Source organism: Gilliamella sp. B3367, from assembly GCF_026536825.1.
Lineage (GTDB): Bacteria > Pseudomonadota > Gammaproteobacteria > Enterobacterales > Orbaceae > Gilliamella > Gilliamella apicola_E.
In genome coordinates this window covers 284,570-342,240 of the sequence record NZ_JAFNNJ010000002.1, presented here as the reverse complement: position 1 = coordinate 342,240, position 57,671 = coordinate 284,570, and the positions used below count along the sequence as shown (strand labels likewise).

Here is a 57,671-nt window from a genome sequence, read left to right as displayed (position 1 = left end):
CGTAGCTGGTTCAATCGGTAGTGGAGACGCTTTTATTAATGGAAAAAGTAATCTAGAACGAATTAAGCAAACTTATCCTGACGCAATTGCCGTTGAAATGGAAGCTGCTGCGATCGGCCATGTTTGTTGGTTATTTAAAGTTCCTTTTGTAGTGGTTAGAGCGATTTCAGACAATGGAGATAATGAATCAGCAATTGATTTTCAATCCTTTTTAAAGTTAGCCGCAGCTCAATCATCTATAATTGTTGAATCGATGCTAAGTGAACTTGCTTAAATAAATTGGTGTCAATTTCATTTGACACCTAGATATTGATTAATTTAATAAGCCATATTGTTCAAATAGTGGTTTTCTCCACCCAGATAATATTTCAGGCATACTTTCGTTTTTATCTATTTTCCATTTTATATATTGATTGATTAACCGTTTTGATATAATTAATTCACGGCTAAGTCCAGTCTGTGATGAAATATTTTCAGTGATTTGCTTTAATAAATCAGAAGTTTCTTTGTAATTTGGATAACTATTCATTCGTTTAATTGGTGGAATATTCGGTATAGGTTCCTGCAATATTTCCAAAATGGTTGGACCATATAGCCGAACTTCTTTCCCTTTCATTCCTAATTTATCAAGTTCAGCTAACGACGAAGGTTGGAAACGGGCAATCTTAAATAAAACAGCTTCATGTATAACAAAATTTAATGCAATATTTTCAGATTTGGCTAATTGGTATCGCCATAATGCTAACTTAGCCAATTGTCCTAAGCTGTCACCTTTAAATTGCCAGCTATTTCCGATATTTAGGTAAGCATCTTTAGGATCAAACGGCTTGCATTTACGGGCAATCGCACTTTGACATTCTTGATAAGCTGCATCTAAATAATGATTAGTTGTGAGTTTAGCTTTTAGAATTTCCATTAATTGGAAGAGATATAACACATCATTAATCGCATATTCACATTGTTTTTCAGTCAAAGGACGTTTTAACCAATCTGTTCGAGTTTCGCTTTTATCTAATTCAATGCCTAGGTATTTATTAACTAAACTAGCATAGCCACTGCTAACAGGATTATCTAGGAATGATGCCAAAATTTGGCTATCTATAATTGGAGTGGGTACACAGTTAAATGTAGAAAGAAACACATCAATATCCTCACTACAAGAGTGAAAATATTTTTCAATTGTAGGATTGGCTAAAATAGCTAAAAAATCCTGCCAATTGTTGATATTAACCGGATCAATTAATGCTGCATGTTTACCATCAAAAACCTGAATAAGTCCTAATTGAGGATAAAATGTTCGCGTGCGAACAAATTCCGTATCTAATGCGATTGCATTGCTGTTCGCAATTTTTAAACAATAACTAGATAATTCTTCATCAGTAGTAATATATTGATAACTCAAAATATGAATCCTATTTAAGAGGTCGATTTTTTTGCAAATGATACATCTATTACAACAATTTCAGAACGGGTCATTAATCGTATTGGCGGCCCGCCAAACCCATAACCACTACTCACGATACTGGTAAAATGATGATTAGTATCTTGATAAATTCCCTTAGCATTTTTATACATCATGGCGACTAAAATATTAACCGGGAAAATTTGCCCACCATGTGTATGTCCAGATAGCATCAAATCTACATTTTGTTCAGCGGCTTCATCAATATTTCTTGGTTGATGATCTAACAAGATTATAGGTTTCTCGGTATCAGTAAACAGGATTAAATCAGATAATGAAGCACGCTTAATATCATACCGAGATGAAGAAAAATCATCCCGCCCTATCAATGTTATACCAACTTCATCAAGATAGACTATGTCATCTTTTAAGACTTTCAAATTTGCTTTTTTGAAGGCATTAATAATATCATCTTCACGATTATTAGCGTCATTAATTCCTAAATATTCATGATTACCAAAAATAATATAGCTACCATATTTGGGTTTTAATTGTTGAAACTGCTTATCAAAGCCATCTTCTAAAAAAGGCTTTAAACTTTTATCCAGTGTATCCCCCGTTATCACAATAAAATCAGGTTCCAAAGCGTTTACCTTTTCGACCATTTCTCGAATCATTTTGGTAGACGTATGTTCATTGATATGAATATCTGAAAGTTGAACAATTCTTAAATGCTCAACATGGGCAGGTTTATTAATTTCAACTTTATAATGGACAATTTGAGGATTTATCGCCATTTCATGCCCAAAACAAAACAGCGCTGCAACAGCAATAATAAAGCTAACCTTAATCCATAGATTGGGTTTTAATCTTTTTTTACTAAACCAATAAGTGATATCAAAAATAGTAGCTATAAAAACGCTACAAATCATCAATCCAGAAATGGAGATTAAAGAAAGATGTATATATGAAGGTATAAAACCATCTAATAATCTAGCAAAAATTAATGATAATCCGGCAAAACAGACAGTGACCCAATAAATAATTCGAAAGTAACCTGTTAAATTCAAATTAAACCAAAACTGCCAACGTTTACCAAAATAGAATGTAACAAACACACTAATAACAATCGTTGCAAAAATGGCTATAAAATCAACAAATGTCATAATTATCCGAACAATCGAAAGCAAAAAATGGTATGATAACAGAATTAGATCCTATAGCACCAATAACTTTTATGAATAGCAAAAAAGATCAGTTATTTTCAACACCAATTGATAAATTAGGCGATTGGACTTTTGATGAAAAAGTTGCCGAAGTCTTTCCCGATATGGTGCAACGCTCTGTTCCTGGTTATTCGAATATAATCTCAATGATAGGCATGTTGGCTGAAAGATTTGTTCAACCCAATTCAATGATATATGATTTGGGATGCTCGCTAGGCGCTGCATCACTTGCAATTCGTCGGAATATCAAACAAGAAAATTGCCATATCATTGCCGTTGATAATTCATTACCAATGGTAGAACGATGTAAAAAACACCTTGATGCCTATAAATCAACTACACCTGTTGATGTTATATGTGAAGATATTTGCAATATTAATATGCAAAATGCTTCAATGGTTGTCCTAAATTTTACCTTGCAATTTCTAACGCCAGACAATCGTCAACGTGTTTTAAATAATATCTACCAAGCATTAATCCCTAATGGCATATTAGTGCTATCTGAAAAATTTAGTTTTAATGATAAGAGTGTTGATGAATTATTATTTAACATGCACCATGACTTCAAACGAGCGAATGGTTACAGTGAACTAGAGATTAGCCAAAAACGGAATATGCTTGAAAACGTTATGCTTACCGATACTATTGAAACCCATAAACAGCGTCTTGCTAAAGCAGGATTTAAACATGTCGATACCTGGTTTCAATGTTTTAATTTCGGTTCCATCATTGCTATAAAATAACATCAGATTTAACCCAATTACAAAGGAATAACGAATGATTGATTTTGGTGATTTTTACCAAATTATCGCAAAAAATAAGCTTAAAAATTGGCTTGAAGTATTACCAGCAGAACTAGCTAATTGGCAAAAGCAAAATTTAGATAACCGTTTTAGCCAATGGTTAAATAGCATTAAACACTTGCCAGCAATTACCCCTTTTCAAATCGACTTCTTACATAGCGTAACAGCTAAAACTGAGCAGCCGTTATCTTCAGGGGAACAGCAAAGAATCACCCAATTATTGAAAACCATGATGCCATGGCGTAAAGGCCCTTTTCATCTTTATGGTGTGGATATTGATACAGAATGGCGTTCTGATTGGAAATGGGAGCGACTAATTAATCACATTGAAAATTTAGAGGGCAAAACAGTTCTCGATGTTGGTTGTAATAGTGGTTATCACTTATGGCGAATGGTTGGCGCAGGAGCTAAACTTGCCGTTGGTATTGATCCAATGGCGCTTTATTTATGCCAATTTGAAGCAGTAAGAAAACTATTAGGTAATGATCAACGAGCTCACTTACTACCCTTAGGAATTGAGGATCTGCCAAAATTAAATGCATTTGATACGGTTTTTTCAATGGGCGTATTATATCATCGCCGTTCGCCACTTGATCATCTTTACCAATTGAAAGATCAATTAGTTGATGGTGGGCAATTAGTGCTTGAAACTCTGGTTATTGAGGGAGTCGAACACCAAGCATTAATGCCTGGTGAACGTTATGCTCAAATGCGAAATGTCTATTTCATCCCATCTGTACCCACCATGATAAATTGGCTACATAAATGTGGTTTTAAAGAGATAAAAATGGTTGATATATCGAAAACCAGTTTAGATGAACAGCGCAAAACAGACTGGATGGAATCTGACTCATTAGCTGAGTTTCTTGATCCAAACGATTTGAACAAAACGATTGAAGGTTACCCTGCTCCAATACGAGCGGTATTTGTTGCCCGAAAATAGTGCATTGATCTTATCGCATCAATTAATATAAAAAACGGGCTTATGCCCGTTTTATTCTTAACTATATAGATGATATTAATTATTCTTTATAATCATTTGAACTGGGTAGTGATCTGAATACTTATCAGTAAAATCATCTTTAAGTACCTTAACATCAATCACGTTATCTTTAAGTGGTGGTGAGACATAGATATAATCATAACGTAATGGTACTGATGCTTGATCATAAAAGACTTTAGTTGGTGCGGTTGAGATAAATTCTTTGTGTTTTATCTTTAATGCATCAATATAACCCGCATCAAGTAGATTTTGTTGAACGGTATAGCTTAATTGGCCATTTACCAGATTATCAAGAATTGGTCTTTTCTTCTGTTTTTCTTTTATATCTTCTAAAAGCGTGCTTTTATCATAATCAGGTTTATCTGCTGGAGAGAATGAATTCAAATCCCCCGCGATTATCCATTTACCATTAGGATCACGACTGTATTTAATTGAATCTATAATCAAATTAATTTCATCGATACGCTTAGCCGTCCAAAACGGGTTCATATGGGTTATCACAAAATGATAATTACCAACATCTGCAAACAGCGCTCCATGCCATAAATTATCGACCACTTTATTCACATTTACGATAGGATATTTTGAGGTAATGGCAACTGGGAAAAAAGCAGGATCATCTGGTGACTCTTTTAACAGAACAGCATATTTGTGACCATAACTGGCTGCAAATTTTTCAAGTTTTTCTCGAGTAAAGAAATTCATCTCTTGCCAGGCAATGATATCGGCATCTTGAGCTTTTGCCCAATCAATATATTTCTGCTTGCCTTCGCTCTCATCTAACTTCATCCCGTTATAAACATTATAACTGATGATTTTAAGTTGCTTAACATCATCAATTGATGCGTAAGCACTTGAAGCACTAAAAATAATACCACCAATTAATGCTGCAATTTTCAATCTAGTTTTACTCATAAGATATTCCTTTATTTTATTAACTCACTATAAATATTATATTGATTCGATTTTAATCAAAATTCTTTTTATGATTTATGTGATTTAGGTCAATATTATTATCTACAATTCGTGCGATTCGAATTTTATTCAAGGAAGGAGCATGATCTGTGAATATAAAGATTGGATAATTGCGATTTTGAAACTTCAAAAACCCCGCTCCTCAACTTTTTTTATAATATAAATACAATTCAATAAATTCAGAATAACGGTTATTGATAAAATAAAAGGCATAATAAAAATATTATGCCTTTTATAATTATTGTAGTGATAAATTACACAATGACTAAAATTTATTTGATAATATAGATATTAGTATCTTGGGTAAAATTTAAAAATTTTTCAAATGGGCCATATGCTTGGTAATAAGTCATATTTGGATCTATTTCTTTAGGACAAAGTTCATCAGATTTTCTTAAAGAATTTATGCCTTCCTCTCCACCTAATTTTTTATACTTACTAGCAAAGTCATCACCATTTAAAGTGAAAAGTTGTTTCCAATTATCTAATGTGTCTGCTAAATATTTTTTACCAGCATCACATTCAATTCCACCCAAATTAATTTTAGGGAATACGTATTGCTCAATCTCAGCAAATTTTACTGGTTTATTAGGAAAACTTACTTCAAATCCTGTCTCTGGATCTTCATTGGATTCAAAAAATTCATTTTTTAATAAGGTGATATAATCTTTTTCACGATAGACTTTAATTCTAGGAAGTTGGATATCTTTTTTGGTTTTAAATTTTTTAGGAAGTTCATTAGGGGCTTCCTGGTTGATTGAATAGTCCCAAGTATTATCTTCCCTTTCGATAAAAACATCATTTATCACTTTAACAGGTAGTTCAACTTCATCTTCTACACCATTTATAATAATGGAGACTTTACGTAAAGATTTTTCATATAACTTATCATAATCTTCGTCACTGGTATTTTCAGTAGCGTAGATATAGGTATGAAACATATAGTTGCTTTGTGTAGGATTAATAAAACCATCATTAGGAAACCTAGCTGGTTTAACGATAAAATCGAGCGACTCATTGTTATAAGCTAAATTATGCTTACCATATTCAAAAGTATAGGTAGTGTTAGAGTTAGCCGGAATAGCGAGTTTTTTACCATCAATGGCTACTACAATTTCATTATCAGTGGGATTATCAATCATACGAACAACTGACTTAGGTTCATCGGAACAGCTACAAAGCATAACGCCACAGACAATTAAAATGGGTAATTGAATTTTTTTCATCACATTCATTTATATTCATAATTGGGGAGATAACAATTTTATCATGGTGAAAAATCAAAATAAATGAATTATTTATCTTTAAATTGCTTTACAAAATAGTTTTTGATCTAATCAAAGTTTGAAAGCAGTTATATAAAATATGAAAAATATCCTAATAGTAATTAGGATATCTTGGAAAGATTTACTGCTGTGGCCAAATAAAGCGACCTTTAGCGTCAGGATCTTCATTAATAAATTTTCTAAGCTGATCTGATTGATAAAGTTTTTTTACATCTTGCGCCCACTTGGTATTTAAGTTTTCTTTCTTAACTACGACCATTAATTCAAGATTCGGAGTTAACTTTTCTTGAACTAAAACATTATCTGCAGGAATATGACTTAACCATGCTATTCCCCCAGGCATTATGGCATAATCAACTTCATTAAGCGTTCTAGGAATAATTTCAGATAATATTGCTTTAAATTTTAAATTATATTTATTTTCGGCAATATCATTTAAATCTAACGTTCCTTCTTCACTTTCAGGTTTTAAGGTGATCCAATTCAAACTTTGTAATAATTGTAATGAACGAGCTTTATTTGATGGGTCATTTGGAATAAGAATTGTCTGTCCATCAGCAATTTCATTTATTGAATGATGTTTCTGTGAAAAAAGCGCCGCGGATATTGAAGGAATATGAACTAAAGAAACAAGATCACTCTTAGTTTCTTTATTATATACATCTAAATAAGATTGATGTTGAGCGGCATTGAGATCGATACTTCCTTCAACTATAGCGGTATTTGAATCCCTTAATGAACTGAAATTTACCATCTTAACTTTGTAACCTTCTTGTTCTAAAGCAGGTTTTACGACTTTTTCCATCATTATATTATGCATACTTGGTGGCAAACCAACTACGATTTCTTTCTTCTCTTGTTGGTTGTTTTTAGCTGAATCAGACTTGTTGTCACACCCAATTAATGTAAATCCTAATAATATAAACAGGTAAATATATTTTTTCATTATCACTCCCTATTAAGATAAATTAGTCGAACATATTCTGATACGACTATTGAGTCATTATAGACGGTGAATAACTATTGGGATAATACGAAAAAATTATATCTATATTCAAATTGGAAATATGTGAAATAAGATTAAAATATCGCTAAGAAAATAGGATATCAATAAATTAGTTAAACTAGTATCCTTAATATTATTAAGCTTTTTAGTTCAATGTCCTTATTATATTAAAAAAATAATGGTATCCTTAGGATTAGGACCAGATTTTAAACATAAGGATCATAATGAAAAAAACTATCATTTGCTTTTTATCATTTTTGATAATTGGCTGTAACCCAAAGAGTGATAATGAGCAAACTATTAATAATAATTACTTATTTTTTCAAGCTCCTGAACTTAAACCATTTTCCAAACCAATAAAAAAACAAATACTATCTGGTAGCATAAACCAAGAGTTTACTATAAATCAGCAAGGTTTTATTACCTCTGTTGTTTCACCCGAAATTCAACCTATTTTTAATCAATCATCAGATAAAGCATTTCCAGTCAAAATAGATATTGATTACCAAAAATCCTTAATGATTTTCTCGCAACAAGATCAATTTCTTTTAGAATTTTATATAAAATTCGATAATGACAAGAATATGACCGAAATTCATGAAGCAAAACTACCTATTGCTTGGTATGCTAATTATGATGAGCAAAAAAGATTGATTAAGCTTACAAAAAAAACTGATCCTAATCTTATTACCTTCGTATCAACATTTCTTTATGACCAAAATAATTTGAAAAAAATCATTGAAGAAACCACACTTAAAGATAATGATGAAACAAAACTAATGTCAAAAAATGAAGTGGAATATTTTTATAATAATCATCATCAAATTGATAAAAAAATAATTTATTTAGATGATTATATAACAAAAAATAACCAAAAATTAGAATGCCAATTTTATGATTTTAATCAATTTGGTGATTGGACGAAATATTATTGCTTAAAGCCTAATGAAAATTTCAGTTTCTTTGTTTTACGTGAAATTGAATATTAACCTTTAAGTAAATAAATAGGAGTATAGTAATGAAAATCAAAATAATTCTGCTTATAAGTTTAGCGCTATTTGGATGTAAAGATAATCATACACCCAATATAGCCGTTGAAAATAGCTATTTAATTCATGCTGGTATAGATTTAGCCCCCTATTCCATTCCAATTAAAGAACAGTCAATAAAAGGGGATAATCCTGTAACTTTAACGGCAAATACCGATGGACTCATTGAATCAATGACTTTAGATTATTATAAATTTGTTATTGATTATAAAAATGGGAAATATACTTATGAATCTGAAAATAAGAACCTGAATCTTGATATCAAGTTTGATCAAGAAAAAAATATTCTTTCTTATCAGGATGCTAAAAAAAATAATAAATTATTGGTAGGTTATGATTCTAATGGGCGAATAATAAAAATTGAAGATTCAACCTATGACTTGGATTTCATTAGTCAAGTTTATTATGAAAACGATTTAGTCTCTAAAAGGGTAGTAGAAATTTTTCAAAAATACGATGAAACTGACAGTTTCATCGTTGTTTTAAGAGAATATAAATATTTTTATAATGATAAAAAACAATTGAGTAAAAGAATTCAATACGACTACAAAATTGAATTTGGCAAAATTGTACTCGATGAAAACAATCAAAGAATAGCTGAGATGAAGGAAGAGTGTTCTTATGGTGATTATAATCAGCACGGCGATTGGACTAAAGAATATTGTTTAGGTCCAAATAAAGTGACGACGCATTTTTATTTACGAAATTTGGAATACTTTTGATTAAATTGATAAAAAAGTCATTTAAATATTATTTAAAATCAATTTATTATTTAACCCTCGATATTTCAAATATAATATCGAGGATTAGTGAGCTGTAAAAAACAGTTAAAAAACAATACTTTTAGATTGCTCCCATAATAACATGGGGGATATAAAGTTCCTCAAGATAAGCAATATCATCTTTAGTTAATGAAACTTTTAACGCGCCGACTGCATCATCCAAATATTGCGTTTTGGTTGCACCAATGATAGGTGATGCAACGCCTTTAGCAAATTGCCATGCTAGCGCAACTTGCGTCATGGTTACACCATATTTTTGTGCGATATCATTTACTCTTACAACAATTTCTCTATCTATTTGTTGCGTACTATCATATTTGGCAATAGCAACTTTATCAGTTTTACTTCGCAACGTATCGGTTTTCCATTCTAATCGTGAAAGTCTACCAGCCGCTAATGGGCTATAAGGAGTTAATGAAACATGGAATTGCTTACAGATCGGAATTAACTCTCTTTCATCTTCCCGATATAATAAATTATAGTGATTTTGCATTGAAACAAATTGAGTCCAACCATTTTGCTTAGCTGCCAGCTGCATATTATAAAATTGATAACCATACATTGCCGATGCACCTAATGCTCGGACTTTACCTATCTCGACCAAATGATGTAATGCCGCCATGGTCTCTTCAATCGGTGTACTATAATCAAAACGATGAATTATGTATAAATCGACGTAATCGGTACCCAATCGTTTGAGCGATCCATCAATTTCTCTTTCAATAGCTGTTTTAGAGAGGTGTCCTTCGTTAAAATAGACTTTAGTGGCCAAAACGACTTTATCTCTAGCGATATTTCGTTTCAATGCTCTTCCAACATATTCCTCGCTAGTTCCACTTGAATAAGTATTAGCTGTATCAATAAAATTAATACCTAGATCTAAAGCATGTTTAATGATGGCTTCACTTTGGTCGGGATTAAGTGTCCAGTCATGCATTTTACTGGCAGGATCACCAAAACTCATACATCCTAAGCAAAACCTGGAGACCTCAATATCAGAAGTACCTAATTTTATATAATCCATACAATAACTCCTCAGTATGTCAGAATCATTCAAATAATTTAATAAATTGATAAAAGCTCAATTTTAATAATTTTATTTTAGAGATAACTTTTATTGAGATAAACAGGGTATTCATTTATAGTATCATGAATTAAATTCATTAATATTATATATTATGCATAACTATAACGAACTCAATTACTTTATTACTATCGCTGAAGCAAAAAGCTTTATTGGAGCAGCTAAATCTTTGGGAGTTTCCTCATCCGCATTAAGCCATAGTATGAGGAATTTAGAAACTCGATTAAATCTCAGGCTATTTAATCGTACAACACGAAGTCTTTCATTAACTGAAGCTGGTGAACAACTTTATAAACAACTAGCGCCTCTATTTAAACAAATAAATGAAGAAGTTAACGCACTTGGTGATTATTTAGATACACCATCAGGTACAATTAGGATCAACGCATCAAATATTGCGATTGAAAACTTTATATATCCTAAATTAAGTCAATTTTCCTTACGCTATCCACAAATTAAGATTGAAATTGAATGTGACAATAATCTAGTCGATATCGTTAAAGATGGTTTTGATATGGGTTGTAGAATTGGGAATGACCTTGCTAAAGAAATGGTTGCTGTAAAAATATCAGATCCTTTGCGAATGGTCCTAGTTGCTAGTCCTGATTATCTAAAGCAGAGAAAAGAGCCTAAACAGATAAGTGATTTAGATCAACATCTTTTAATTGGCAAAAAAGTTTCAAGCCAACATGGAATGGAAACAATTTGGGAATTTACTAATAGTGGTAATATTATTCAATATCACCCCTCTACTCACTTCTCCATCAATAATCATTTAAGAAAACAGGCGATACTTGATGGCTTAGGTATTTGTTGGATTGGTTATCCTGATGTAAAAAATGAATTAGCAACTGGAAGACTTATAGAATTATTAAGCGACTATTCAATTACCTATGAGCCATTTTATATCTATTATCCAAGCCGTAAAGGCCATTCAAATGTTTTTAAACTTGTTTTAGATGCATTGAAATCTTAATTAGATTAATCTTTATATTTTAAAAAGGCAGTAATACTGCCTTTTTAATTTTCCAAAATGGCCTATCAATTTTTTAATAAACTATATTGATGATTAACTTCGTCAATTGCTTTGCGAAGATCTTCTTGAAACTGTGGGATAGTTTGTAATTTTGAGTACTCCACTGCCCCAACCATTCTACCGGCATTTACGTCGGTCTGCCAATGGGCCCCACAAATCATTCTGCTTTGACCAAATTCATAGCCTCGTTTGATTAACGCTTCAGCATGTGAAGGTGAAATTTGAGCTAGAACTAAAGCTAATGTCCAACCATAAGCGGTATGACCTGATGGAAATGAACCATTTTGACGTAATCGTTCTTCTTCATCAACAGGCTGGCAAGAGTGATTACCAAAATAGACAAAAGGACGTTTTCGCATATAAAACTCTTTAGCCGTTTTAGTGGCATTATCAGCAGAATCAACCAATAAATCACCAAACATTTTATATAAAATGGGTGTTGTTTCGGGTGATATTGTAATACCTAAAGGTTCAGAAAAAATTTCAGCTACATTTGCCGTATGCAAATCAGCATCCTTTGTTGCTTGTTTCCAGCGATCAGTATCTTTAAGATTATAACCATGTAAATAGGCAATCTTATCTGCTTCAAATTCAGGCGTACCTTCTTGAGGATAAATAGGCAAGTATTCTTTACTACTAACGGCTTGATCGGCAGTATGATATGTAATCCCAACTTCATGACCAAGAAAGTCTTCGGTTGATCCTTTTTGAAAAGCAAATAATGATGAAGAAAATATTAAAGAACAGTAGAGTGTTGAAATGAAAATTGTCAATTTTCTAACATTTATTTTTTCTGCCATATTTTACTCCTATTACCAAATTAATGATTAAACAGGCTTACTTCGGAGAACTTGGAAAAATTTTGATGATAATAATAACTTTATTTAGTATTAATTTTTTAGGATTTGGGTGAGCAATTGAAATATGATCTATTATTGGTGCCAGTGGTCGGACTCGAACCGACACGCTTTTAAGGGCGGCGGATTTTGAATCCGCTGCGTCTACCAATTTCGCCACACTGGCATCTGAAGTGTAAATAAGTAAACGTTGGCAATTATACTAAGCTTTGTGATATCTGCAACAGATATTATTATAAACACAGTTAGTTGCCTAAAATTTCTACTACCATTTACGTTTCCAAGCAGGTAATTTTTTTAAAATAGTATAAGCGGTCTCTTTTGCCACTAAATAATCAACATTATGGTTATTTGAATATTTAAGAGTAACTTCTTGCCATTTTTCATCAAAGGTTTTCATTGAACCATCTGAATGAGCGCAATGTTTACAGTAGTTTTTCGACAAATCATGTAAAGGATAATCAGCAATAGCTGTCATTGGCATACCACAAGCAATACACATTTTCATATTTTAAATTCCAATTAATTTGCAGGTAATTAAAATAAATTGACTTAACCTGAATAAAAATGCTACTCCGAGTTTAGATTGAATACAAGATATATAAGAATGGCTATTTTTTATTAGAAAGTGAAATCGATTTGTGCAGTATTTATTTGATTATTATTTTGTTGTTGTAATAATTGATAGCGGCGTCTTAATGCCCTTTGCTTACATAATCGCAAAATTTCTTGTTTTTGAACATCTGAAAATTTTAACCAATTGAATCTTTCCTCCCTGGAACGAAAGCATTTGATGCAATAACCTTGCTTATCTGTCTCACATACTCGTCTACATGGGCTTTGTATGTCAAAAAATTCAATTTGATCCAATCTATCTCTTCCTATGAAGATCAACAACTATTAAAGCTCTTTTAAGCCTAATCCTTTACTTAATATTTTAAAACAATCATCACAATCATGTGTTGCCGCTTCAAGCAAAGTTTGTGTTGGTGCATGAATCAATTTATTAGTCAATTTATGTGAAAACTCAAAAAATACATCATCAATATTGGCACCTTGTTTAATTGCTTTTAACGCTTTTAATTCTAATTCACGCTTAATAACTTGTGCATTATGGCGATATTGCTTTACATATTCAACAGCATGTCTGGTTTTTAGCCAATCGATATACAACTCAGCTTGCTCATGAATAATATATTCAGCTTCATTGGCGGCAATAATCCGTTGTTCTAGATTGTTCTGAACGGTTTGTTGCAGATCATCAACAGTATAAAGATAAACATTTTCGAGTTGACTAATTTCTGACTCAACATCACGAGGAACGGCTAAATCGATAAATAACATTGGATTATTATTTCGTTCATGTAGTGTCCGTTCAACCATCCCTTTGCCAATAATAGGTAAAGGACTAGCAGTTGAACTAATGACAATATCAACCTCTTTGAGTCGATTAGCAATATCGGGTAAAGAGATGATCTCAGCATCAATAATAGATGCTAATTTTAGCGCTTTATCTCTTGTTCGATTAGCAACAATAACATGTTTGAATCCATGAGGCTTTAAGTAGCGAGAAATAAGCTCAATGGTCTCACCTGCTCCCACTAGCATTACACTTAACTCAGACACATCAGAGAAAAGATCACGCGCAACTAAGCACGCCGCGTAAGCTACCGAAGCAGTATTTGCTCCAATATTAGTTTCTGTTCGAACAATTTTGGCTACATGAAAAATAGATTGAAAAAGTTTTTCGAGTTGAACTGACAAACAATTATTTTGCTGAGCAAAATTATAAGCTTGTTTTACTTGACCAAGAATTTGAGGCTCACCAATAATTAACGAATCAATACCACAAGCAACAGACATAAGATGTTCGACAGCTTTCTGGCCTTCATAGCAATATAGTGACTTATTAAAAACATCCAAATCAACGTGATGAAATTGTCCTAACCAATTTTCAACAGATTGCTTTACTCGAAAAAAATCTGCCTCATCCTCATAACTTAAGTAAATTTCTGTGCGATTACAAGTTGATAAAATGACGCACCCAGTAATTAAAGGATGCTGATATAGACTGTATAATGCCTTATCAATAATCTCATTAGAAAAAGCAATTTTTTCTCTTAAAGCGACTGACGCACTTTTATGGTTTACACCCAATACTGTAATAGACATTGCATTGATTCTTTTATAATAGTTTATAAAGCGTCTAAATTTAAATATTATAGCTAAAAAAATAATAAAGGTTAATTACAGTTACTTTTTCTTATTCGCAAAATTATCAGCTATAATATGCCCTACTTTTGACCATAACTACTTAAGAGTTATTTTATGACAAAAATCAAATTTGCGTTACTTTTTATATTGCCATTAATGATTACTGCATGTCAAACAACAAAATACCAATCTAATGCATCAATCGAGCAACAATGGCAAAGCCATAAACAGATACTTGAACAAATTAATTCTTTTAAGGTTAATGGTAGTATTGCTCATACTGGAACAAAAACGAAAAACTATGGTCGTTTCCTTATTATTCAACAATCACAAGATAATTATGAGGTCAAATTAACGACACCTGTAGGCACCAATATTTTAACACTAAAGTCGGAACCAAACTATGCCGAATTAGTGGATAAAAATGGTGGACATTATAATGATGTTAATATTGAAAGATTAATGAAAAAAGTTTCTAACATCAACATTCCTCTTAACTCTTTACATAATTGGTTAAAAGGCTTTTCTGATGATAACCAAACCGATAAATTAGATAACTCAGGTAGGCTTGCATCAACATCTTTTATGCAAAATAACAATAAATGGACATTAAAGATTTTGAGCTATGCAACTTATACTTTCAAAAATAAAAAAGTTGATTTACCAGCCATCATTGAACTTTCACATGATGATGAACTTATTCGCTTAAAAATTAGCAACTGGACGTTAAACTAACGGAACAGAATATGAAACATTGGTTATCGCCAGCTAAATTAAATTTATTTTTATACATTACTGGACGTCGTCCAGACAATTATCACAATTTACAGACATTATTCCAGTTTATTGATGTTTGCGACAAACTGACTTTTAATGTTCGCAATGATGGTAAAATAAGATTATTAACTCAATTTGAACAAGTCCCTGAAGATAAAAATCTAATCACTATTGCAGCTCAGCGGTTAAAATCCTATGCAAATAATAGTGAACTCGGTGTGGATATTGCTATAGAGAAAATGATCCCAATGGGTGGAGGACTTGGCGGTGCGTCTTCCAATGCAGCAACAGTTCTTGTTGCTTTAAACCAATTATGGAATTTAAATATTGAGCAACAAACTTTAATAACAATAGGCCGTTCAATTGGAGCGGATGTGCCTATTTTCATTTATGGTCACTCAGCATTTGCTGAAGGTATCGGCGATCAGTTTCAACAAGTTGATATTCCTCAATATTGGTATTTAGTTAGTTGTCCTAATATTGAAATTTCAACAGTTAAAGTATTTAACGATCCTAAATTACAGCGTGACACACCTAAACGAACTATTGAACAATTAATGTCAATTCCTTTTGATAAGTTTACTAACGATTGTGAACCTATTGTGCGTGAACGTTATCCTCAAGTCGATCAGCTTATATCGTATTTGTCCCAATTTGCTCCAACAAGGCTAACTGGGACAGGAGCATGTGTTTTCACTCGTTGTGATTCTAAAGAACAAGCATTGTCGATACAAAATGAGCTGAAATCCCTCTCAGTCAAAAACTTTATAACTAAATCACTAAACTTATCACCGCTGTATGCAGATTAATTAATTTTGTTTAACATGATTAACCATATAAATATAACTAATTTATATGGTTAATCACCATAAAATCGAAAAAGTCCCAACCTTAGTGTATAGCATCATTTGGTATAACAAAAAGATGATGATCATAATACTCAACGCAATAAAGCCCTTCAAAACTTTTATAACCTTGATCAGCTAACGCGGATTTTAACCATTTTTCATCCTTACCTAGTTGCTCTAAAACATTATCAACGGGTTGTTCGTTTTCTAATACAATGACGGATATGTCCTTATCCCCTTTTTTTACTATTGATAATTGCCCATTAGGCTCCAAAATAGCTTTTTCAACACAATGAATGTTGAAAACATTCTTCATTCTGAGTAGTACTGCAAAACTAGCCAAATCTAAATTAATCGAGGTGAAAGCATCTAATTTTAATTTTCCATGATCCATTAATATAATTGGATTACCAACAATAAAGGCTTTAGCATTTTGGCTTCGTTTTTTTAAATAATTAGAGGTATACATGATTGCTGTCCACATCAATAAGACAACAATAAAATCATATATGGTCAATTTAGGATTATAGATAATCCCACCGGCAATCCCACCTAATATCATATTCCCTATAAAATCAATACTCGACATTTGCGACAGTGAAGTTTTACCTGTTATTTTTAGAAATAAAACAATACATATAAAAACAACCAATAACTTTAAAGCAATAATAATAAAATCCAGATAGTTAAGCATAGTACTCTCCAAATGTTAAAGACCTAAGCTAGTAAAACAATAAATATTAAAGTTAATACTGAAAACCTATAAAATTTTAGAAGAGATTTTAATAAATTAGAAAATTTGATTATATAAATCATGAGTAATTGAGTGACGCTTTAATATTAGATTGATATTGATTAATTTATCAATCTATTTTTTTCATATCGATAAAAAATATAATAAAAGATTAAATAAAAATAGTTGTCAATTTTGCGAAACAAATGCTTTTTTTAATAAGCTTGATCCATCATTTAACAGTTAAAAATTAAGATATAAAATGCTTAATCAAAAAGAAATTTATTACAAAGCGTTACTTGAAAAAGATGAAAGTTATGTTGGAGTTTTCTATGCTGGAGTTAAAACCACTTCAGTTTTTTGTATTGCTACTTGCCGAGCCAGAAAACCAAAATTTGAAAATGTTGAATTTTTCTCTTCATTCAAATCAGCGCTTGATGCGGGTTATCGACCTTGCAAAATATGTAGACCCACTGAAAACGCTGCACCTGACGAAATAATTAAAGCAATATCATTAATTAGCAATACTCCTAAAAATAAGATTACCGATTATCAATTAAGACAAAATCAATTAAGCCCTGAAATCATTCGCAGATGGTTCAAAAAACACTATGGGATCACCTTTCATGCTTATCAACGAATGTATCGAATTAACAATGCTTTTCAAGAATTGAAATCAGGAAAAAATGTAATTAATACTGCAATGGATAGTGGCTACAACTCCTTAAGTGGATTTGGTTACACCTACAAAAAAATCATGAAAAAATCACCTTCAACTAGCAATCAACAAGACATCATTTTAATTGCCCGTTCGGCCCAATGTTTGTTTGCGCAACTAGTCTAGGAGTTTGTCTACTAGAATTTGTAGATCGAAGAATGCTAGAAACCGAATTTGAACAACTACAATCTCTACTTAAAATGAAGATTACATTTGGTGAAAATGAACATATTAAACAAACTAAAGTTCAAATTGCCGAATATTTTAAGGGAACAAGAAAAGATTTTACCATTGCCTTACATACCCCAGGTACGTTATTTCAACAAACCGTTTGGGATTGCTTAAAGCAAATTCCTTATGGTGAATTAACTACCTATAAAAAACAAGCGCAAAAGATTAATAAACCACAAGCAATCCGAGCCGTAGCCAGCGCAAATGGTTATAACCGAGTTGCGATCATTATACCTTGCCATCGAGTAATCGACACAAATGGCGAACTTATTGGCTATGGAGGTGGATTAGAAAGAAAAAAATGGTTAATTGAACATGAAAATAGAATCATAAAATCAGATACACACTCAAATTAATAACTATTTTTATCTAAAAAATAGATTAAGTTAACAAAGTTAAAAGAGTATATTAAAAGGATTGATGAGAACAGCAGGATTGAGGATTCTTAACCATGAAAATAATAGTTTCCTTCAAGTTTTATCGGGTCTTGGCTAATATATAAGCCAGTTTCAGAATTATAATATCGTAACTAATTATGATAAAGCCCCGTTTCATGTTCCAATGTTATAATTTAATTATTAACTTTCATCTTCTATTTCCTCTAAAAATATATCCTGTAGATTTCCATTAAGTTTTTTTCCTTTATATGAAAATTGGAAATCTTCCTCTTGCCCTTTCAGATAACTGACACCATCAATAATACCTAATAAATTAGAAATTGTATCTGTAATTGATAATTTTAAAAAAGATATAAATTTATCTTTGTCTTTTACATCTAACTTATTATAAAGAGATACTCCATATTTCCATTCCCCTTCTGGTAATTCATCTTGTTTATTATCCAAATTACTTAAATTGTCTTTATAATGATCTAAATTATTTTTTAATACTTCTATAATTATATTATTTACAAATTCTACATCGTTCATATTTATTTACATTTTATTTTAGGTTTTTTAAACGCTTCAGGACACACTTCTTTATTAAGCTCTATGAGCTCTTTTAGCTTTGAATTTGGAATATCTGGATATACTCTTTTAAGTTCCCTAATTTCTCTAGCTAATAAATTTTTGCCGTATTAATTCCTTTTATACTCCTTTAAACTACAGTGTTTGTTATAAGATTTTTTATTGTATAACCCTGCTTTAGGAACTAATTTTTAGCTGGTGCTTTTTCTAAATCGTATTTAGGTATAAATTTACTCATTAATCCTCAAGAATTCTTAACTAATTTACCAAATCTTATTGATTCCTGATGACAAGAATTTAGGTTTTATGCTTAACTCTATTTGTATTATCGAGTAAACAGACCTTTTAGCGGAAACGGAGTGTAAAGGGCTTACGCTCTGCCATTCTACGTTAGATTTTTATAACCTTTTTTTGCTTGTTAAATCCTTACTCCCTAATTCGGAATGAGAACTTTTAGACCAGTTGAATAATATTCTAAATTTAAAAAGCCGACTCATTGAGTAGGCTTTTTTATTTAGTTATTAATGTATTATCTAATTTTCTAAAATAATTTCTCTAATTTCAAAACCAATAATATTATTTTCTTTTAATGCATAAATTAGGTCTTCTGAAAAAAACATACCTTTTCCTTGTATATTAATAATATCATAATGATACTTATTAAGTAGAAATAGATTCAATGCTACTAGATTAAAATTTATCTCGTTATAATCTTGATAACTTTTGAAGTTAACTTTTTCATTTCTTTGTGTGTCATAAAAAATGGATTTTTTTAAATCTATTTCGGTATCAGGAATCATCGGAAAACCTATCAAATAAAATTTATCATTTTCCCATCCTTCAATACCTATATTAATTTTATTTAATAATGATGGGATTTTATACATTTTAATTACATCATAAGCCTTTTCTGAAATTATATAATTTAATCCAAATTCATAAGGCAAATAACTTATAAAATCTGTTCTTTTTATTTTTTTTCGCGTTGGATAATATTTTATTGAAGATATTTGTTCCTCATTAATAGATTTGAAAGTTTTTAAAAAAACTCTGTCTCTATTATTTAAATTCTCATCAATATATTTGTTAAATTTATTTTTTTCCTCTTTAGAGATGAAAGATTTATTTTCTTTTAATTCTAATTGTGCTCCACCATTATTAATTCCAGTAATTACTGGATCATAAGAAACATCGAATTTTTTATATTTCATTTTTTTCTATATTATTTAAATCTTGTGCTTTTTTAGATACATTTTGTATATAACAACTACCATTCTAAATTTTTTCTAAATTCCTTAAATATCAGATTGGGTATAATATGATGTAAATCCAACCCCAGAGGATCAACCATCGTATTCGAATCATACACATTTGCATAAAAATTTGGATTGTTTCCTTCAAGTTTTATGGGGTCTTCGCTTATATAAGTTCCTGTATTACTGTCGTAATATCGGAAGCGGTTATAATAAAGCCCCGTTTCAACATCCTCATACTGCCCTAATATTTACTAAGCCAACTTTTATGAGTTGGCTTTTATTTCAATATTGTTAATCAACAATTTCAAAATTTATATTTTCAGGAATTTCTGAATTAATGGAAAAATCATCTACTTTCTTTAATTCAAAGCCAAGCCCATAGTCTTCATCATCATTTACAGGTTCGTTATGTTTTATCCTTTTGTATCCATGTAGCGTAACAAGATATTTTCCTGAAGCAAAATTTATTTTTTGAGCTTCATAATAAAACGACTCTTTGCCTTCTACTCCATTTTTTGTAGTATAACCTAAAATGTTTTGAGTAAATTTATTTATATCCCATGCATTAAGAACATCCATGCTACATATCCAAAGTTCATTTTCATTTATCTCTAAATTAAAAATTCCTTTTTCAGCTATTTTAGTCCAATTATTAGCTGAAAAATAAGTTTGTTTTTTATTTTCTGTTATAAAGTCAAAATAAAATTGATTAAAGGACATTGTATTTATAGGTAAGATAATTCCCTTTTCAAGAGTATCATCACTTAACAATTTATTTTTATTAAAAAAGTTAATTAATGATTTACTTTTTATCTTATTTTTTTTGAGATATTTTGAAAAGTTGTTTAAAGAAAACAAACATATCCCATAGCTTCCAGAATCTATTTTATTAATTTTATTCATAATATTATTTACAAGGAATATTTTTACTTTTTATCTTTTTTTTATTTCTTCTAAGGCTTCTAATGGAGTAAGGTTCTTTTGTACAATTCGTCCATTTTTTCCTGGAAATTTTAAGACAACTTTTGCATCAATATCTTTATATGCCTCTTTTGCGGTTTTCATAAAATCATCTAAATTCCCAGTGAATTTACTACCCTGCCAAGGAATTATTTTTAACTCATTACAGTAGTTCAAATATAAGCAAATGCACAAATTTATTTATAGGGTTAATTAATGCTGACTTTTAATTTTTTTAATTAATGTTTTTGCAGTATTATTTAAATCTTCATAAGGTGAGTCTAAATATTTTTCTATGATATTTAGAGTTTCATTATCAATTCCTATTTTGTATAGATCCCAAAGACATTTCTTCCATATGGGGACCATAAATGTCTCTATATTATTAGTATCATTCTTATCAAACTTGTTAATATTTAGTATTTCTGAAAAATACTTTTTATTTTTTACACTTATTTCTATTGAATCTAATAGTCTTTCTAAAAAAGAATAGGATATCCAATCTTTTGTTATTAACTCTTTATAAATTCTATCAAGTTTATTTTTAATATACTCATCATCATGCAAATATTCTTCTATATCCAGATATACTTCTATCTTATCTAAGTCTTTTAAATTAATAGATTCCAATAGTTTTCTATAAAAATAATCTCTATTTTCGTTCAGATTTACTGGATATTTCATATAAAATGATTTTAAATCTATTTTATTAGTCAATAAATTATAAATTAAACTTTCCTCTTTAGATACCATGATTATTTACTTTTATGCTTATATTATCGATACTTACGTCATCAAATGATATAATATTTTCATTAAATATATCAAGTTTTTTGCCTAGTCCAATATTAATTTTGACATTCTTACCAACTTTTTCTTGCTTAAAATATGCAGAAGTTCCCATTCTATCCAGATTTTACTAACTTTGATTGATCTCTAACACCTATGTTTTCTAATACCTCTGTAGTTTCATCTATCATGGTAAATTTATAAATTCCCCCCTGTAATTATAAGAAAAATCCTGAGTTTGAAAGGTAAATTTTTTTTGTTGGAGATAACTTCTTTATTCTTTCTAGTATTTAAGCATGTTATTTAAAGATAGCTCTGTAAAATATTTAATCTAATCTGACGGGTCAACCATTGTGTTCGAGTTATAGGTATAGGCATAAAAATTCGGGTTGTATCCTTCAAGTTTTATCGGATCTTGGCTTATATAAGTTCCTGTATTACTGTCGTAATACCTAAACCGATTGTAATAAAGCCCGTCTAGTTCCTTATCTTCGTACTGCCTCAGTTGCCTGAACGGAATAAACGGCTGATTGTTAAAGGTATCTTCCCGAATTATGCCATAGATGTCAAATTCCACCTGTCAAACCAGCTCACCTTTATCACAATAGGCCTGAATCGGTCTGCCCAAATAATCCTATACAATTGAGTAAGACTTGCCCTCGCATAACTTAGCAGTAGGAAGATAGCTTTACACTTCTTAATTTTTAAAATTAAGAATTTAAAACAGCTCGAAAAACACTGAAAAAACAAAAAAGCGCTAAATCGCCAAAAATACGTAAAAAAACATTCTCAAACCGCCAAATACAAATTGATAGTTTGTAAAAAGGTGGAAATGTTGAACAGTAAAGGGATTTAAGCAATTTTTATAAATGCGTGGCTTTGCCACTCCTTTTTTTGCCCCTTTTTTATTCCGCTTTTAGAGCGGAAAGGAATTAAAAAAACCGCTTCAATCAAAGCGGTTGAACTATTCAAAGTCATTTCTTCTACGAAAAAAAGGTTTTTTAAATCTATTTATATTGTTTTATGGATATGTATCTAAAAAGCCTTTTGGAGTAGGATATTTTGAAAAAAAGGTAACGTAATTTTTATCTAATTCAATATCAAAAATTTTTATGTCTGAATATTCTAATGCAAAATTATACTCTTTTAACTTCTCTTCTAACTCATCTGAAAGTGATATACTAAATAGACTAACACACTCCTAATACTCTTTAATTACATTCTTTATTTCTAAAGAAAAATGATTTTCTATAATTAATGCTTTATAAAAATACTGGTTCTGCTGAACAATATCAGTTATCCTTAAATACTCATTTATATATTTCTTATTTAAAGATATAATTCTATCTTCTTTTCTTGTGATACTCATAATTCTATGAACATTTAAATTTACTTGACAAATTCTTTAAATTGCCATCACTAAATCCATCAGCACTATCAGGATGTATCAATGTTGCATGTGAATACCCTATACCTTTTGAAGGGTTATAAATTACATCAAAACCTTCTTCTCTTATACTTTTTGCATCTATTTCTGCAATATTTCCATCATTAATAATATTATGTAATCGAGTAGTTTTAGTAAAGCTTCTTTAGTACTACTCGCTTGAACTATTTAAAATTTCAAACCTTATTAAGGTCCTTATCCCCGAGGAAGAAATGGAACTACTGGACAAGCTGAACCGTTGAAACACAAAAACAGAAAAGCCAACCCTAAAGGTTGGCTTTTTGTTATGTTTTTTTATAATATTCATACCATATATTAACATAGTAATCTATTAAATCAGTTTTCGGATAATCTAAAATGAATCTTGGATAGGCTGGATCATATTGTTTTTTATCCAAAATTAAACTCATTTCTTTTAATTCATTTTTTATATTGATTAAAGCACCTCGTGATAATTCCTGATAAAACTCACCTTCTTTAAGATGGCTTAAAATTTCATTTGCTTTTACAATACCTTCCTCACAAAGTTTCTTTACATAAGCTTTTTTTCAGGACTAGCCTTTTTCATAAATTTTATATTAAAATTAATTAGAATAAACTTCCATATTTCCAAGGTTCCCAAACGAACATATGCTCTACACTTCCAACCCCTCCGCTTTCTTATCCCTAAGGAAGAATTAGAGTTGTTAGATAAACTAAACTCTTAAAAGAAAAAATTCAACTTTAAAGTTGGATTGGTTTCTAATATTGTTGAATGAGTTAACTATACAAAACTTATCTAATCTAATACTTTACTCATAATTACTGATATCTTCTTCTTTAATCGATATATTTTTAAATTTCAGAATTATTTTAGATCTATCAGTAAAGATAAATTCATATTTATAACTATTATCTTTATTGATCGAAAACTGATGAATCAATAAATAAGAGCTTTTTAAGTAATCTAAATCACAGTTTAATTTTATTTCTATTACATTTTGAAACTCAAAACAATATTTTTTTGTATTAAAAGCATTGGTAAAAATTATACTTAATAAATCTTTTTTCTTTCCTATACCAATACTATACTTTAAACTTTTAAAATTAGAATCATATAATGTTTTTTCTCCTCTAATAAGATATCTTTCATGATCCAGTATAAAATATTTAGTATTTTCTGGTATTTGTTTTTCGTTTTTATTTAAATAATCAAAATAATCATCAAAATACCAAATATTATTTTTTTTTATTATTCTTGACATACCTAATCTTTCTATTTACACATATTTTTCAATTTATTATTAACCGAATCAGGTAATTTAGGAGTTTCAGTATGTCCATGTTTATTTATCCATCCTCCCTCAGAATTCATAATGCCTAATTCTTTTAATTCTTTTCCTTTAGTTTTATAAACATGAACCTCAAAATCAGAAGATCCTTTATAGTTAAAAACATCTTTCCGAGCTCTATATATCCTTCTCCTAAATCAATTGGAGCCATTTTCCTCATTGCGTCGTTTCCTTTCTTCGCCATTAACCCGAACGGATCGACCTCGGAGTTAGAATCGAAGGTATAGGCATAAAGATTGGGGTTGTTTCCTGCGAGGCCAATAGGGTCTTTAGAGATGTAGGTGCCAGTTTGAGGGGTATAGTACCGGAAACGATTATAATAAAGCCCCGTTTCAACATCCTCATACTGCCCCAGTTGCCTGAACGGAATAAACGACTTATTGTTAAATAAATTTTCCCGTATTCTTCCATAGATGTCAAGTTCTACCTGCCAAACCAATTCACCTTTATCATCATAGACCTGAGCCGGTCTGCCCAAATAATCCGATACAATCGAGTAGGACTTGTCCTCACATAGCTTAGTAGTCGGTACTAAACTTGCTTACTCATAAACCCAAGTAGTCAGGTTTTCGACCGGTTCGGTTTGTTCCAACATAAGCATTCCCAGCTCATCAGAAACAACCTTTGGACGCCGTTCATTCTCATAAAACCACTCATGCAATATTGCATTACCATCCCAAAGATAACGATAAATCTTTGTATTTACAATTTTCGCTGTTCTTCTACCTAATGCGTCGTATTCAAAACGGAGCCATTTCCCCTGAGGATTGCGTACTGCTTGTAACATTCCGTTGCCCTGCCATTGGTATTTCCGGTAACCTTGCCGCCATTGTGGAGGGGCAGAATTTTCAAGCGTTCTTTTTTTTCTTATTTTATCGTATTGTTTAAGTTCAGATTTTGAATATCGCCGTATTTCGGCCTTACGGTCAAATTCATTTTCTTCAATCCCAAAATTGTTCTTAGAATTTATATTTTCACTTAAGAAAGATGAATTTTTTGGTAGGTTATTGGCAGAATTTTTAAAATTTCTCGGAGTTTTTAAAATAAGATTTCCCTGTTTATCATAAATATAATTCCAATTTTTATCCTTTAGAATCTTACCCGATGCACCATATATTTGATCGGATTTTTGTGGATCGGAATACAAATTTTAAAAAAAATCTTAATCACTTTACCCTATCTTAAATTCATCCTTAATGATAAAAATTTAGGCTTTTCCCTTAAATCTTTATGTAATATCGGGCAAAGGCTCTTTTAGCGGAAACACAGTGCAAAGGGCTTACGCTCTGCCATTCTCCCCTAGACTTTTACAACCTCTTTTTGCTTGCTAAATCTTTACTCCCTAATTCGGAATGGGAATTGTTAGACGAATTGAAGAATTATTAATTAAAAAGCCAACCTTTAGGGTTGGCTTTTCTCTTTTTATTTTTTATCTAATAAAAATCTCCAAGTGCATTTTTCAAATACTAAATTCTCAGAGATTTTATTTTAATTTTAGAATAATTTCTTATTTTATTCATCTTCAACAAACTCTATTGCTTCTTTTATAAAAGGAAAGTCTTTTGTAGATTTTGGTAAGGAATTTATTAATTCATCAAATTCATCTTTTCCTAATATTGTGTTATAGTCGTCCAACATTATATCTAAACTTCCTTTAAACCTTACTTTGTCTTTTGGTGAACCGTCTAAATAAAATTTTTTGATATAATCAATAGCTATTTTTTTATCTATATGTAATATGATTTCAAAAACTTTTGCTTCAAAATGACAATCTTTCATTAGCCTATATAAGAGATCTTTTTGATTTTCAGAATATGCATTATTATTCATTTCTAAATTAGATAATAATTCTCTTATCTCCTCCCTTAAATAAAAGTATTTTTCTATTTTTTTAAATAAATCCATAACGCCTCCTTTAGTTTTCCCTTTTAACTCCACATTTTTCCCTTTTGTATCAATATCTACAAAATAATCTGCTCCTAAAGCTCCTGTACTTCTTTTTATAGCATCTGGGTTTTTGGGTTTTACTTTTGTGGAAGTTACACTTATTCCACCCCTAGAATCAATAGGATTAAACTTAAATCCATTTTTCTTGAAAGCTTTATATTCTGATTTAGACATAAAACGTCTAACAACACCTGGGTTTTGAGGAACACCATTTATTATATCCAACCCAAACGGGTCGACCGTTGTATTGGAGTCGAAGGTATACGCATAAAGATTAGGGTTATTCCCGGCAAGACCTATGGGGTCTTTGGAGATATAGGTGCCTGTTTGGGGGTTATAATAGCGGAAACGATTATAATAAAGCCCCGTTTCAACATCATCATACTGCCCCAGTTGCCTGAACGGAATAAATAACTTATTGTTAAAGATATCTTCCCGTATTCTGCCATAGATGTCAAATTCCACCTGCCATACCAGCTCACCTTTATCATTATAGGCCTGAGCCGGGCGATCCAAATAATCCGAAACAATCGAGTAGGACTTGCCCTCATATAGCTTTGCAGAGGGTACTAAACTTCCTTCTTCATAAACCCAAGTAGTCAGGTTTTCAACCGGCTCGGGTTGTTCCAACATAAGCATTCCCAGCTCGTCAGAAATAATCTTAGGACGCCGTTCATTCTCATAAAACCACTCATGCAATATTGCATTACCATCCCAAAGATAGCGATAAATCTTTGTATTTGCAATTTTCGCTGTTCTTCTACCTAACGCGTCGTATTCAAAACGGATCCATTTTCCTTGAGGATTGCGTACTGCTTTTAACATTCCGTTGCCCTGCCATTGGTATTCCAGTCACCTTGCTGCCATTTGGGAGGGTCAGAATTTTCAAGCGTTCTTTTTTTCTTATTTTATCGTATTGTTTGAGTTCGGAATAAAAACTGAAAAAAACCTTAAACCTCAAGCATTATTAATAACTTTACCATATCTAAAATTTATTCCTGATGATAAGAATTTAGGCTTCACGCTTAACTCTAGTTGTAATAGTGGCAAACGGCTTTACTGGCAGAAATTTAGTATCCGAATTATATGGAACACAATAAATGGGATATCTACAACATTCTGCAACTGATTCGCTCGCTTATTCCCAAAGATGAACTCGAACTCTTAGATAAGCTCAATGCTTAAAAAACAAAAAAGCCAACTTTAAAAGTTGGCTTGTTCTTTTCAATTTAATTCAAAATACCATTCTAAAAATTCATTAAAATTATTCCACTGTGGTTGCAAATTACTTAATTCTTCTCCTAATTTAAAGCTTATTATTTCTCCTGTTTTTATATTATAAAAAAAACCTTCTTCACCTTCAAAGCTGTCAAGCGGTATATACTGCTTAGGCATTTTAAGTATCTCATGAGTTCGTTTGATATCTAAATCATAGTGAGAATTTATAGAAAACCAACAAATTTGATATAATTCATATCCTCTAGAATAAAAAGTTGGACCATCTTCTGCATGTAAATAAAATTGACTAAAATCTGTTTCTAATGAAATGTTTAAATCTAATAAAACATTTGAATATTCTTCTGATACATCATTGAACCACCAACCATTATTTTTACAAAAGTTTATAACTTTATTTGATAACATATAAAATAAATTTTAATGACATTTTACTTTTAATTTTCGAGCATTAACTTCTGCTTCTGCCCTTTGCTTCCAATAAGCTTCTCTATCAATATTGAATAAATCTCTATTTACTGGATTATCAGGGGGTGCATTTGGTAAATGAGGATGGAGCGCATCACTTCCATAATATTTTTGATGTGTTGATGCTGATAGTTCAAATAATGAACCTTTAGCATTTTGCTTGGAATGATGCAAATTAATTTGACTATATTTCCCATCTTTCACTATAAAAGGGGCTTTACCCTCCAATGCTAAATCTAAATTAGTTTTTACACCATTTCTTGTATTTACTGGTAAATCCCAATCAATACTATCAAAAATATCCAACCCCAGCGGGTCGACCATCGTATTGGAGTCGTGAGTATAAGCGTATAAATTCGGGTTATTTCCAGCGAGTCCAATAGGGTCTTTGCTAATATAGGAACCTGTTTCAGGGTTATAGTACCGGAAACGGTTATAATAAAGCCCCGTTTCTACATCATCATACTGCCCCAGTTGCCTGAACGGAATAAACGACTTATTGTTAAATAAATTTTCCCGTATTCTGCCATAGATGTCAATCTCCACCTGCCAAACCAATTCACCTTTATCATCATAGGCCTGAGCGGGTCTGCCCAAATAATCCGATACAATTGAGTAGGACTTGTCCTAGCATAGCTGATAGACACCTATAAAAAACGGGTAACTGCCAGATCAGGTTTGAGTTACTACATCTAAGATTTTACTTGCATAAAATAAAATTGAACTTCATAAAATTTATATTAAATTTAATGTTTATAACCAATCCCATGAACAGTTTTAATTAAAGTTGGTGTGGATGGATTAATTTCTATTTGTTTTCTGAGTTTTGAAATATGCTGATCGAGCGTTCTGCTATTAGGTAAAAAATCATATCCCCAAACATAATCAAAAAGCATATCTCGAGTAACAACCTGATTTTTAAATTGATATAAACACTCTAAAATCTTAATTTCTCTTAAGGTTAATTCGATAACCTGACCGTTTCTTTTTGCATATAATTCGGAAGAATAGACATTCAAATCACCAAATTGAAAATAGTCTTCTTTAGAGCTATTTGAGTATTTTGATTTTAAGTAACGTTTGGCTATTGCTTTGATTCTTGCCCTCAGTTCATGAATACCAAATGGCTTATTCATATAATCATCAGCACCGAGCTCTAATCCAATTACTCGGTCGATCTCTTCATCTTTAGCAGATAAAAATAGAATTGGCACATCCTCATTTAATTTACGAATTTCACGACAAACAGAATAACCGTCAAGTTCAGGCATCATAATATCTAAAATAATAAAATCGGGTTGATGTTGATTAAACATTTCAAGTGCAACTTTACCATCATTTGCTTTGATAATCGTATAACCTTCTTTTTCTAGAAGATCTGACATACCATTAAGAATATGCTTATCGTCTTCAGCAATTAAAATCTTCATTTTCTAACTCCATTAAAATAAGTGAAAACGCAATTCCTGGATTCTGATTCATAACTTTAATTTCACCATTGATCTGATTAGCTAACTGATTGGCAATCGTCAACCCTATTCCAGTACCTGAAACCCCTTCGGTTATGGATGAGCTAACCCGATAAAAAGGATCAAAAATCTGTTTTAATAAATGATTAGCAATGCCCTCACCATAATCTCGAACCGTAATTATCACCTGTTTTCCCGATTTAGTTAAAGATAAATCAACTTGCTTGCCCTTAGACGCATATTTTTCAGCATTACTCAGAAAATTATTGAGAATTTGCATTACACTGTCTTCATCCGTATTAACAATACAATCACTTGCAATATTAGTGATATTAAGATGTAACGATTTTGCCTCTAAAATAGGACTAAAGGTATGATATATCTGGTTGATTAGCTCGGTTAAATTAACTGGTTTTATATTGACACTAAGTGGTTTATTAAAACTTAAAACATTTTGAACTAGCCTAGTTAATCTCTTACTTTCAGCACTGATTACATGCAAATAATCAGGAATGGGCGCAGGCTCATCTTCTAGATACTCTGACAACATTTCAGAATATAGTGTGATATTGGTTAGGGGTGTTTTAAATTCATGGGAAACTTGCCCGACAAAACTAACCTGCTGTTTTGCTAAGCGCAATGTTCGAGTATATTCTCGATAGCTATAGAAAATCAATCCAAGTATTACGGTAATGAAAAGACCAATAACAACAGAACCTAATAAATACAAATTAACAACATTTGGGGAGAAATAATAATAGGTTAAATGCCAATTTTGTAAAGGATAGTCAAGCGATATCAAAATTTCATTATCAGATTTTTCACCATTGGTATAAATCTGTTTATCGCCATCGGATAATTTAAAATTATCATCAAAAGCTTGCTTATCTAATAAATTGATCATATCAAAAGAAAGCTTGATGTTAGAAAGCTCAAAACCAATAATATTATCCGATTGAATTGACCAGTAAATTAAGTGGTTATACATTTGATACCAACCAGAACTTGGTTGAAACTGTTCAGTATGATCTTGTTGATTGAATAAAACAGAATTATCTAAAGCGATGGATTCTACTATCTTATGCCATTGCGAATCATACACATCACTTACAAATAAAATTTTATTTTTATTGATGATAAAAATATTTTTAATATCAGTTTCTGATCCTAATAAATCTTCCGCTTTATCGTTGTCGTCATTAATTTGAAGTGTCAAACTACTCAAATAAGATAGACGCTGATTTAGCAACGATTCAATCGATAACTTGATATTATTTATACGGCTTTTGGCGAGTAAGATTTGGTTGCTTTCTCGTAATAACACTTCGTGTTCTACACTTCGCCAACCTAAATAGCTTATAAACGCTATTAACATCATTAAAGATAAAATCGTTGCTAATCTTTTCATAATTATTTCTTAATTACATTGCTTTTTGACTCAAACTGCTTTTCAGCTGAAATTTTGTTGAAAACGTCTTTATCAGCTTTAGCAGCATCAGCCATAATATTATTTTTTTCAATTTGGCCTCTTAATCTTTCTTTTGCCTCTTCTGAGGATACTGAATTTGAAATTGAGCTAAGTTTTTTACTATTTTCCATAAGAATATCTTCTGCTTCTTGGAACCTACCTAGATTGTGATACTCTAAGGCTTTTTCATTCTCAATGGTTACCTTCTGGATCTCTGATTCAGCTAAAACTTCTTGAATCATTGAATCCTTGACCAACTTTTTATCATCGGTATACGCTACGCTTACAAATTGAGTTTCGTGTTCAGCTTTATTTCTCAATAAATTGTCATATGATAAATCAATTTGAGCTAACGTTTTACTTTGGCCAACTTTTCCTTCCTCAGGGATGACTTCTAACAGTACATATTTTTCTTGATTTGAAAACAATTGATTCATTTTAATCGTAACTTGATTACCTTTGATTACACCATCTCGACCAAGTAAACGCACTGGTTTAACGCCATCTTTCAGTTGGATAGTAATCACAACATTTTGAGCAACCGTGGACATCACGTCAGTAAACTCGTGAACAAACATTTTTTCAAGATCAAAAGTATTATTAACAAATACATGATTACCATCACTATAACTTGCGATAGATGACATTAATATTTCATTATAATCAGAACCTATCCCCATTGTGGTAATAGCAATATTCTTTTTAGCTGCAATAATAGCTAATTGAGAAAGTTCAGCTACTGAACTAGGACCTATATTGGCTTGACCATCAGATAACAAAATAATACGATTAACTTTATCTTTCGTAAGTTGGCTTTCAACTTGTTTTATTCCCTTACTCAATCCTGCAAATAAGGCTGTTCCTCCACCTGCAACTAAATTTTTATTGATTAGTTTAATAATTTGTTCTTTATTCTTTACTTTAGTTGCTGGAACAATAACTTTCGCATCATAATCATAAGTAACAATAGATAAGGTATCTTCTTCATTTAGCATATTAACCGCAAAAATAGCAGCTTCTCTCGCTTTTACTATGCGATCGCCTTGCATTGAACCTGATTTATCAATAACAAGCGCTAAATTGATCGGCACATGTTTATTAGAGTTCGCTTTTTCACCAGTTAATGAAACTTTTAAATAATTGGTTTCTTCACTTCCTGCCATAATAATAGGTGAAGACAATTCTGAACGGACGTTAATTTGTGAAACTTGTGAACTTGGTAGAATTGTCGTGGCATAGCTAAATAAACTAGACAAGACAAAACCTAACATGACAAATAGTTTAATAAATTTCATAGTATTTTCCTTCCTATATAAAGTTTATTCAATTATTCATCAATCGCCAAATAAATTGTCTAAATAATGTATTTAATTGTAAAAAGTTGTAAAAAGTAAAACCGTGATAAAAAACACCTATTAGTACTTAAACTAACCAATCTCTCTATTTTACGGTGCGTTAACTGTTTGTTTATTGCCAGTCTAAAGTGCAAAGGTATATAATAAAAAATTAGTCGCTCTTGAAGAGAATAGTTAGAGAACATTTAAAATGACTCAATCAAAACTTGAACTTATTAAAAATAGCATTATCACAATACCAAATTACCCTAAACCAGGTATCTTATTTCGTGATATCACTAGTCTACTTGAAAACCCTATTGCATTTAAAACATCTGTCGATCTTTTAATTGAGCATTATAAAGATAAAAAAATCGATAAAGTGGTTGGCACCGAAGCTAGAGGTTTTATCTTTGCAGCGCCACTTGCGTTAGCATTAGGCGTTGGTTTTGTACCGGTAAGAAAACCAAATAAACTACCGCGTAAGGTATTTAAAGAAGAGTATCAACTTGAATACGGTACAGATACCTTAGAAATGCATTGCGATGCGATCAAACCTAACGAACGAGTGTTAATTATTGACGATCTACTTGCAACTGGAGGCACAGTTGCAGCTACCGCAAAATTAATTCAAAAAGCAGGTGGTATTGCTCAAGATGCGGCATTTGTAATTAATTTACCTGATTTACACGGGAAAACAAAATTAACTGATATGGGAATTAACTGTTACACATTAGTCGATTTTGCCGGTGAATAACGCATATTTTTAGGGCGAAATGTCGCCCTATTCGTCTGCAACATCCTCATTTATTAATATCCTTATTTTTGCCATCAAATTCAGGCTTATCTTATCCGCTACTCTAATTTCATTTTAACTAGCCCAAACCACAACAAATATCGCCATGCTCAATTTGCATAAAACATCAACTTAACGCTTGAAATAGTTATTATTATGAATTATTATTCAAAAATAATGAATATTTATAACAGGAATTAAACAGTGAAAAAATTTAATCATATTATTGCCAGAACCCCAGCTAAGTCGCTTATCAACGGATTAACCTCTGCCAATTTAGGAAAACCAGACTATCAAAAAGCGCTTGATCAACATAACAACTACATTCGAGCATTACAGCAATGCTATGTCGATATCACAATATTACCTGCCGATGAACGATTTCCAGATTCTGTTTTTGTTGAAGATGCCGTGTTATGTACGCCCTGTTGCGCCATTATCACTCGCCCTGGCGCGGTAAGCCGTCGTGCAGAAACAGAAATCATCGTTGATACTATTGAACGATTTTATCCTAATAATGTTGAACACATTACCGCCCCTGGCACTGTTGAAGCGGGCGATATTATGATGGTTGAGAATCACTATTACATTGGTTTATCCGCTCGTACCAATCAAGAAGGTGCCAACCAAATGATTGCTATCTTAGAAAAATACGGACTATCGGGTTCAGTGGTGACTTTAGAGAAAGTATTACATCTAAAAACCGGACTTGCCTATTTGGAACACAATAATTTATTAGCTGCGGGTGAATTTATCACTAAACCAGAATTTCAACATCTCAATATTATCGAAATACCAGAAGAAGAGAGTTATGCCGCTAACTGTATCTGGGTTAATGAGCGAGTCATCATACCGGCTGGTTATCCAATTACTAAAGCTAAAATTGAAGCGCTTGGCTATCAAGTCATCGAAGTTGATACCTCAGAATATCGCAAAATTGATGGCGGAGTTAGTTGTATGTCATTGCGATTTTAATTAAAACTTAACTGAACAATTAAAATAAGAAAACGATATGAATATGCCAGTAAGAAAAAAGCTTGGCATACTCCCACTTACATTAATGGTAGTGGGCAGTATTGTCGGTAGTGGTATTTTTAGCCTTCCTCAAAACATGGCCGAAGGGGCTGGAGCAGGTGCAATTTTAATTGCATGGGTAATAACCTTATTTGGCATGTTTATGCTTACGCGAATTTTTCAGTATCTTTCAATTCGTTTTTACAAAATCAATGAAGGATTATATGGCTATGTTCGTGAAGGATTTGGTGATTATATTGGTTTTAATGCCGCTTGGGGCTATTGGATATCGGCATGGATGTCATGTGGCAGCTATTTAGTTATCCTATTTAGCGCATTAGGTTCATTTGAGTGCTTCAATTATTTTGGTAATGGCACAACTATTCCTGCTGTGATGGCTGGACTTATATTCTTATGGATTATCCATTTTTTTGTCATAAAAGGCATCTATCAAGCATTCTTACTTAATTGTTTAGTCACATTAGCTAAAATTGTGCCTATTTGTTTATTTATTGTTTGTGTCGTTTTAGCGTTTAGAGTTGATACTTTTAACATGGACTTTTGGGGGACACCTCAATTAGGAACCATCCTCAGTCAAGTAAAACATACCATGCTTTATACCGTATGGGTTTATTTAGGGATTGAAAGTGCAACAGTTTATGCCGCTCGAGCTAAAAATATAATTAGTATAAGTCGAGCCACCTTTTTTGGTTTTGCTATTACCAGTCTATTATTAGTCTGTGTTTCGGTGCTATCTTTAGGGATCGTCCCACAACACGAACTGGCACAAATGAAAAATCCATCCATGGCCTTAGTGATTGAACATGTTGTAGGTAGTTGGGGAGCTAAATGTATCAACATTGGTTTGATTGTGTCGGTCAGTGGTGGATTATTGTCTTGGTTAATGTTAGCGGCTGAAATGCTGTTCCTTTCTGGCCAAGGCAATCAACATACCGTACCTAGTTGTTTCGGTAAACTCAATAAAAACAGCACACCCGCTAATGCATTGTGGTTAACAACGAGTTTAATTAGTGTACTTATGATTTTGGCACATTTTTATCAATCGGGTTACAACACCTTAATTCAGCTATCAACTTCAATGGTACTCATCCCCTATCTACTATCAGCACTATTCGTGTTTAAACTATCTATAAGGCAACGAAAAAAACATCTATTATTCATCGGTACACTGGGTTCAATTTATGGATTCTGGTTAATCTATGCTGGTGGAGTGTCTTATTTATTACTATCCATGATCTTATATAGTGTTGGATTATTGTTCTACCTTTATGCAAGAAAACAAAGGCATCTATCATCTTTCAGTTATTTGCATGACAAAATTTATGCCATAACCATAGTTATACTAGCTGTTATAGCGATAATATACTTCTACATTATTCCGCAATAACCAAAAAGGCATTATTTACGAAACAGATAAAAATCAGCCAATAATTCTCTAAATGGTTGAGAATACCTCCCATGGTCATCACGCATACACAATGATTGACTAAGGAAATTATCATTTTGATGAAATGAAAAGGCCATCAGTGCCAACGAAAAATCCTTATCAGCTGAATATTTTACTTGCATTTCACTGCATAAAAATAACCTATTTAACTCGCATAACTGTTTAAATTTATCTGCAACATGATAAGGTAAGACTAAACAAAATAATCCATTTGGTTTTAATAAACGAATTACCGCATCAATAAGTTGCTGATAGTTTAAACTCTCGGTATAACGAGCCAACTGACGCTCTGTATTTCGACATTCGACTGCTGATTGGAAATAAGGTGGATTAGTTATAATCAAATCATAACAAGCATTATCATCTATTCTAAATTGATTAACATTGATATTTAATGCTTGGATCGTTTGAAAATTAGCATTTAAGCTATTTTGCTGACATTGCATAATCGCTTGCGGATCAATGTCGATCGCATCAATTTGACATGAATGGTTTTCTAAACGCTGGGCAAGCATCAATGCAATAACGCCACACCCAGTACCAATATCTAAAACATTTTGTATATCAGGTTTAATTGGTGCCCATGCACCTAACAAGCAACTATCCGTTGTCACTTTCATGGGACTTTTATCATGAGCAATAAAAAAACGCTTAAAGGTAAATCCACCTTTTTTTAATGGTAGCTGATTATTTGGCATGACTAAACTTTCTAAATAATGGCTTATTGGACGCAATTGCATCAGCCCAACGAGTTGGCTCCGGCAAACGGTAACCGCGTAAACATTGTTTGACCCAATGTAATGCGCTGTCCTGACTGATTCTATGCCCTGCGGAAACAAATAACGGATTACAATTATCTTTACTTTGTAAAACCCAGCCTATCTGTTCTTGCTTATCAAACAGAGGCGTTACATTTCCCGCTTTTTTCGATTGAGGCTCGAATTGTCCACATAATTTTCTTTTTGCTACACCAATCGTTGGTATATCGAGCAATAAACCTAAATGACTTGCAATACCTAATCGTCTGGGATGAGCAACACCCTGCCCATCAACCAACAACAAATCAGGTTTGTGCTTAAGCTGTTGCCATGCTTTAAGCAATGCTGGATACTCCCGAAAAGACAAATATCCTGGAATATAAGGAAAATTTGTTTCCAATCGAGCAATATTATATTCAACCACTTCAAAATCAGGAAATGTCAATATCACAATCGCAGCACGAGTTATCATGCCACCTTGTTCAAAACCGACATCCGTCCCACCAATCAATTTTATTGCTGGGTTAAAATCATCCACCAAGCTAACCTGATTGGCTAATTGCTGTTGTGAAAGTTTTAATTGTGCTAAATTAATAGACATTTCAACTCTGCTGAGTATTATTAGTTACAATAAAATGATTTTACCAGAATAAGTATGCCTTATACATTAGCAAATCCAACCGAATTAACCGAAGAAATAAAAAAAAGTCGCTTTATTGTCAATGCGGCACCCATTATAAATGCGGAGCAGGCTACGCAATTTATTGATAGCATTAGTGATCCAAATGCAACTCACAACTGTTGGGCATGGAAAATAGGACAACAATATCGTTTCAATGATGATGGAGAACCTACCAGTACTGCTGGGCGCCCTATTCTATCGGCTATTGAAGGACAAGATTGCGATCAGGTCGTCGTTGTTGTGACTCGCTACTTTGGCGGAATTAAATTAGGCACAGGTGGATTAATTCGTGCTTATGGTGGTTCAGCAAGCCATTGCTTACAACAAGCTGAATTAATAGAACTTATTGCCAGAACAACCTTAGAATTTCACTGTTACTATAACGAGTGGCCTATTATAGAAAACCGACTGAAGGAACTCGATGCAATTATTGAACAACAAAATTTTGATGCAGAAGGTGTCACAGTCGGCATCGCTATCACGCAAGACAATTTACTCACACTTAAAAAGAATATTAGTGATATTACTCGCGGAAGAGTGATTATTGAAGTATAAGAAATCTTTTGAGTATCTTCAATATCGATAAATTTTATCAATAAGCTTAATTAAACTGATGATGAAATAGATAAATGAATAATTCATAAAAGTATAAAGTAAAATACAGCTTCAATCAGAATAGAAAGTTTATTTAACATATTTAGTCGAGGCGGCGTAATAATATAAAGAATTAATGTAAATGATTTTAATCATTTAAATAAAACCTCAAAAACCCCGCTCCTCAACTTTTTTTCTTTCCCCTCAAGGATAAATAATTGCTAGTGATAAATAGTTAATTATTAAACTCATATACACTACCGTCACCCCATGTGCCAATGTAATAACGGCTATTATGATAAGCTAATGCAACAGCTTGAGATAAGTTCGAAACTAATGTCGTCACTTTTTTGCTTTGTACATCAATTTTTCGCACCATACCTGCACCATTATCAACCACTGCCACTACATTTGGGACAATTAGTACAATACCTACACCTGGGCGATTAAATTCGGCGCCGAGTTCCGTTTGAGTACCATTTGGACTGATCATAGTTAGACGTCCACTGTATTGAGAAACAACTAAACTATTATCCGCTAATTGAGTCACGCCAACTGGTGTAGTTAATCCACGAGCAACAATATTTTTTTGTTTTGTTTGAAGATCAAGCGAAACAATTTCACCTGTTGAACGATTAGTGATGAGTAACTGCCCCTGATTAGAAAAAGCGATTCCGGTAGGCGTATGATAACCATCAGAAATTTTTTGTGACTTACCATCACGATTAATTTTTAAAATATAATCATCTCCATAAGATGAAACATACATATTATCTTGTGCATCAAAAACTATTCCAGCTGGGGAAGATATACCTGAATAAAAAGTCTCTTTTTTACCATTAGTATTTATTTTCAAAATTGAATTATTTGACCAATCTGTTACATACATCCCACCTTTACTATCAAATGCGATTCCTGTTGGAGCATTGAAGTCTGAGGAAATCTTTGTTAAACCTGCCATAGATGACCCTCCATAAAAACAGCAAAATATAAACATCGATATACGCAGTAAAAATTTTTTCATTATTAATTTCCTTATTTATAACACATTAATTTTTGATACTATTTCTAATTAATCGAATCGCAATTAACGCTAGAATTAAATTAACGATAGACAAAAAGACACAAAGTATTATGGCTCCATCCCAAGCTTTATTTTGATAAACAATACCGAGTAAATAAGTACCAATACTACCGCCAGCCAAACAAGCAAGAAGATATAAAGACGAAATAGCACCTCTAGAACTAATTGGTACAATTTTATTTAGCATTGCAATAACTAATGGTTGAATACCAAATACGAATAGGAATAAACAAAAAATGCCTAAACCAATAACATATAATGATGAGCTAAATCCGATAGTGACGATCGATACACATACCGCTAACAGACAGATGATGAATAGATATTTTTCATTGATGACTTGAGTTAACTTACCAGTGATCATGCTACCGACTACCGCACTTAGACCAGCAAAATTCAACCAACCTAAAACGGTTGAAGATAAGTAAAAAGGTGCGCCCTTCAAATAAAAAATGAGTAAAGAAGATATTCCAAGATAAACAAAAAATAGTAAAAAACCGATTAATAAAAAAATAACGACAGTTTTATCAAGAAATAATTTAAGTGCAGAGAAATACATACCTATCAAACTGGTTGTTGGAGATTGATTTGTTGTTTGCTTTATACCAAAAGGAACAAAAAGACATGCTACAATGATTAATCCCGCATAAATGATAAAAGCAATCTGCCAAGACCAAAAATCAGTTAACATCGCAATCACACTACGGCTAAAAATGATGCCAACAATGGAAGCTGAAATCATAATTCCCATTGCTTGTGGTAACTTATGATTTGGCGTGTTTTTAGCGGTATAAGCAAACAAAGCAGCAGGAACAGCAGCTGCAAAAAAGCCTATTAATGACATAACAACCAAATATAAATTAAAACAATTAATGATCACCGATAAAATAAGACAACAAATGGTACCAATACTACCAATCAGAACTAATAACTTTGTTGAAACGTTATCCGAGAGTGGACCATAAATAAAAAAAGAAATCGCATAAAAAAACAAGATAAACTAAACACATTTCTCGCTTCTAAAATATCAATATGATAACTTTTTGATATTTCTTGAAAGATAAGTTGACTTATATAAACTGAACCGACCAATAGCACAATTAAAATTGCTGACAAAATTAGACTGGATTTTTTCTGTATTGTTTCTTCTTTTAACATAAATTTCATAATAAAGATTGATTAGTTTTCAAGAAGACTATCTGACAAATAATTAATTTAAAAATACATATTTTGTTATACGAAAATCGTATAGCCAAAAATGATGATTAGCAAAAGATGTAAAACTCATTCATAATAACTAAATGATGATTGAGCTAAAAAAACTATACGACAATTTGGACACCAAATTAATTGATGTATTAAGAACTGTGTAATTATGGACATTTACAGCAAAAGATTACCAACTATTAAGCAATTACAATATTTCATTGCGGTCTGTGAAGAACTTAGTTTTACTGGCGCAGCCAAAAAACTTGGTATTAGCCAACCTCCTCTTTCAACTCAAATTAAAAATTTGGAAGAAACCCTACAAAGCACACTATTTTTAAGGAACTCTCACAATATTGTATTAACCAATGAAGGCGAAATACTAAAATCTAAAGTAACACAATTATTAAGTGATCTTTGTTCAATGGTTAAATCAACAAAGCATCTAGAAAAAGTTATTATAGGAACAACTAAAACCTTAAGTTTTGACTATATTCCTTATTTCAAATCGTTTTTATCCAAATTTAGTGATGAAACAGAAATATATAAACATAACTATACCTCTAAAGAGCTGCTACTTGAGTTACAAAAAGGCAATATTGATTTTGCCTTTGTTTCGGATTATTCAACTAGAGATTTTAATGAAAACTCAATACTAATCTATCAAGAACCCATGACCTTAGTATTGCCAGCTCATCACCCATGTAGTAAACAAGATAAAGTTAATCTTAATGATGTGATTGATTTACCCCTGTTTTGGTTTAAACAACATTTAAACCCATTTTTTTACGACCAGTGTGAAAAGGTTTTCAATAGCTTAAACCACCCACTACATCGTCGTGCCGAACTCGCTGATAATTTATCTATGCTACTGGAAGTTGCATTGGGTAAAGCAATAATGCTTTTACCACAATCGATGACACAAATGAAAGTCGATGGTGTTATCTATAAAAAGTTGATCAACAGCCAAGATAAAAAATTAAAAATAAATATTTATCTGATATGGCGTAAAAACATTAAAACTTCAACAGTCAATCAAGCAATAATTGATTATTTTAATCAGCATAAAATCAGCTAAATTAAACCTCAAAGACCCCGCTCCTCAACTTTTTTTGCTAATTTATTTATTATTGAAATGGTGTCAAAAATGTTGAGGAAAGGGGTTTTTGGTAAATTCTTTTAAACTATTTTTCTTTTTTTAGTTATTAAATCGCCTTTGGTTGCTTGTACATAACAAAGCCATTACAATTATGCAAACTAATCACTTTTCTTTTAAACTTATGATTACTTATACAGATGCAACTTTAGATGATTTGCCCTTTATCGTGGATGTATATAATTCAACAATTGCTAGTCGCCAAGTTACAGCTGATTTACAGCCGGTGTCTGTTGAAAGTCGTTTAGCGTGGTTTGAGCAGCATAATCCACAAAAACGCCCACTTTGGTTAATCAAATATCAAAATCAACCTTGTGGTTGGGTGAGCTTATCATCATTTTATGGTCGCCCGGCTTACGATAAAACGGTTGAAATTAGTTTATACATTCATCAAGATTTTAGAGGGAAGAAAATCGGCCAAGCCACAGTGACACAAATTGAATCATTTGCAAAAAAAATCGGTATTCAATCCATACTTAGCTATGTTTTTGGACACAATACGCCTAGCATAAAACTATTTGAAAAACTTCATTATCAACATTGGGCACTACTCCCCAAAATTGCCGAACTTGATGGCGTCAAGCGTGATTTAGTTATTTTAGGTAATCATCTGGATTAACACATTTATCTAATTTAGTTATGATTTATTTTTTTTCAAAAGGGATACTCCACACATGAGCAATCTAAGAAATCTTCAATATTTATTTCAACAAGCAAAGATTACGAGTATTTTAGTTCTGCTTAATGTTGCATGGTTTGTTATTTCTCATCTACTTGATTCTCGTGGTTTTTCAACATATATGGAAAACGCCTTCTTGATTGACTGGGGTGCGGATGTTGATCAGTTAACTTTTTCTGGTGAATATTGGCGTTTATTTACCAATATCTTTGTACATGCAGGATTAGCTCATCTTGCTATGAATATGTTAGCATTATGGAGTGTTGGGATTGTTTTAGAACGATTGATCCCACCATTTTCTTTTATTGGTATCTACTTATTGTCCGGCTTATTTGGTAGCTTAGCGAGTGACGTTTCAACCATTCGTCATAGTGTTATTAGTTGTGGTGCTTCGGGGGCTATCTTAGGTATTATCACTGCACTGCTTGCCTATTCACTCATCAATCGTACCGATCTGCAAGAGATGCCTATCAAGTCTATTGTAATCAGTTTATTTCTGACTCTGGGATTAGGTTTGTTACCTTCTATTGACAATATGGCGCACATTGGTGGTGCGATTACAGGGTTTATTCTAGGTGGAATAATTACGGTCTGTTTGAAAAAATTTCGTTATCAAAGCAATATTTACACTCTATTAATCTTAATCCTCTTTGCGGCATCGTGTTTGCTGTTATATTCAATTTATCAATATTATAAAACAACATATGGTTTTAATTACTAAAAATAAAGGCGCAAATTGAACTTTACGCCTTTATTATTTTATCTGATTTATTAATAACTACTTAGCACTCGAGCCGGATCAATTTTATACGCTCTTCGAGCTGGGTAATAGCTGGCAATCAAACTTAATAACATTGCTGTAATAAATACAATGACAACATCAAATAAATGAATTTCAGATGGTAAAAAATCAACAAAATAGATGTTGCTATTTAAGATTTTATGTCCCATCATCGACTCAAAAACACCCATTATGTTTGAGAGTTGCCATGAAACGATAACGCCAAGCACCACGCCAATCACACTACCAATCAAACCTGAAATTACACCATACCAAATAAAAATACGTTTTATAAGATTATTGGTTGCGCCAAGTGTTTTAAGAATAGCGATATCTCGTTGCTTATCTTTAACTGCAATAACTAGCGTCGATACTATATTAAAACAAGCAACGCCAATTACGACAATCATCGCTAAATACATAATTTGTCGAATCATTTGAATATCACGATACATAAATCCAAATGTATGTTCCCAACTATTAAAATCGAGATTTTCTTCAAGATTCAACGTTGCCTGGCCAATAATATCACTAGCTTGATAAACATTATCTACATTGATCATCAATCCTGTGACACTGTCACCAATATTGAGTAGCTTTTGTGAATCAGTTAAAGGTAATAAAGCCACATTGTTACTCAATGAACCACTAAGATCTAAAATACCATGTACTTGTAAACGAACTCGGCGAGGTGGTTTAAGTTGTTCTGGATTGTTTGAAACCGGAATAAGCAAAGAAACCCACTGCCCTTCTTGAACTGCAAGTGATTTAGCTAAACCGGCACCTAAAATGATTTGTTGATTATCTGCTTTAAAATCTTGCCATTTATTATTAAGTACATAATTAGGTAATGCACTTATCTTCTTTTCTTGTTCTGGGTCAAGCCCTTGCACTTCAACCGCACCAAGCTTGCTACCATTTTCAATCAATCCCGTAAAACTAACAAACGGCATGGCAGATACAATACGTTTATTTTCTTGCAGTTCAGTTTGAATATGTTCCCAATTTTCCAAATTGCCCATATGAGAATAAACTTGTCCATGAGGCACGACCGATAAAACTCGATCATTTAATTCACGCTCAAAACCATTCATGGCACTTAAGCCAATGATCAGCGCAGCAATACCTATAGCAATACTCAGAGTTGAAATAATTGATATCAACGAAACCATACCACTTTTACGACGTCCTTTACGGAACTTTATGGCTGTGATTAATGATAAATTCATAATCCATTTACCTTTATTTCACCGAATGAGACAACTGCCCATCACTCATAATCAATTGATGATCGAGTTGATTTGCTAAAGCGAGATCATGCGTCACCACTAAAAAAGCCGTACCATGTTCACGATTAAGTTTTATCAGTAACTCAAAAATTGAATCAGCTGTTGATTTATCTAAGTTACCCGTTGGTTCATCAGCCATCACGAGTGCCGGATTATTAATCAACGCTCGTCCTATCGCAACGCGTTGACGTTCACCACCTGATAGTTCAGATGGACGATGATTAGCACGTTTAACTAGATTTACCGACTCTAACATCGCCATAGCGCGTTTTTTAGCTTCGCTAGGTGATGTGCCTCCAATCAACAAAGGCATTGCTACATTTTCAAGCGCAGTAAAGTCAGGCAATAGATGGTGGAACTGATATACAAATCCAATTTCTTGGTTACGCAAATGTGCTTTTTCTTGTTCTGATAAGCGATTCAGTTGTTGAGATTTAAATGTGATTTCACCTGAAGTTGGTTTGTCTAATCCACCAAGCAAATGCAACAAAGTACTTTTACCTGAGCCAGAGCTACCAATAATTGCCAGCAATGATTTAGGATAGATATCAAACGAGACATCTTTTAATACCTCGGTCACCATTTTGCCTTCTTTATAGGTTTTATAGAGATTTTTAGCTGAAAGAAGTGGCTGTGAATTATTCATAACGTAAAGCCTCGGCTGGTTGGATATTGGCTGCACGATATGCAGGATAAATAGTTGAAATTAGCGATAACATAAGTAATCCGAAAATAATAAATATAATTTGTGCAGGTTCAACTAGCGTTGGTAATTCAATACCAGCAAAGGATAAACCAAGCACCGACATCAACTCATTTAGATATGAGGCTAGTAACAAACCAATGGCGCTACCTAATAAAGTTCCAATGACACCTGAACTAGCACCTTGAATAATAAAAATCAGCATAATCTTAAAGCGTGATAAACCCTGCGTTTTTAATATGGCCACCTCGCCTTGTTTTTCCATAACTAATAAACTAAGCGAAGTAATAATGTTAAATGCCGCGACAATTACAATTAAACTAATCAACAGCCCCATCACATTTTTTTCCATCTTAATAGCTTGGAACAGCTCACCTCGTTTTGCTCGCCAATCGGTAAACACCAAGTCTTCAGGTAATGGATTTTTTGTTACTGATGAAATTTCAAGTGGATGAGCTAAAAATAGACGCCAGCCACTAATATTATTAGCAGGATAACGTAATAAATTTCTAGCATCAGTTTGATTGATATAAATTAACGCTTGATTGATATCATGATTAACGGAAAACAACCCACTCACGGTAAATAAACGTTGGGAAGGAATACGGCCTACTGGTGTAATCTGACTGGCATCGGTGACCATCAAGCGAATCTTATCACCAACTATCACACCTAATTGATCGGCTAACGTCTGCCCTAATATTACATTATAGCTGCCTGCCTGTAAGGTGTCGATTGAACCAGCATAAACATAATCTTCAATCGGATCGTGGTCGTCAGCAGTAATCCCCATTAAGGTGCTGACCGTGATACTTTGTTGACTTTGTAAAACCACATCACCTGTAATAATCGGCGTTATCCGCTCAACACCTTGGATATTTTCAAATTGCGATGAAGTGATAATACTAGAATCAATTTTACCTGTTTTAGAGGTAATTTGTGCTTGAGGAAAAAACTTTAAGATACTATTTTGCATCTGCTCTTCCAGCCCATTCATTACCGACAATACTACAATTAAACCGATAGAACCAAGCATGATTCCAATCATAGACAGCCAGGAAACAAAGCGGCCAAAACCATCGTTTTTTTGCCCATATACATAGCGTAAACCAATATAAAATACTAATGGACGAAATATCTTTGACATAATAGTTATTAAATACCTGAAGTTTTCAATCAACTTTTTAAATTTTAGTTGCTTATCATACAGGATTAAACAGTTATAGAAAACAACCATATAATTACGTTATAATATCACGATAACTTTGTCGCAATTATCTATTATTCCAACATGCCTAATAATATTTCTAGCATCATTCCTAAAAAATCAGGTGAAGTTAAACAAGTTGGTCAACTTGTCGGTTCTTCATTATCTCAATTTTGTGCACAAATCATTGACGCACATGATGGTTTAGTGGTGATTGTTACAGATGATATGCAACAAACAACTCGTCTCCATGAAGAGCTAAAACAATTTTCACACTATCCGTCGATCTTCTTCCCCGATTGGGAAACGCTGCCTTATGATAGCTTTTCCCCGCACCAAGATATCGTGTCAGAACGATTATCTTGCCTCTATAATCTAGGGCATTTGACCAAAGGTGCATTAATCTTACCAATTAATACGCTTATGCAAAAAGTTTGCCCGCAGAACTATTTAGGTGGGCATGTCTTTATGATGAAAAAAGGCTTAGCCATAAGTCGGGAAAATCTACGCTTGCAACTTGAAAATGCGGGTTATCGTTCAGTTAGTCAAGTCATGGAACATGGTGAATATGCTACTCGCGGAGCATTATTTGATATCTATCCGATGGGCAGTGAAAGTCCTTACCGCATTGATTTCTTTGACGACGAAATAGACAGCATTCGTACCTTTGATGTCGAAACTCAACGGACTCTCGATGAAATTACCGAAATTCAACTACTACCTGCTCATGAGTTTCCTTTTGATAAAACATCAATAGAATTGTTTAGAACCCAATGGCGAGAGAGATTTGAAGTAAGGTTAGATCCTGAAAGTATCTACCAACAAGTCAGTAAAAATATTTTACCAACCGGTATTGAGTATTGGCAGGCATTATTCTTTACTGAACCGCTCACGCCACTATTTAGTTATTTTTTATCTAATACACTGATCATTAACACTGCTAACATCGAACAGTTTGCTAATAAATATTGGCAAGATATTACTCAGCGTTATGAGAGCCGAAAAGTCGATCCTATGCGACCGCTTTTAGAACCAACAATTATTTGGTCAAAAACCGATGAAATCTTTGCTCATTTCAAACACTATCCACGAATTACGGTTTCACGCGCTCAAATCACTGAATCGAACAAAAGTATTAATTTACCATTTAGTTTACTGCCTGAAATGGCTATACAGATTCAGCAGAAAAATCCCTATTCACATTTTGAACAATTTATTCAAAATTTTAATGGCAGGATTATTTTTTCAGTCGAATCGGAAGGTCGAAAAGATGCATTGCTAGAAATATTAGGCCGTATAAGAATACATCCAACCACCATCACTCAACTTAGCCAACAATCGGATAATCGTTATTGTTTAATGATTGGTGCTAGCGAACAAGGTTTTATCGATCATCAACAAAATTTGGCCTTTATTACTGAAAACGAATTATTGGGCCGTCGAGTTATTCGTCGTAAGAAAGAGAACAAGCAGGCAATTAATACTGACAGTTTAATCCGTAGTTTAGCAGAATTAACACCTGGTAAGCCTGTTGTACATCTTGAGCATGGTGTTGGTCGCTACGCTGGTTTAACCACATTAGAAACAGGTGGTATTACTGCTGAATACCTTATTTTACTTTATGCCAATGATACCAAACTCTATGTACCCGTTTCATCGCTAAACTTAATTAGCCGTTATTCTGGTGGTGATGAAGAAAATGCTCCACTCAATAAATTAGGTACTGATGCATGGAGTAAAGCTAGACAAAAAGCTGCCGAAAAAGTACGAGATGTTGCAGCTGAATTGTTAGATATTTATGCTGAACGCGAAAGTAAGCCAGGCTTCGAATTCAAACAAGATCGTGAACAATACGAGCTGTTTTGCCAAGCTTTTCCTTACCAAGAAACGGAAGATCAGCAAAATGCCATTGGTGCTGTTATTGGTGACATGTGCTCACCTTATGCTATGGACCGATTAGTTTGTGGTGATGTTGGTTTTGGTAAAACCGAAGTGGCAATTCGTGCTGCATTTTTAGCGGTGATAAATCATAAACAAACCGCAGTCTTAGTCCCGACTACTTTACTTGCACAGCAACATTATGAAAGTTTTTGTGATAGATTTGCCAATTGGCCAATACGCATTGAAAGTTTGTCACGATTTAAAACCGCTAAACAGCAACAAGCTATAATTCAAGAACTCGCTGAAGGTAAAATCGATATTGTTATTGGCACCCATAAACTTTTACAAGAAGATGTAAAATGGAAAGATTTAGGGCTTTTAATTGTTGATGAAGAGCATCGCTTTGGTGTTCGCCAAAAAGAGCGAATTAAAGCGATGCGAGCCAATATCGATATTTTAACCTTAACGGCAACCCCAATTCCTCGAACGCTAAATATGGCAATGAGTGGTATGCGTGATCTCTCAATTATCGCTACACCACCTGCTCGCCGATTAGCGGTAAAAACCTTTGTTCGAGAATATGATAACTTAGTTATTCGTGAAGCCATCTTGCGTGAAATTTTGCGTGGTGGTCAAATTTATTACTTACACAATGACGTATCAGATATTGAAAATGTGGCTGAAAAGTTAGCTGAATTGGTTCCTGAAGCACGAATTGCAGTTGGTCATGGGCAGATGCATGAACGCGATTTAGAGCGCGTAATTAATGACTTTCATCATCAACGATTCAACTTATTGGTGTGTACTACCATTGTCGAAACCGGAATCGACATCCCTAATGCCAACACCATTATTATTGAAAGAGCCGATAAATTTGGTTTAGCACAATTACATCAATTGCGTGGTCGAGTTGGACGCTCATATCACCAAGCTTACGCTTATTTATTAACACCACACCCTAAATTACTAAGTAAAGATGCTAAAAAACGTCTTGATGCTATCGCTACATTAGAGGACTTAGGTGCTGGTTTTGCTTTAGCTACACATGATCTTGAAATCCGTGGTGCAGGCGAATTATTAGGCAGTGATCAAAGTGGGCAGATTGAAACAATTGGTTTTAACCTTTATATCGAATTACTTGATGATGCCGTTAAATCTCTTAAGGAAGGCAAAGAACCGACTCTTGAATCATTACTCAATAATCAACAGACCGAAGTTGAGTTACGATTACCAACGTTGATTCCTGATGATTTCATCCCCGATGTCAATACTCGATTGTCACTATATAAGCGAATTGCAAGCATCGAAAGTTTAGATGAATTAACCGATATTCAAGTCGAAATGCGCGATCGCTTTGGTCAGCTACCTGATCCGGTACTTTTTTTATTAGAAACAACGAAAATCCGTTATCAAGCACAAAAATTAGGTATTACAAAAATTGAATTTGGTGAAAAAGGTGGTTTTATTGAGTTTGGATCTAACAACAAAATTTCAGTTGATTATTTAATTGAAACAATTCAAAAATCACCAAAAAATTATCGCTTGGAAGGAACAAATCGATTAAAATTACTCAAAGCTGATTTAGAGCGCATTGAACGCATTGATTATATTAAAAATTTATTAGCGGATTTTGCTGAACATCAAGAAAAATAGCTCGAAATATACAGGAACATAAGAATTGAAAAAAACAATATTAACCATTATTACTATTGCTATATTCACCATTATTACTATATTAGGCTATATTTGTATTGCATGGCATACAGGTATCGTAATAGAAAAAGAACTATACAATACGTTACCCGAAACCGTTGCAAAATTTAACAATGCGCAAAATATCTTTAAGTTAAACATTTCCCATTCTAATCATGAAAGACATCTGTTTTCAACCAAAACACACATCTATATGACGTTAACACCCAAAGATGGAAGTTCAGAGGATGTATTAACGTTAGCTGATAAAGATTTTACTATTCATCATGGACCATTCCCAATTGCAGCTTTAAAACAAGGTATATTTTCACCACAACAGGCTTGGATTGATTATGAAATCAGCCAAGAAGCTAAACCTGCGTTATGGGAAGCTATGGGAAATCAACCATTTATTACTGGCTACATTAGTTTGGATTATAGTAATAATCTGATCATGAAACTTTTTAGTCGAAAATTTAGTGAAAAAAGGGAGTTCGAAACTAATATTAATCTTGAATACGAATTAGGTAATGGTAGTTTTACATTTATTAGTAATAATGATTCCCCTATACCTTCGATAACGCTGGATTTAGATAGATTTCACACCCAAAAAGCTAATGTATATTTCACTTTAGATAAGCTTCACATTGAGTTTGCTGGCGAAAAACAATCAACAAATACTCATTATTTATTGAGTTTAGATTCTTTAAATACAAATCTAAGAGATGCTTTTTTCAATCCTGATTATGACTTTACTAAGTCCGATAATGACACTTTCTTAATAAACAATCTAAAAGTAGATAGCACTATTGATTCCAATAATCAAAATATAACCTTACAAGCTAACCTCGATAAGTTTACCTTAATTCCTGAGTCAGACGATAAACGACCTGCTATAAAATTAAATAAAATTTCAGTCAATCAGAAAGTTAATTTTGGTGATAGCCGTACTCTAAATGGCTTTTTTAGCGGTAGTATTGACTCGATCTTATATGGACAACAAGAGTTAGGCAAAGCAGAAATAAATATTGATTATCAAGGTTTAGATAAGGCGGAATTTGGTGCAGCGTTTATCGATGAAGATACTCAATATAATCAACCTATCAATAGTCGATTTGAGTTAAAAAAATTAAATTTACATAATGATAATGGTGACATCAATATCAAAGGCTTACTTGATGTTACTAATCTTAGTAAAATTTATACAATTAACGATCCGTTTGATAACATCAATAACTTTACATTACACGTGAACGCCCCGCTTAACGTACTAGCGCGTACATTTGCTCAATATCATTCGCCTAATAATAGTGGTATAACAGAGGATCAATTTAATAAATCTAAAAAAATAGTCCAAGACATATTGGCACATATGTCTAATGATTCGCCATTATTTACCTTTAGTAAAGACGGAGAGCAAGGTTTATTTATCGATATACATCAAGATAGCAATGATGTTAATATTAATGGAAAAATTTATAATAAAAGTAATGTGTTGGAACTATTTAAATAACTATGAATTAAACCCAATTAGGCTTAAACCCGAAGTAAGAAAACATTAAAAATTATTAATTTTAAAAAGTAATTAACAAGTAATAGAAATCAAGAGAGTAAAAATGAAGAAAACAAAATTAGCAGTTGGTGTTATTGCAATATTAGGTTTGGGGTATGTTGGTACTGCATGGTATACCGGAAATGTAATAGAAGATGGTCTTGATAGCACATTAAAAAATTTAACCCAAGAAGTTAATAGCTTACAAGATAATTTTGAGGTACAAATCACGCATACAAATGACGAAAAAAGCCTCTTCTCAACTAAAACACACATAAAATTAGCTGTAACAAACATTGAAAATTCAAAAACAGTTGTATTATACGATGATGATGTGATTATTCATCATGGTCCTTTTCCAATTGAAGCGTTAAAAAATGGCGTATTCACACCACAACAAGCTTGGGTTGAATTTCAAAATAGTGAACAATTTAATCCTGATTTATGGAAAAAAGCGGGCAATCAGCCATTTATGAAAGGTCATATAAGCCTGTCTTACTCTGACTTCATAGACTATAACATATCAACTCAACCAATTGTACTTGATTTGAAAGATATCGGAGTTGAAGATGCTGATGGTAAACTTGATCTTGGTGAGATAAATTGGCGTGCTTCAGGAAACATTAATTTTGTTGCCCCATCAATTTCGATTGAAGCAAGTAAAATTAATTATCAACATGATGCAGATAATCAATTAAAAATAACCAATTTAAAAGTTGTTAACGATGCAGATTTTCAAAATAAATATACTTTAAATGCTAGCGTTGATGATTTCTATTTTAATTTTGAATCGGCCAGAGATACACCAGAAATTTCTCTGAAAAATTTAGCTTGGAATTATGTGTTAGAAGCAAAAGAGAGTGGCTTAAATGGTGATTTTGCATTCAAGATTGGTTCATTTAAATATGGTAAACAAGACATAGGTAATGGTTCGTTTGAATTTGATTTTGAAGGATTAGATAAATCTTTTTTAGAAATTTACCCAGAAGCAGCGCCGTTTTTAGCTAAAATAAAACATAGTTCACCTAATACCAAAATGAACTTCAAAAAAGTCAATTGGCACAATGCAGCCGGTGATTTTAACTTCAGTGCATTTTTTGATGTTTCAGATTTCACTATAATGTCAAGTTTAAGATTGGCTCAAAATATCGATCAACTTAACCAATTTAAAGTAAATCTTGATGCACCATACAAAGTTATAGCACGTATTAAGACTCAATTTGATAATCCAGAAAATGAAAATATTTCTGAACAACAATTTGAGTCTGATGCTAAACAAATGCAATTCATCGTTGAAAGATCTTTTAATAGATCTCCATATCCAGCAATTTTATTTAAAAAAGGAGATGTGGAAGGTATATTCACTGAAATTGAATACACTAAACAAAGTGGTCAATTCAACCTTAATGGCAAAAAAATGAGTTTTCAAGAGCTTCAAAACCATTTTTAAAAGTTAAACTTTTTATCACTAATTTATCCCGCCACCTTTTGGCGGGATAGCTTCTAAAAAATAATTTATTTGCAAATCCGATACATATTATTTGATTAGTTATATCAAATCGCAAAATAAAGTTTTTGATTAAACAATGATAGATGTAAATTTATAGAATTTATTAAATTTTGAAATAACATACTTAATATAGTTAAATAAGTCTTTAAAAAATATCATTAGAAAATAAGAATATTATAAGTGAATATTAATGAAAAAAAGCATCTTAATTATAATGTCAGCACTAGGACTTGGCTATATTGGAATTTCATGGCATACAGGCAATATTATTGAAAGAGAATTTGATAATAACCTTCAATCCTTAACCGAAAAAGTTAATAGCTATCAACAATTATTTGATATTACGATTAATAAAAGCCATTATCAAAAGAATATTTTTTCGACAAAAGTTCACTTAACTTTTACCTTATCCCCTAAAAATCAATCTCAAAAAAGTACCCTAAAAGTATTTGATGATGATTTAACTATTTATCATGGTCCCTTCCCCACTGCAGCTTTGGCAAATGGTGTTTTTACTCCAAAATTTGCTTGGATTGAATATGAAATGGGTAAAATAAACTCTCCAGAACTTTGGAAAATTGCGGGTAATAAACCTTTTATAACAGGTCATGCAAGCATCGGATATGGGCAATATCTAATTGTTAAATTAGCGACAAAGGCAATCAAATTGAATCATTCGAAATTAGAATTTTATATTTCAGATGTTATTTACAATTTAGAAAGTGGAGAAGACAGAAATCAACTCATATCGACATTAAAATTTGATAATTTAACACTTTATAAAAATAAACAGGATGCTATTTCATTTGAGCAGTTTATCTTAACGGCAAAACCAAACCAGGATCAGATAGAATATAAAATGAACCTTGGTAACTTACACATAAACGTTGGCACGATTAATCGATTTCTATTTGATGTAAGCAATATTGAAAATAAAGGCCATTATGCTTTCAATATAGATGAACAAGAAATATTTACCATTCCTAATATCGATTCAATAACAAATATTGATAAAATCAAATTCACTTCGACTTATGTTCCACCAATTGCAATTAATAATTTAAACATAAAGCAAAGTAGTAAACTTAATGATAATCTCACAGTAGATGGTTATTTTATAACAAATATTAATTCAATTACTTATGGCAATCAAAATCTAGGATCAGGAAAATTAGATATTAATTATGAAGGCATAGATGGTGAAGATTTGGGATATCCAATCGATCCAATAGCCAAACAAAAATGGCTTTTTGATAATTTTCTCACCCCTTCTAATCGAAAAATTTCATTAAATAATTTAAGTTGGCACAATGATGAAGGCGATATAGCAATCCGTGCTTTAATTGAAATAACCGATGATATCTATAAGTACCGTAATATAGATAAAATAAAAGCCCTCAAATGGAATATTGATATACCAATTAAAGTATTAGGACGTATTAAAGCACAAACCAACAATCCTATAGACAATAACGTTCAGTTGGAAGAGATACAAAGTAGTAGTCGAGAACTTTTTATAATTTGTCATCAATTTTTAAAGGATAATCCATTATTTACATTTGATAAAAACAATGAAAAAGGAATCTATTCCAACATTGATTACAATTTAGAACGAGATAAAGATGAAGTTGATGTTAATGATAAAAAATTAAATAAACAAGATTTCTTTAATCAGCTGATTAGAACAATGCGTTTATTAATAGTTAAATGATGACAAAAATATCGCTTATATTAATCGTATCTATTACAATTAAGAGCAATCATCCAAATAAATGTCATGATATAAATCATTGAAAATTTAAATCATAATTCAACTTACTTAGAATTATGGATTCTTTTACTTTAACTAAAAATAAATTTTATGAATAAACATTCTTCTGTTAGTAATGAAAATCAATTTAAACGCACCATGAAAACTCGGCATTTAATTATGCTATCTTTAGGTGGTGTAATTGGGACCGGTCTATTTTTTAATACCGGTTATATTATTGCCACTGCTGGCGCAATTGGTGCAATCATTGCCTATTTAATTGGCGCATTAGTCGTTTATCTTGTCATGTTATGTTTAGGTGAACTTGCTGTGGCTATGCCTGAAACGGGTGCCTTTCATACCTATGCATCACGATTTATCAGCCCTGCTACAGGCTATACGGTAGCCTGGCTTTATTGGTTAACTTGGACTGTCGCGTTAGGATCAAGCTTTACCGCTGCCGGATTGTGTATGCAATACTGGTTCCCGCAAGTCCCTGTATGGCAGTGGTGTTTAGTTTTTTGCTTAGTCATTTTTATGTTGAATATAATTACTGCACAATTTTTTGCCGAAAGTGAGTTTTGGTTTTCGATAATAAAAGTCATCACTATCGTAGTATTTATCATTGCCGGAAGCGCAGCTATTTTTGGCATAATTCCGATGAAAAATGATATGCCAGCTCCATTTTTACATAATATTACCGAGTATGGCTGGTTCCCAAATGGTATTACGCCAATAATTATGACCATGGTATCAGTTAATTTTGCTTTTTCTGGAACCGAACTTATTGGTATAGCTGCTGGTGAAACCCATCAGCCTGAAAAATCGATTCCATTAGCGATTAAAACCACTATTTTCAGATTAATCATCTTTTTCGTCGGTACAATCTTTGTATTAGCAGCGCTACTACCAATGGAGCAAGCTGGTGTAATCAAAAGTCCATTTGTTGAAGTGTTCGAAAGTATTGGTATCCCCTATTCGGCTGATATTATGAATTTTGTTATTTTAACCGCTATTCTATCAGCCGCTAATTCTGGTCTATATGCTTCTGGTCGGATGTTATGGTCATTATCCAATCAAGGCACATTACCTAAATACTTTAGTAAACTAAATAAAAAAGGTATTCCAACCACAGCTATTGCCGTTAGTATGATTGGCGGTTTATTAGCGCTGTTTTCAAGTGTCATCGCCCCAGATACGGTGTTTGTCGGTCTAACCGCGATTTCTGGATTTGCTGTGGTGGCGGTTTGGTTAAGTATTTGTGCTTCTCATTACTTTTTTAGAAAACAACTTTCATCTTCTGACATTGAAGGTCTCAAATATAAAGCACCTTTATACCCATTAGTACCAATTTTAGGCTTTATTCTATGCTTAGTTGCTTGTGTTGGTTTGGCATTTGATCCAGAACAGCGCATCGCGCTTTATTGTGGTATTCCATTTGTGGTGTTTTGCTATATCGCCTATCATGTTACCCGAGCTTATCAACAACGAGTGAACCGATAATGTCTAATCCAATATCATTCAACCAAAATATCATAATTGACGGTGCTTTAGCTAGTGAGTTACAGCGCCGTGGCTGTGATCTTAATGATAGTTTGTGGTCAGCCAAAGTATTAATAGAACAACCCGATCTGATTAGGCAAGTTCATTATGACTACTTTAAAGCTGGTGCAGATTGTGCAACCACTGCCAGCTATCAAGCATCACCATTGGGCTTCGCTAAAAAAGGGATATCTTTAGATGAATCTATAAAGCTTATCAAAAAAAGTGTCGAGCTGGCTCAACAAGCAAAAGAGCAATATTTAACTCAGATTGGTAAAAATAAACCACTATTTATAGCTGGTTCAGTTGGTCCTTATGGTGCTTATTTAGCTGATGGTTCAGAATACACAGGCAACTACCAATTAAGTGAAGAAGAATTTATCGAGTTTCATCAGATCCGAATACAAGCACTCATCGATGCAAAAACCGATATCCTAGCTTACGAAACCTTACCCAATTTTGCTGAAATTAAAGCGCTTGTTAAAGTACTGAAACAGTATCCAACAATGACAGCATGGTTCTCATTTACATTAAAAGATGCTAATCACCTTAGCGATGGTACCCCGCTAAAAGAAGTGATCGATTATCTAAATAACGTTGATCAAGTGGTTAGTGTTGGTATTAATTGCATTGCCTTAGAAGAAGTAACTGCCGCATTAACCGTATTACAAACCTTAACTAGAAAACCTTTGATTGTTTATCCAAACTCAGGTGAGCAGTATGACCCAACTACCAAACAATGGCATAATAATCACCAACACAACTGTACTTTCAAAAACCAATTACCAACTTGGTTAAAATTAGGTGCTAAATTGATTGGCGGATGCTGCCAAACTACACCTAAAGATATTGCAGAAATTGCTGACTATTTAAAAAATATTAAATAGTGATTCAATCTGTAAGGGATAAAATCGCTGTTAATTGAATAGATAAATTAATGGCGGTTTAACTTTTTAAGAGCTATTTGCATTCTCATCCCCTCAAAAACCCCGCTCCTCAACTTTTTTTGAATCAAAAACCCGTTCCTCAAAATTTTATAAAGATATTAAATACGATAATGTTAACTATCCCATATAGTGTAGATGCAATGAACTTGCCTCCAAAAGCATCCGTCACTAATTTGGTTTTGAGATTTGGAGTTTTTTAGACTCAATGCTATTCAATATTGGCATGTCGATTTTTCATTGATTCTGGCGTTTGGTTCAAATCTTCCATTAAGCTATAAATGATGCTGTCATAAGTCAGCAGAGATAGTTGTTCAAAGGTACTGCCCATAGGTTGATTTAATTGAACAACATTGATTGGAATTGCAACAATGTTATCAGCTAGTTTTGCTAAACTTGAGTTGTTGTTGGTGGTAAATAGGATTATTTTAACACCGATTGCTTTTGCTTGATTAGCATAAGCAATGAGGCTTTTAGTTTCCCCAGAATAAGATCCTAAAATCAATAAATCGCCAACATTTGCTTTAGGTTTGCTGATTTCAGTTATTAAACTCACATTTAAACCTAAATGCATTAATCGATTAGCAAATGCACTAATCATTAATCCTGATCTGCCGGTTCCAGCTAAAAAGATATGTTTTGCGGAAATAATAGCGTTTTTAAATTCCTGAAGTTGATCT

Annotated in this window: 58 protein-coding genes, 1 tRNA gene and 1 pseudogene (2 of these 60 running past the window's edge); 23 read left to right on the top strand and 37 right to left on the bottom strand. The window is 32.5% G+C overall.

Going from position 1 to position 57,671, the window contains the following annotated elements; genetic code table 11:
• Nucleotides 1-274, top strand: partial view of a 5'-methylthioadenosine/adenosylhomocysteine nucleosidase gene (locus J3U23_RS04610; RefSeq protein WP_267338633.1) — the final stretch only. The gene continues 419 nt to the left of window position 1, outside the view; 274 of the gene's 693 nt are visible here — the last part of the coding sequence; the start codon falls outside the window, past its left edge; its stop codon occupies nt 272-274.
• Nucleotides 275-313: 39 nt separating this feature from the next.
• Here the strand turns inward: J3U23_RS04610 and rnd are convergent, their stop codons facing one another.
• Both rnd and J3U23_RS04600 read right to left on the bottom strand, forming a co-directional pair.
• Complete coding sequence (rnd, locus tag J3U23_RS04605) at nt 314-1,402, bottom strand: ribonuclease D (protein ID WP_267338632.1); 1,089 nt, start codon at nt 1,400-1,402, stop codon at nt 314-316.
• 14 nt (nt 1,403-1,416) lie between these two features.
• Nucleotides 1,417-2,568 carry a metallophosphoesterase gene (locus tag J3U23_RS04600; protein WP_267330344.1) on the bottom strand — a complete coding sequence of 384 codons (1,152 nt, stop codon included), beginning with the start codon at nt 2,566-2,568 and terminating at the stop codon, nt 1,417-1,419.
• 32 nt (nt 2,569-2,600) lie between these two features.
• Here J3U23_RS04600 and cmoA point away from each other — a divergent pair, with 32 nt between their 5' ends.
• Nucleotides 2,601-3,371 (top strand): carboxy-S-adenosyl-L-methionine synthase CmoA, encoded by a 771-nt coding sequence (gene cmoA, locus J3U23_RS04595; RefSeq protein ID WP_065734141.1) that lies wholly within the window; start codon nt 2,601-2,603, stop codon nt 3,369-3,371.
• A 34-nt stretch (nt 3,372-3,405) separates the two neighbouring features.
• Nucleotides 3,406-4,374: a tRNA 5-methoxyuridine(34)/uridine 5-oxyacetic acid(34) synthase CmoB gene (gene cmoB, locus J3U23_RS04590; protein WP_267338631.1), complete on the top strand. Its 969-nt coding sequence runs from the start codon at nt 3,406-3,408 to the stop codon at nt 4,372-4,374.
• A gap of 75 nt (nt 4,375-4,449) precedes the next feature.
• Here the strand turns inward: cmoB and J3U23_RS04585 are convergent, their stop codons facing one another.
• From J3U23_RS04585 to J3U23_RS04575, 3 genes are all read right to left on the bottom strand, one after another.
• Entirely contained in the window at nt 4,450-5,349 is a 900-nt protein-coding gene (locus tag J3U23_RS04585) for an endonuclease/exonuclease/phosphatase family protein (protein WP_220226057.1), read from the bottom strand.
• A gap of 332 nt (nt 5,350-5,681) precedes the next feature.
• On the bottom strand, nt 5,682-6,644 hold the full coding sequence (locus tag J3U23_RS04580; protein WP_267338630.1) for a hypothetical protein: 963 nt from the start codon (nt 6,642-6,644) through the stop codon (nt 5,682-5,684).
• 172 nt (nt 6,645-6,816) lie between these two features.
• Nucleotides 6,817-7,641: a MetQ/NlpA family ABC transporter substrate-binding protein gene (locus tag J3U23_RS04575; protein ID WP_267338629.1), complete on the bottom strand. Its 825-nt coding sequence runs from the start codon at nt 7,639-7,641 to the stop codon at nt 6,817-6,819.
• Nucleotides 7,642-7,925: 284 nt separating this feature from the next.
• On the opposite strand from J3U23_RS04575, the gene J3U23_RS04570 reads away from it, so the two are divergent.
• Together J3U23_RS04570 and J3U23_RS04565 are read left to right on the top strand one after the other, a co-directional pair.
• Nucleotides 7,926-8,690, top strand: coding sequence for a hypothetical protein (locus J3U23_RS04570; RefSeq protein ID WP_267338628.1), 765 nt, complete (start codon nt 7,926-7,928; stop codon nt 8,688-8,690).
• 29 nt (nt 8,691-8,719) lie between these two features.
• Nucleotides 8,720-9,472, top strand: coding sequence for a hypothetical protein (locus J3U23_RS04565; protein ID WP_267336832.1), 753 nt, complete (start codon nt 8,720-8,722; stop codon nt 9,470-9,472).
• Between the two features lie 121 nt (nt 9,473-9,593).
• Here the strand turns inward: J3U23_RS04565 and J3U23_RS04560 are convergent, their stop codons facing one another.
• Nucleotides 9,594-10,556 carry an aldo/keto reductase gene (locus J3U23_RS04560; protein ID WP_065734147.1) on the bottom strand — a complete coding sequence of 321 codons (963 nt, stop codon included), beginning with the start codon at nt 10,554-10,556 and terminating at the stop codon, nt 9,594-9,596.
• A gap of 154 nt (nt 10,557-10,710) precedes the next feature.
• On the opposite strand from J3U23_RS04560, the gene J3U23_RS04555 reads away from it, so the two are divergent.
• Nucleotides 10,711-11,592: a LysR family transcriptional regulator gene (locus tag J3U23_RS04555; protein WP_065734148.1), complete on the top strand. Its 882-nt coding sequence runs from the start codon at nt 10,711-10,713 to the stop codon at nt 11,590-11,592.
• A 65-nt stretch (nt 11,593-11,657) separates the two neighbouring features.
• On the opposite strand, the gene J3U23_RS04550 is transcribed toward J3U23_RS04555, so the two are convergent.
• The 5 genes from J3U23_RS04550 to hemA all read right to left on the bottom strand — a co-directional run bounded on the left by J3U23_RS04550 (nt 11,658) and on the right by hemA (nt 14,681).
• The gene (locus tag J3U23_RS04550) at nt 11,658-12,452 is read right to left on the bottom strand and encodes an acid phosphatase (RefSeq protein ID WP_267338627.1); all 795 of its coding nucleotides are present in this window, start codon (nt 12,450-12,452) and stop codon (nt 11,658-11,660) included.
• A 136-nt stretch (nt 12,453-12,588) separates the two neighbouring features.
• Nucleotides 12,589-12,675 (bottom strand) — tRNA-Leu (locus J3U23_RS04545).
• Nucleotides 12,676-12,774: 99 nt separating this feature from the next.
• Nucleotides 12,775-13,017 carry a zinc ribbon domain-containing protein gene (locus J3U23_RS04540; RefSeq protein ID WP_065563429.1) on the bottom strand — a complete coding sequence of 81 codons (243 nt, stop codon included), beginning with the start codon at nt 13,015-13,017 and terminating at the stop codon, nt 12,775-12,777.
• A 113-nt stretch (nt 13,018-13,130) separates the two neighbouring features.
• Nucleotides 13,131-13,379: a DUF1289 domain-containing protein gene (locus J3U23_RS12070; protein WP_065563430.1), complete on the bottom strand. Its 249-nt coding sequence runs from the start codon at nt 13,377-13,379 to the stop codon at nt 13,131-13,133.
• Between the two features lie 30 nt (nt 13,380-13,409).
• Entirely contained in the window at nt 13,410-14,681 is a 1,272-nt protein-coding gene (hemA, locus tag J3U23_RS04535) for a glutamyl-tRNA reductase (protein ID WP_267338626.1), read from the bottom strand.
• Between the two features lie 156 nt (nt 14,682-14,837).
• Between hemA and lolB the strand changes: the two genes are divergently transcribed.
• Together lolB and ispE are read left to right on the top strand one after the other, a co-directional pair.
• Nucleotides 14,838-15,458 carry a lipoprotein insertase outer membrane protein LolB gene (gene lolB / locus J3U23_RS04530; protein ID WP_267338625.1) on the top strand — a complete coding sequence of 207 codons (621 nt, stop codon included), beginning with the start codon at nt 14,838-14,840 and terminating at the stop codon, nt 15,456-15,458.
• Nucleotides 15,459-15,469: 11 nt separating this feature from the next.
• The gene (gene ispE, locus J3U23_RS04525) at nt 15,470-16,309 is read left to right on the top strand and encodes a 4-(cytidine 5'-diphospho)-2-C-methyl-D-erythritol kinase (RefSeq protein ID WP_267336840.1); all 840 of its coding nucleotides are present in this window, start codon (nt 15,470-15,472) and stop codon (nt 16,307-16,309) included.
• Between the two features lie 82 nt (nt 16,310-16,391).
• Here the strand turns inward: ispE and J3U23_RS04520 are convergent, their stop codons facing one another.
• On the bottom strand, nt 16,392-17,042 hold the full coding sequence (locus J3U23_RS04520; protein WP_081299555.1) for a DUF421 domain-containing protein: 651 nt from the start codon (nt 17,040-17,042) through the stop codon (nt 16,392-16,394).
• Between the two features lie 301 nt (nt 17,043-17,343).
• Here J3U23_RS04520 and J3U23_RS04515 point away from each other — a divergent pair, with 301 nt between their 5' ends.
• Both J3U23_RS04515 and J3U23_RS04510 read left to right on the top strand, forming a co-directional pair.
• A complete protein-coding gene (locus J3U23_RS04515; protein ID WP_267338624.1) occupies nt 17,344-17,925 on the top strand; it encodes a bifunctional transcriptional activator/DNA repair enzyme AdaA in 582 nt (193 codons plus the stop codon).
• Nucleotides 17,901-18,386, top strand: coding sequence for a methylated-DNA--[protein]-cysteine S-methyltransferase (locus tag J3U23_RS04510; RefSeq protein ID WP_267338623.1), 486 nt, complete (start codon nt 17,901-17,903; stop codon nt 18,384-18,386). Before J3U23_RS04515 ends, J3U23_RS04510 begins: the two co-directional genes overlap by 25 nt.
• Before the next feature lie 222 nt (nt 18,387-18,608).
• Here the strand turns inward: J3U23_RS04510 and J3U23_RS04505 are convergent, their stop codons facing one another.
• The 17 genes and pseudogenes from J3U23_RS04505 to J3U23_RS04425 form a co-directional block, all read right to left on the bottom strand.
• Nucleotides 18,609-18,959: a hypothetical protein gene (locus J3U23_RS04505; RefSeq protein WP_267330336.1), complete on the bottom strand. Its 351-nt coding sequence runs from the start codon at nt 18,957-18,959 to the stop codon at nt 18,609-18,611.
• A 572-nt stretch (nt 18,960-19,531) separates the two neighbouring features.
• Complete coding sequence (locus J3U23_RS04500; RefSeq protein WP_267330335.1) at nt 19,532-20,209, bottom strand: hypothetical protein; 678 nt, start codon at nt 20,207-20,209, stop codon at nt 19,532-19,534.
• A 113-nt stretch (nt 20,210-20,322) separates the two neighbouring features.
• Nucleotides 20,323-20,496: pseudogene (locus J3U23_RS04495) on the bottom strand (RHS repeat-associated core domain-containing protein); the annotation flags it as partial.
• 49 nt (nt 20,497-20,545) lie between these two features.
• Entirely contained in the window at nt 20,546-21,157 is a 612-nt protein-coding gene (locus tag J3U23_RS04490; RefSeq protein ID WP_267338621.1) for a hypothetical protein, read from the bottom strand.
• 30 nt (nt 21,158-21,187) lie between these two features.
• The gene (locus J3U23_RS04485) at nt 21,188-21,319 is read right to left on the bottom strand and encodes a hypothetical protein (protein WP_267338620.1); all 132 of its coding nucleotides are present in this window, start codon (nt 21,317-21,319) and stop codon (nt 21,188-21,190) included.
• Between the two features lie 108 nt (nt 21,320-21,427).
• Nucleotides 21,428-21,967, bottom strand: coding sequence for a hypothetical protein (locus tag J3U23_RS04480; RefSeq protein ID WP_267338619.1), 540 nt, complete (start codon nt 21,965-21,967; stop codon nt 21,428-21,430).
• Nucleotides 21,957-22,118 carry a hypothetical protein gene (locus J3U23_RS04475; RefSeq protein ID WP_267330332.1) on the bottom strand — a complete coding sequence of 54 codons (162 nt, stop codon included), beginning with the start codon at nt 22,116-22,118 and terminating at the stop codon, nt 21,957-21,959. Before J3U23_RS04475 ends, J3U23_RS04480 begins: the two co-directional genes overlap by 11 nt.
• A 216-nt stretch (nt 22,119-22,334) precedes the next feature.
• Nucleotides 22,335-22,580, bottom strand: a complete 246-nt coding sequence (locus tag J3U23_RS04470) for an RHS repeat-associated core domain-containing protein (protein ID WP_267338618.1) — start codon at nt 22,578-22,580, stop codon at nt 22,335-22,337.
• 1,661 nt (nt 22,581-24,241) lie between these two features.
• A complete protein-coding gene (locus tag J3U23_RS04465; protein WP_267338617.1) occupies nt 24,242-24,694 on the bottom strand; it encodes a hypothetical protein in 453 nt (150 codons plus the stop codon).
• A gap of 124 nt (nt 24,695-24,818) precedes the next feature.
• Nucleotides 24,819-25,259: an RHS repeat-associated core domain-containing protein gene (locus tag J3U23_RS04460; RefSeq protein ID WP_324169985.1), complete on the bottom strand. Its 441-nt coding sequence runs from the start codon at nt 25,257-25,259 to the stop codon at nt 24,819-24,821.
• Nucleotides 25,260-25,322: 63 nt separating this feature from the next.
• Nucleotides 25,323-25,928 (bottom strand): RHS repeat domain-containing protein, encoded by a 606-nt coding sequence (locus tag J3U23_RS04455; protein ID WP_267338615.1) that lies wholly within the window; start codon nt 25,926-25,928, stop codon nt 25,323-25,325.
• Nucleotides 25,929-26,293: 365 nt separating this feature from the next.
• Nucleotides 26,294-27,553 carry an RHS repeat domain-containing protein gene (locus J3U23_RS04450; RefSeq protein WP_267338614.1) on the bottom strand — a complete coding sequence of 420 codons (1,260 nt, stop codon included), beginning with the start codon at nt 27,551-27,553 and terminating at the stop codon, nt 26,294-26,296.
• Between the two features lie 399 nt (nt 27,554-27,952).
• Nucleotides 27,953-28,372: a hypothetical protein gene (locus J3U23_RS04445; RefSeq protein ID WP_065734842.1), complete on the bottom strand. Its 420-nt coding sequence runs from the start codon at nt 28,370-28,372 to the stop codon at nt 27,953-27,955.
• A gap of 12 nt (nt 28,373-28,384) precedes the next feature.
• Entirely contained in the window at nt 28,385-29,029 is a 645-nt protein-coding gene (locus J3U23_RS04440) for an RHS repeat domain-containing protein (protein WP_267338613.1), read from the bottom strand.
• Nucleotides 29,030-29,178: 149 nt separating this feature from the next.
• On the bottom strand, nt 29,179-29,862 hold the full coding sequence (locus tag J3U23_RS04435; RefSeq protein ID WP_267338611.1) for a response regulator transcription factor: 684 nt from the start codon (nt 29,860-29,862) through the stop codon (nt 29,179-29,181).
• Entirely contained in the window at nt 29,843-31,309 is a 1,467-nt protein-coding gene (locus J3U23_RS04430; protein ID WP_267338610.1) for a sensor histidine kinase, read from the bottom strand. Before J3U23_RS04430 ends, J3U23_RS04435 begins: the two co-directional genes overlap by 20 nt.
• A 2-nt stretch (nt 31,310-31,311) precedes the next feature.
• Nucleotides 31,312-32,664 (bottom strand): vWA domain-containing protein, encoded by a 1,353-nt coding sequence (locus J3U23_RS04425; RefSeq protein WP_267338609.1) that lies wholly within the window; start codon nt 32,662-32,664, stop codon nt 31,312-31,314.
• Nucleotides 32,665-32,914: 250 nt separating this feature from the next.
• Between J3U23_RS04425 and apt the strand changes: the two genes are divergently transcribed.
• From apt to J3U23_RS04410, 3 genes are all read left to right on the top strand, one after another.
• The gene (gene apt, locus J3U23_RS04420) at nt 32,915-33,460 is read left to right on the top strand and encodes an adenine phosphoribosyltransferase (RefSeq protein ID WP_220226082.1); all 546 of its coding nucleotides are present in this window, start codon (nt 32,915-32,917) and stop codon (nt 33,458-33,460) included.
• 243 nt (nt 33,461-33,703) lie between these two features.
• On the top strand, nt 33,704-34,474 hold the full coding sequence (gene ddaH, locus J3U23_RS04415) for a dimethylargininase (protein WP_267338608.1): 771 nt from the start codon (nt 33,704-33,706) through the stop codon (nt 34,472-34,474).
• 37 nt (nt 34,475-34,511) lie between these two features.
• The gene (locus J3U23_RS04410; protein WP_267338606.1) at nt 34,512-35,921 is read left to right on the top strand and encodes a basic amino acid/polyamine antiporter; all 1,410 of its coding nucleotides are present in this window, start codon (nt 34,512-34,514) and stop codon (nt 35,919-35,921) included.
• Between the two features lie 11 nt (nt 35,922-35,932).
• Here J3U23_RS04410 and J3U23_RS04405 read toward each other — a convergent pair whose 3' ends face one another.
• Nucleotides 35,933-36,679, bottom strand: a complete 747-nt coding sequence (locus tag J3U23_RS04405) for a tRNA1(Val) (adenine(37)-N6)-methyltransferase (RefSeq protein ID WP_267338605.1) — start codon at nt 36,677-36,679, stop codon at nt 35,933-35,935.
• On the bottom strand, nt 36,669-37,334 hold the full coding sequence (gene nfi, locus J3U23_RS04400) for a deoxyribonuclease V (protein WP_065563507.1): 666 nt from the start codon (nt 37,332-37,334) through the stop codon (nt 36,669-36,671). Before nfi ends, J3U23_RS04405 begins: the two co-directional genes overlap by 11 nt.
• Nucleotides 37,335-37,394: 60 nt before the next feature.
• Here nfi and J3U23_RS04395 point away from each other — a divergent pair, with 60 nt between their 5' ends.
• Complete coding sequence (locus J3U23_RS04395) at nt 37,395-37,976, top strand: IMPACT family protein (protein WP_065563442.1); 582 nt, start codon at nt 37,395-37,397, stop codon at nt 37,974-37,976.
• Nucleotides 37,977-38,250: 274 nt separating this feature from the next.
• Here J3U23_RS04395 and J3U23_RS04390 read toward each other — a convergent pair whose 3' ends face one another.
• Together J3U23_RS04390 and J3U23_RS04385 are read right to left on the bottom strand one after the other, a co-directional pair.
• Nucleotides 38,251-38,976: a serine/threonine protein kinase gene (locus J3U23_RS04390; protein WP_267338604.1), complete on the bottom strand. Its 726-nt coding sequence runs from the start codon at nt 38,974-38,976 to the stop codon at nt 38,251-38,253.
• A gap of 88 nt (nt 38,977-39,064) precedes the next feature.
• Nucleotides 39,065-40,093, bottom strand: a complete 1,029-nt coding sequence (locus J3U23_RS04385; RefSeq protein WP_267338603.1) for an MFS transporter — start codon at nt 40,091-40,093, stop codon at nt 39,065-39,067.
• 381 nt (nt 40,094-40,474) lie between these two features.
• On the opposite strand from J3U23_RS04385, the gene J3U23_RS04380 reads away from it, so the two are divergent.
• From J3U23_RS04380 to J3U23_RS04370, 3 genes are all read left to right on the top strand, one after another.
• Nucleotides 40,475-41,383 carry a LysR family transcriptional regulator gene (locus tag J3U23_RS04380; RefSeq protein WP_065734852.1) on the top strand — a complete coding sequence of 303 codons (909 nt, stop codon included), beginning with the start codon at nt 40,475-40,477 and terminating at the stop codon, nt 41,381-41,383.
• 172 nt (nt 41,384-41,555) lie between these two features.
• Nucleotides 41,556-42,080 carry a GNAT family N-acetyltransferase gene (locus J3U23_RS04375; protein ID WP_267338602.1) on the top strand — a complete coding sequence of 175 codons (525 nt, stop codon included), beginning with the start codon at nt 41,556-41,558 and terminating at the stop codon, nt 42,078-42,080.
• Between the two features lie 55 nt (nt 42,081-42,135).
• Nucleotides 42,136-42,861, top strand: coding sequence for a rhomboid family intramembrane serine protease (locus J3U23_RS04370; protein ID WP_267338600.1), 726 nt, complete (start codon nt 42,136-42,138; stop codon nt 42,859-42,861).
• A gap of 50 nt (nt 42,862-42,911) precedes the next feature.
• On the opposite strand, the gene lolE is transcribed toward J3U23_RS04370, so the two are convergent.
• Genes lolE through lolC form a run of 3 tightly spaced genes read right to left on the bottom strand, consistent with a single transcriptional unit; the run spans nt 42,912 to nt 46,051 of the window.
• Nucleotides 42,912-44,150 (bottom strand): lipoprotein-releasing ABC transporter permease subunit LolE, encoded by a 1,239-nt coding sequence (gene lolE / locus J3U23_RS04365; RefSeq protein ID WP_267338599.1) that lies wholly within the window; start codon nt 44,148-44,150, stop codon nt 42,912-42,914.
• 13 nt (nt 44,151-44,163) lie between these two features.
• Entirely contained in the window at nt 44,164-44,856 is a 693-nt protein-coding gene (gene lolD, locus J3U23_RS04360) for a lipoprotein-releasing ABC transporter ATP-binding protein LolD (RefSeq protein WP_065563449.1), read from the bottom strand.
• Entirely contained in the window at nt 44,849-46,051 is a 1,203-nt protein-coding gene (gene lolC, locus J3U23_RS04355) for a lipoprotein-releasing ABC transporter permease subunit LolC (RefSeq protein ID WP_416380076.1), read from the bottom strand. The genes lolD and lolC overlap by 8 nt, the downstream gene beginning before the upstream one ends.
• A 153-nt stretch (nt 46,052-46,204) precedes the next feature.
• Between lolC and mfd the strand changes: the two genes are divergently transcribed.
• From mfd to mmuM, 6 genes are all read left to right on the top strand, one after another.
• A complete protein-coding gene (mfd, locus tag J3U23_RS04350) occupies nt 46,205-49,654 on the top strand; it encodes a transcription-repair coupling factor (RefSeq protein ID WP_267338598.1) in 3,450 nt (1,149 codons plus the stop codon).
• Between the two features lie 25 nt (nt 49,655-49,679).
• The gene (locus tag J3U23_RS04345) at nt 49,680-51,206 is read left to right on the top strand and encodes a DUF945 family protein (protein ID WP_267338597.1); all 1,527 of its coding nucleotides are present in this window, start codon (nt 49,680-49,682) and stop codon (nt 51,204-51,206) included.
• A gap of 103 nt (nt 51,207-51,309) precedes the next feature.
• The gene (locus J3U23_RS04340) at nt 51,310-52,695 is read left to right on the top strand and encodes a DUF945 family protein (RefSeq protein WP_267330315.1); all 1,386 of its coding nucleotides are present in this window, start codon (nt 51,310-51,312) and stop codon (nt 52,693-52,695) included.
• 250 nt (nt 52,696-52,945) lie between these two features.
• Nucleotides 52,946-54,466: a DUF945 family protein gene (locus J3U23_RS04335; protein ID WP_267338596.1), complete on the top strand. Its 1,521-nt coding sequence runs from the start codon at nt 52,946-52,948 to the stop codon at nt 54,464-54,466.
• A gap of 150 nt (nt 54,467-54,616) precedes the next feature.
• Entirely contained in the window at nt 54,617-56,008 is a 1,392-nt protein-coding gene (mmuP, locus tag J3U23_RS04330; RefSeq protein ID WP_065734860.1) for an S-methylmethionine permease, read from the top strand.
• A complete protein-coding gene (mmuM, locus tag J3U23_RS04325) occupies nt 56,008-56,934 on the top strand; it encodes a homocysteine S-methyltransferase (protein ID WP_267338595.1) in 927 nt (308 codons plus the stop codon). Before mmuP ends, mmuM begins: the two co-directional genes overlap by 1 nt.
• Nucleotides 56,935-57,202: 268 nt before the next feature.
• Here the strand turns inward: mmuM and hxlB are convergent, their stop codons facing one another.
• Nucleotides 57,203-57,671, bottom strand: the 3' portion of a protein-coding gene (gene hxlB / locus J3U23_RS04320) for a 6-phospho-3-hexuloisomerase (protein WP_267338593.1). It continues 68 nt past the right edge of the window; the window shows 469 of its 537 coding nt (coding positions 69-537); its start codon lies off the right edge, out of view; the stop codon is at nt 57,203-57,205.

What these genes read in the sequence shown, in the direction of transcription:
- J3U23_RS04410 (WP_267338606.1), top strand. Translation starts at nt 34,512, where the DNA reads ATGAATATGCCAGTAAGAAAAAAGCTTGGCATACTCCCACTTACATTA.
- J3U23_RS04575 (WP_267338629.1), bottom strand. Translation starts at nt 7,641, where the DNA reads ATGAAAAAATATATTTACCTGTTTATATTATTAGGATTTACATTAATT.
- J3U23_RS04405 (WP_267338605.1), bottom strand. Translation starts at nt 36,679, where the DNA reads ATGCCAAATAATCAGCTACCATTAAAAAAAGGTGGATTTACCTTTAAG.
- J3U23_RS04475 (WP_267330332.1), bottom strand. Translation starts at nt 22,118, where the DNA reads ATGGGAACTTCTGCATATTTTAAGCAAGAAAAAGTTGGTAAGAATGTC.
- J3U23_RS04510 (WP_267338623.1), top strand. Translation starts at nt 17,901, where the DNA reads ATGTTTGTTTGCGCAACTAGTCTAGGAGTTTGTCTACTAGAATTTGTA.
- J3U23_RS04390 (WP_267338604.1), bottom strand. Translation starts at nt 38,976, where the DNA reads ATGGCAGGTTTAACAAAGATTTCCTCAGACTTCAATGCTCCAACAGGA.
- J3U23_RS04435 (WP_267338611.1), bottom strand. Translation starts at nt 29,862, where the DNA reads ATGAAGATTTTAATTGCTGAAGACGATAAGCATATTCTTAATGGTATG.
- J3U23_RS04485 (WP_267338620.1), bottom strand. Translation starts at nt 21,319, where the DNA reads ATGAAAACCGCAAAAGAGGCATATAAAGATATTGATGCAAAAGTTGTC.
- lolE (WP_267338599.1), bottom strand. Translation starts at nt 44,150, where the DNA reads ATGAATTTATCATTAATCACAGCCATAAAGTTCCGTAAAGGACGTCGT.
- mmuP (WP_065734860.1), top strand. Translation starts at nt 54,617, where the DNA reads ATGAATAAACATTCTTCTGTTAGTAATGAAAATCAATTTAAACGCACC.
- J3U23_RS04505 (WP_267330336.1), bottom strand. Translation starts at nt 18,959, where the DNA reads ATGAACGATGTAGAATTTGTAAATAATATAATTATAGAAGTATTAAAA.
- J3U23_RS04465 (WP_267338617.1), bottom strand. Translation starts at nt 24,694, where the DNA reads ATGTCAAGAATAATAAAAAAAAATAATATTTGGTATTTTGATGATTAT.
- apt (WP_220226082.1), top strand. Translation starts at nt 32,915, where the DNA reads ATGACTCAATCAAAACTTGAACTTATTAAAAATAGCATTATCACAATA.
- J3U23_RS04515 (WP_267338624.1), top strand. Translation starts at nt 17,344, where the DNA reads ATGCTTAATCAAAAAGAAATTTATTACAAAGCGTTACTTGAAAAAGAT.
- J3U23_RS04480 (WP_267338619.1), bottom strand. Translation starts at nt 21,967, where the DNA reads ATGGTATCTAAAGAGGAAAGTTTAATTTATAATTTATTGACTAATAAA.
- J3U23_RS04580 (WP_267338630.1), bottom strand. Translation starts at nt 6,644, where the DNA reads ATGAATGTGATGAAAAAAATTCAATTACCCATTTTAATTGTCTGTGGC.
- J3U23_RS04555 (WP_065734148.1), top strand. Translation starts at nt 10,711, where the DNA reads ATGCATAACTATAACGAACTCAATTACTTTATTACTATCGCTGAAGCA.
- J3U23_RS04550 (WP_267338627.1), bottom strand. Translation starts at nt 12,452, where the DNA reads ATGGCAGAAAAAATAAATGTTAGAAAATTGACAATTTTCATTTCAACA.
- J3U23_RS04520 (WP_081299555.1), bottom strand. Translation starts at nt 17,042, where the DNA reads ATGCTTAACTATCTGGATTTTATTATTATTGCTTTAAAGTTATTGGTT.
- J3U23_RS04375 (WP_267338602.1), top strand. Translation starts at nt 41,556, where the DNA reads ATGCAAACTAATCACTTTTCTTTTAAACTTATGATTACTTATACAGAT.
- J3U23_RS04450 (WP_267338614.1), bottom strand. Translation starts at nt 27,553, where the DNA reads ATGTTAAAAGCAGTACGCAATCCTCAAGGAAAATGGATCCGTTTTGAA.
- cmoB (WP_267338631.1), top strand. Translation starts at nt 3,406, where the DNA reads ATGATTGATTTTGGTGATTTTTACCAAATTATCGCAAAAAATAAGCTT.
- J3U23_RS04560 (WP_065734147.1), bottom strand. Translation starts at nt 10,556, where the DNA reads ATGGATTATATAAAATTAGGTACTTCTGATATTGAGGTCTCCAGGTTT.
- mmuM (WP_267338595.1), top strand. Translation starts at nt 56,008, where the DNA reads ATGTCTAATCCAATATCATTCAACCAAAATATCATAATTGACGGTGCT.
- J3U23_RS04500 (WP_267330335.1), bottom strand. Translation starts at nt 20,209, where the DNA reads ATGAAATATAAAAAATTCGATGTTTCTTATGATCCAGTAATTACTGGA.
- lolB (WP_267338625.1), top strand. Translation starts at nt 14,838, where the DNA reads ATGACAAAAATCAAATTTGCGTTACTTTTTATATTGCCATTAATGATT.
- J3U23_RS04395 (WP_065563442.1), top strand. Translation starts at nt 37,395, where the DNA reads ATGCCTTATACATTAGCAAATCCAACCGAATTAACCGAAGAAATAAAA.
- J3U23_RS04585 (WP_220226057.1), bottom strand. Translation starts at nt 5,349, where the DNA reads ATGAGTAAAACTAGATTGAAAATTGCAGCATTAATTGGTGGTATTATT.
- lolD (WP_065563449.1), bottom strand. Translation starts at nt 44,856, where the DNA reads ATGAATAATTCACAGCCACTTCTTTCAGCTAAAAATCTCTATAAAACC.
- J3U23_RS04340 (WP_267330315.1), top strand. Translation starts at nt 51,310, where the DNA reads ATGAAGAAAACAAAATTAGCAGTTGGTGTTATTGCAATATTAGGTTTG.
- J3U23_RS04570 (WP_267338628.1), top strand. Translation starts at nt 7,926, where the DNA reads ATGAAAAAAACTATCATTTGCTTTTTATCATTTTTGATAATTGGCTGT.
- J3U23_RS04335 (WP_267338596.1), top strand. Translation starts at nt 52,946, where the DNA reads ATGAAAAAAAGCATCTTAATTATAATGTCAGCACTAGGACTTGGCTAT.
- J3U23_RS04600 (WP_267330344.1), bottom strand. Translation starts at nt 2,568, where the DNA reads ATGACATTTGTTGATTTTATAGCCATTTTTGCAACGATTGTTATTAGT.
- J3U23_RS04445 (WP_065734842.1), bottom strand. Translation starts at nt 28,372, where the DNA reads ATGTTATCAAATAAAGTTATAAACTTTTGTAAAAATAATGGTTGGTGG.
- J3U23_RS04490 (WP_267338621.1), bottom strand. Translation starts at nt 21,157, where the DNA reads ATGAATAAAATTAATAAAATAGATTCTGGAAGCTATGGGATATGTTTG.
- J3U23_RS04430 (WP_267338610.1), bottom strand. Translation starts at nt 31,309, where the DNA reads ATGAAAAGATTAGCAACGATTTTATCTTTAATGATGTTAATAGCGTTT.
- ispE (WP_267336840.1), top strand. Translation starts at nt 15,470, where the DNA reads ATGAAACATTGGTTATCGCCAGCTAAATTAAATTTATTTTTATACATT.
- mfd (WP_267338598.1), top strand. Translation starts at nt 46,205, where the DNA reads ATGCCTAATAATATTTCTAGCATCATTCCTAAAAAATCAGGTGAAGTT.
- J3U23_RS04565 (WP_267336832.1), top strand. Translation starts at nt 8,720, where the DNA reads ATGAAAATCAAAATAATTCTGCTTATAAGTTTAGCGCTATTTGGATGT.
- cmoA (WP_065734141.1), top strand. Translation starts at nt 2,601, where the DNA reads ATGATAACAGAATTAGATCCTATAGCACCAATAACTTTTATGAATAGC.
- J3U23_RS04380 (WP_065734852.1), top strand. Translation starts at nt 40,475, where the DNA reads ATGGACATTTACAGCAAAAGATTACCAACTATTAAGCAATTACAATAT.
- J3U23_RS04370 (WP_267338600.1), top strand. Translation starts at nt 42,136, where the DNA reads ATGAGCAATCTAAGAAATCTTCAATATTTATTTCAACAAGCAAAGATT.
- J3U23_RS04540 (WP_065563429.1), bottom strand. Translation starts at nt 13,017, where the DNA reads ATGAAAATGTGTATTGCTTGTGGTATGCCAATGACAGCTATTGCTGAT.
- J3U23_RS04425 (WP_267338609.1), bottom strand. Translation starts at nt 32,664, where the DNA reads ATGAAATTTATTAAACTATTTGTCATGTTAGGTTTTGTCTTGTCTAGT.
- hemA (WP_267338626.1), bottom strand. Translation starts at nt 14,681, where the DNA reads ATGTCTATTACAGTATTGGGTGTAAACCATAAAAGTGCGTCAGTCGCT.